Source organism: Actinocatenispora thailandica (assembly GCF_016865425.1).
Classification (GTDB): domain Bacteria; phylum Actinomycetota; class Actinomycetes; order Mycobacteriales; family Micromonosporaceae; genus Actinocatenispora; species Actinocatenispora thailandica.
In genome coordinates this window covers 2,877,466-2,934,555 of sequence record NZ_AP023355.1, presented here as the reverse complement: position 1 = coordinate 2,934,555, position 57,090 = coordinate 2,877,466, and the positions used below count along the sequence as shown (strand labels likewise).

The 57,090-nt window shown below is 73.0% G+C and carries 48 protein-coding genes and 2 pseudogenes; 25 read left to right on the top strand and 25 right to left on the bottom strand.

All coding sequences use genetic code 11. From position 1 onward, the window contains the following. The first annotated feature begins 28 nt into the window (after positions 1-28). Complete coding sequence (locus tag Athai_RS13015; protein ID WP_420829778.1) at positions 29-1,039, top strand: hypothetical protein; 1,011 nt, start codon at positions 29-31, stop codon at positions 1,037-1,039. Then, positions 1,036-1,977, top strand: a complete 942-nt coding sequence (locus Athai_RS13010) for a DNA-3-methyladenine glycosylase family protein (protein WP_203961736.1) — start codon at positions 1,036-1,038, stop codon at positions 1,975-1,977. The genes Athai_RS13015 and Athai_RS13010 overlap by 4 nt, the downstream gene beginning before the upstream one ends. A 129-nt stretch (positions 1,978-2,106) precedes the next feature. On the opposite strand, the gene Athai_RS13005 is transcribed toward Athai_RS13010, so the two are convergent. The 3 genes from Athai_RS13005 to Athai_RS12995 form a co-directional block, all read right to left on the bottom strand. After that, the gene (locus Athai_RS13005) at positions 2,107-2,475 is read right to left on the bottom strand and encodes a hypothetical protein (protein ID WP_203961735.1); all 369 of its coding nucleotides are present in this window, start codon (positions 2,473-2,475) and stop codon (positions 2,107-2,109) included. Beyond that, positions 2,472-3,452 (bottom strand): SseB family protein, encoded by a 981-nt coding sequence (locus Athai_RS13000; protein ID WP_203961734.1) that lies wholly within the window; start codon positions 3,450-3,452, stop codon positions 2,472-2,474. Before Athai_RS13000 ends, Athai_RS13005 begins: the two co-directional genes overlap by 4 nt. A 149-nt stretch (positions 3,453-3,601) precedes the next feature. Next, positions 3,602-5,026, bottom strand: a complete 1,425-nt coding sequence (locus Athai_RS12995; protein WP_203961733.1) for an MFS transporter — start codon at positions 5,024-5,026, stop codon at positions 3,602-3,604. Between the two features lie 185 nt (positions 5,027-5,211). Between Athai_RS12995 and Athai_RS12990 the strand changes: the two genes are divergently transcribed. Continuing rightward, complete coding sequence (locus Athai_RS12990; RefSeq protein ID WP_203961732.1) at positions 5,212-6,285, top strand: ATP-dependent DNA ligase; 1,074 nt, start codon at positions 5,212-5,214, stop codon at positions 6,283-6,285. Between the two features lie 46 nt (positions 6,286-6,331). On the opposite strand, the gene Athai_RS12985 is transcribed toward Athai_RS12990, so the two are convergent. Further along, the gene (locus Athai_RS12985; RefSeq protein ID WP_203961731.1) at positions 6,332-7,090 is read right to left on the bottom strand and encodes an SDR family NAD(P)-dependent oxidoreductase; all 759 of its coding nucleotides are present in this window, start codon (positions 7,088-7,090) and stop codon (positions 6,332-6,334) included. Positions 7,091-7,262: 172 nt separating this feature from the next. Between Athai_RS12985 and Athai_RS12980 the strand changes: the two genes are divergently transcribed. After that, a complete protein-coding gene (locus Athai_RS12980) occupies positions 7,263-8,243 on the top strand; it encodes a malate dehydrogenase (protein WP_203961730.1) in 981 nt (326 codons plus the stop codon). 50 nt (positions 8,244-8,293) lie between these two features. Here the strand turns inward: Athai_RS12980 and Athai_RS12975 are convergent, their stop codons facing one another. Genes Athai_RS12975 through Athai_RS12960 form a run of 4 tightly spaced genes read right to left on the bottom strand, consistent with a single transcriptional unit; the run spans position 8,294 to position 15,421 of the window. Then, a complete protein-coding gene (locus tag Athai_RS12975) occupies positions 8,294-9,283 on the bottom strand; it encodes a LacI family DNA-binding transcriptional regulator (protein ID WP_203961729.1) in 990 nt (329 codons plus the stop codon). 7 nt (positions 9,284-9,290) lie between these two features. Further along, positions 9,291-12,158 (bottom strand): GH116 family glycosyl-hydrolase, encoded by a 2,868-nt coding sequence (locus tag Athai_RS12970; protein WP_203961728.1) that lies wholly within the window; start codon positions 12,156-12,158, stop codon positions 9,291-9,293. Further along, positions 12,155-13,819 carry a fucose isomerase gene (locus Athai_RS12965; RefSeq protein WP_203961727.1) on the bottom strand — a complete coding sequence of 555 codons (1,665 nt, stop codon included), beginning with the start codon at positions 13,817-13,819 and terminating at the stop codon, positions 12,155-12,157. The genes Athai_RS12970 and Athai_RS12965 overlap by 4 nt, the downstream gene beginning before the upstream one ends. 45 nt (positions 13,820-13,864) lie before the next feature. Beyond that, on the bottom strand, positions 13,865-15,421 hold the full coding sequence (locus tag Athai_RS12960; protein WP_203961726.1) for an FGGY-family carbohydrate kinase: 1,557 nt from the start codon (positions 15,419-15,421) through the stop codon (positions 13,865-13,867). A 407-nt stretch (positions 15,422-15,828) separates the two neighbouring features. Between Athai_RS12960 and Athai_RS12955 the strand changes: the two genes are divergently transcribed. Genes Athai_RS12955 through Athai_RS12940 form a run of 4 tightly spaced genes read left to right on the top strand, consistent with a single transcriptional unit; the run spans position 15,829 to position 19,619 of the window. After that, on the top strand, positions 15,829-17,118 hold the full coding sequence (locus Athai_RS12955; RefSeq protein ID WP_203961725.1) for an ABC transporter substrate-binding protein: 1,290 nt from the start codon (positions 15,829-15,831) through the stop codon (positions 17,116-17,118). Beyond that, the gene (locus Athai_RS12950; RefSeq protein WP_203961724.1) at positions 17,115-18,053 is read left to right on the top strand and encodes a carbohydrate ABC transporter permease; all 939 of its coding nucleotides are present in this window, start codon (positions 17,115-17,117) and stop codon (positions 18,051-18,053) included. Before Athai_RS12955 ends, Athai_RS12950 begins: the two co-directional genes overlap by 4 nt. Further along, complete coding sequence (locus Athai_RS12945) at positions 18,038-18,904, top strand: carbohydrate ABC transporter permease (protein WP_203961723.1); 867 nt, start codon at positions 18,038-18,040, stop codon at positions 18,902-18,904. The genes Athai_RS12950 and Athai_RS12945 overlap by 16 nt, the downstream gene beginning before the upstream one ends. Positions 18,905-18,929: 25 nt before the next feature. Further along, positions 18,930-19,619, top strand: coding sequence for a hypothetical protein (locus Athai_RS12940; protein WP_203961722.1), 690 nt, complete (start codon positions 18,930-18,932; stop codon positions 19,617-19,619). A gap of 272 nt (positions 19,620-19,891) precedes the next feature. On the opposite strand, the gene Athai_RS12935 is transcribed toward Athai_RS12940, so the two are convergent. Next, a complete protein-coding gene (locus Athai_RS12935; RefSeq protein WP_203961721.1) occupies positions 19,892-20,320 on the bottom strand; it encodes an OsmC family protein in 429 nt (142 codons plus the stop codon). Between the two features lie 234 nt (positions 20,321-20,554). Here Athai_RS12935 and Athai_RS12930 point away from each other — a divergent pair, with 234 nt between their 5' ends. The 3 genes from Athai_RS12930 to Athai_RS12920 all read left to right on the top strand — a co-directional run bounded on the left by Athai_RS12930 (position 20,555) and on the right by Athai_RS12920 (position 23,802). Then, complete coding sequence (locus tag Athai_RS12930; RefSeq protein ID WP_203961720.1) at positions 20,555-20,977, top strand: YciI family protein; 423 nt, start codon at positions 20,555-20,557, stop codon at positions 20,975-20,977. A gap of 9 nt (positions 20,978-20,986) precedes the next feature. Next, entirely contained in the window at positions 20,987-22,246 is a 1,260-nt protein-coding gene (locus tag Athai_RS12925; RefSeq protein ID WP_203961719.1) for an RNA polymerase sigma factor, read from the top strand. 263 nt (positions 22,247-22,509) lie between these two features. Next, positions 22,510-23,802, top strand: a complete 1,293-nt coding sequence (locus Athai_RS12920; RefSeq protein WP_203961718.1) for a citrate synthase — start codon at positions 22,510-22,512, stop codon at positions 23,800-23,802. 50 nt (positions 23,803-23,852) lie between these two features. Here Athai_RS12920 and Athai_RS12915 read toward each other — a convergent pair whose 3' ends face one another. Next, complete coding sequence (locus Athai_RS12915; protein WP_203961717.1) at positions 23,853-24,737, bottom strand: carbon-nitrogen hydrolase family protein; 885 nt, start codon at positions 24,735-24,737, stop codon at positions 23,853-23,855. Positions 24,738-24,854: 117 nt separating this feature from the next. On the opposite strand from Athai_RS12915, the gene Athai_RS12910 reads away from it, so the two are divergent. Then, positions 24,855-25,997, top strand: a complete 1,143-nt coding sequence (locus Athai_RS12910; RefSeq protein WP_203961716.1) for a CaiB/BaiF CoA transferase family protein — start codon at positions 24,855-24,857, stop codon at positions 25,995-25,997. Between the two features lie 74 nt (positions 25,998-26,071). Here Athai_RS12910 and Athai_RS12905 read toward each other — a convergent pair. Then, positions 26,072-27,272 (bottom strand): annotated as a pseudogene (locus tag Athai_RS12905) (IS110 family RNA-guided transposase). Positions 27,273-27,546: 274 nt separating this feature from the next. Between Athai_RS12905 and Athai_RS12900 the strand changes: the two are divergent. The 4 genes from Athai_RS12900 to Athai_RS12885 all read left to right on the top strand — a co-directional run bounded on the left by Athai_RS12900 (position 27,547) and on the right by Athai_RS12885 (position 31,101). Continuing rightward, on the top strand, positions 27,547-28,152 hold the full coding sequence (locus Athai_RS12900; RefSeq protein WP_203961715.1) for a DUF1707 SHOCT-like domain-containing protein: 606 nt from the start codon (positions 27,547-27,549) through the stop codon (positions 28,150-28,152). 72 nt (positions 28,153-28,224) lie between these two features. Continuing rightward, on the top strand, positions 28,225-28,797 hold the full coding sequence (locus Athai_RS12895; protein ID WP_203961714.1) for a TetR/AcrR family transcriptional regulator: 573 nt from the start codon (positions 28,225-28,227) through the stop codon (positions 28,795-28,797). Positions 28,798-28,904: 107 nt separating this feature from the next. Next, a complete protein-coding gene (locus tag Athai_RS12890; RefSeq protein WP_203961713.1) occupies positions 28,905-30,119 on the top strand; it encodes a hypothetical protein in 1,215 nt (404 codons plus the stop codon). A gap of 247 nt (positions 30,120-30,366) precedes the next feature. After that, entirely contained in the window at positions 30,367-31,101 is a 735-nt protein-coding gene (locus Athai_RS12885; protein WP_203961712.1) for an SDR family oxidoreductase, read from the top strand. A 129-nt stretch (positions 31,102-31,230) separates the two neighbouring features. Here Athai_RS12885 and Athai_RS12880 read toward each other — a convergent pair whose 3' ends face one another. The 3 genes from Athai_RS12880 to Athai_RS12870 form a co-directional block, all read right to left on the bottom strand. After that, positions 31,231-32,553, bottom strand: a complete 1,323-nt coding sequence (locus Athai_RS12880; protein WP_203961711.1) for a sigma-54-dependent transcriptional regulator family protein — start codon at positions 32,551-32,553, stop codon at positions 31,231-31,233. Positions 32,554-32,814: 261 nt separating this feature from the next. Continuing rightward, positions 32,815-33,603, bottom strand: a complete 789-nt coding sequence (locus Athai_RS12875) for an enoyl-CoA hydratase/isomerase family protein (protein ID WP_239156899.1) — start codon at positions 33,601-33,603, stop codon at positions 32,815-32,817. 133 nt (positions 33,604-33,736) lie between these two features. Then, positions 33,737-33,964: a helix-turn-helix domain-containing protein gene (locus tag Athai_RS12870; protein ID WP_030447508.1), complete on the bottom strand. Its 228-nt coding sequence runs from the start codon at positions 33,962-33,964 to the stop codon at positions 33,737-33,739. Between the two features lie 132 nt (positions 33,965-34,096). Here Athai_RS12870 and Athai_RS12865 point away from each other — a divergent pair, with 132 nt between their 5' ends. Then, the gene (locus tag Athai_RS12865; protein WP_203961710.1) at positions 34,097-35,326 is read left to right on the top strand and encodes a hypothetical protein; all 1,230 of its coding nucleotides are present in this window, start codon (positions 34,097-34,099) and stop codon (positions 35,324-35,326) included. A gap of 149 nt (positions 35,327-35,475) precedes the next feature. Here Athai_RS12865 and Athai_RS12860 read toward each other — a convergent pair whose 3' ends face one another. After that, the gene (locus Athai_RS12860; protein ID WP_203961709.1) at positions 35,476-36,471 is read right to left on the bottom strand and encodes an ArsR/SmtB family transcription factor; all 996 of its coding nucleotides are present in this window, start codon (positions 36,469-36,471) and stop codon (positions 35,476-35,478) included. A gap of 55 nt (positions 36,472-36,526) precedes the next feature. On the opposite strand from Athai_RS12860, the gene Athai_RS12855 reads away from it, so the two are divergent. Both Athai_RS12855 and Athai_RS12850 read left to right on the top strand, forming a co-directional pair. Next, positions 36,527-37,810, top strand: coding sequence for an MFS transporter (locus Athai_RS12855; protein ID WP_203961708.1), 1,284 nt, complete (start codon positions 36,527-36,529; stop codon positions 37,808-37,810). After that, the gene (locus tag Athai_RS12850; RefSeq protein ID WP_203961707.1) at positions 37,807-38,259 is read left to right on the top strand and encodes a GNAT family N-acetyltransferase; all 453 of its coding nucleotides are present in this window, start codon (positions 37,807-37,809) and stop codon (positions 38,257-38,259) included. The genes Athai_RS12855 and Athai_RS12850 overlap by 4 nt, the downstream gene beginning before the upstream one ends. Positions 38,260-38,399: 140 nt before the next feature. Here Athai_RS12850 and Athai_RS12845 read toward each other — a convergent pair whose 3' ends face one another. After that, positions 38,400-40,022 (bottom strand): ABC-F family ATP-binding cassette domain-containing protein, encoded by a 1,623-nt coding sequence (locus tag Athai_RS12845; protein WP_203961706.1) that lies wholly within the window; start codon positions 40,020-40,022, stop codon positions 38,400-38,402. A gap of 387 nt (positions 40,023-40,409) precedes the next feature. Then, positions 40,410-41,066 (bottom strand): acVLRF1 family peptidyl-tRNA hydrolase, encoded by a 657-nt coding sequence (locus Athai_RS12840; protein ID WP_203961705.1) that lies wholly within the window; start codon positions 41,064-41,066, stop codon positions 40,410-40,412. 71 nt (positions 41,067-41,137) lie between these two features. On the opposite strand from Athai_RS12840, the gene Athai_RS12835 reads away from it, so the two are divergent. Continuing rightward, complete coding sequence (locus Athai_RS12835) at positions 41,138-41,842, top strand: DNA alkylation repair protein (RefSeq protein ID WP_239156898.1); 705 nt, start codon at positions 41,138-41,140, stop codon at positions 41,840-41,842. A gap of 86 nt (positions 41,843-41,928) precedes the next feature. Here the strand turns inward: Athai_RS12835 and Athai_RS12830 are convergent, their stop codons facing one another. The 8 genes and pseudogenes from Athai_RS12830 to Athai_RS12795 all read right to left on the bottom strand — a co-directional run. Continuing rightward, a complete protein-coding gene (locus Athai_RS12830; protein WP_203961704.1) occupies positions 41,929-42,372 on the bottom strand; it encodes a metal-sulfur cluster assembly factor in 444 nt (147 codons plus the stop codon). Beyond that, positions 42,372-42,863, bottom strand: a complete 492-nt coding sequence (sufU, locus tag Athai_RS12825; RefSeq protein WP_203961703.1) for a Fe-S cluster assembly sulfur transfer protein SufU — start codon at positions 42,861-42,863, stop codon at positions 42,372-42,374. The genes Athai_RS12830 and sufU overlap by 1 nt, the downstream gene beginning before the upstream one ends. A gap of 45 nt (positions 42,864-42,908) precedes the next feature. Next, positions 42,909-44,258, bottom strand: a complete 1,350-nt coding sequence (locus Athai_RS12820) for a cysteine desulfurase (RefSeq protein ID WP_203961702.1) — start codon at positions 44,256-44,258, stop codon at positions 42,909-42,911. Positions 44,259-44,261: 3 nt separating this feature from the next. Then, positions 44,262-45,026 carry a Fe-S cluster assembly ATPase SufC gene (gene sufC, locus Athai_RS12815; RefSeq protein WP_203961701.1) on the bottom strand — a complete coding sequence of 255 codons (765 nt, stop codon included), beginning with the start codon at positions 45,024-45,026 and terminating at the stop codon, positions 44,262-44,264. A 94-nt stretch (positions 45,027-45,120) separates the two neighbouring features. Beyond that, complete coding sequence (locus Athai_RS12810) at positions 45,121-45,444, bottom strand: non-heme iron oxygenase ferredoxin subunit (protein WP_203961700.1); 324 nt, start codon at positions 45,442-45,444, stop codon at positions 45,121-45,123. A 1-nt stretch (position 45,445) separates the two neighbouring features. Next, positions 45,446-46,639, bottom strand: a complete 1,194-nt coding sequence (gene sufD / locus Athai_RS12805) for a Fe-S cluster assembly protein SufD (protein WP_203961699.1) — start codon at positions 46,637-46,639, stop codon at positions 45,446-45,448. A gap of 123 nt (positions 46,640-46,762) precedes the next feature. Further along, on the bottom strand, positions 46,763-48,172 hold the full coding sequence (gene sufB, locus Athai_RS12800; protein ID WP_203965606.1) for a Fe-S cluster assembly protein SufB: 1,410 nt from the start codon (positions 48,170-48,172) through the stop codon (positions 46,763-46,765). A gap of 197 nt (positions 48,173-48,369) precedes the next feature. Next, positions 48,370-49,053 (bottom strand): annotated as a pseudogene (locus Athai_RS12795) (helix-turn-helix transcriptional regulator); the annotation flags it as partial. A 209-nt stretch (positions 49,054-49,262) separates the two neighbouring features. Between Athai_RS12795 and Athai_RS12790 the strand changes: the two are divergent. The 5 genes from Athai_RS12790 (at position 49,263) to Athai_RS12770 (ending at position 56,715) form a co-directional block, all read left to right on the top strand. Then, a complete protein-coding gene (locus Athai_RS12790) occupies positions 49,263-50,213 on the top strand; it encodes a COX15/CtaA family protein (RefSeq protein ID WP_239156897.1) in 951 nt (316 codons plus the stop codon). A gap of 171 nt (positions 50,214-50,384) precedes the next feature. Next, positions 50,385-52,808 (top strand): HAD-IB family hydrolase, encoded by a 2,424-nt coding sequence (locus Athai_RS12785; RefSeq protein WP_203961697.1) that lies wholly within the window; start codon positions 50,385-50,387, stop codon positions 52,806-52,808. After that, positions 52,805-54,070 carry a zinc-dependent alcohol dehydrogenase gene (locus tag Athai_RS12780; RefSeq protein WP_203961696.1) on the top strand — a complete coding sequence of 422 codons (1,266 nt, stop codon included), beginning with the start codon at positions 52,805-52,807 and terminating at the stop codon, positions 54,068-54,070. The genes Athai_RS12785 and Athai_RS12780 overlap by 4 nt, the downstream gene beginning before the upstream one ends. A gap of 64 nt (positions 54,071-54,134) precedes the next feature. After that, positions 54,135-55,712, top strand: coding sequence for an NPN-dependent hydroxyacid isomerase, LarAH14/15/16 family (larAH, locus tag Athai_RS12775; RefSeq protein WP_203961695.1), 1,578 nt, complete (start codon positions 54,135-54,137; stop codon positions 55,710-55,712). 10 nt (positions 55,713-55,722) lie between these two features. Next, on the top strand, positions 55,723-56,715 hold the full coding sequence (locus tag Athai_RS12770) for a lysophospholipid acyltransferase family protein (RefSeq protein ID WP_203961694.1): 993 nt from the start codon (positions 55,723-55,725) through the stop codon (positions 56,713-56,715). The last annotated feature ends 375 nt before the right edge of the window (positions 56,716-57,090 follow it).

Below are 57,090 nucleotides of genomic sequence, written 5' to 3'. Positions count from 1 at the left end.
GATGCCCCATGAGCACTGGAGGGCTGCGGTGAGGGTGCACGTCGACGCCTGGGACCCGTCGTACGGGCGTTCCTTCGAGGCGGATGCCGGCGGCGGGACCGGCCCGGCGGCCACCAGCAGCGCGCCGGTCGATGCCGGCGTGGAGCGCCCGACCGGCGCCTGGGCACCGCTGACCCCGTCCGGTGGCGTCCGCTCGCCGCGCACCGTGTTGCTGGTCGACGGGGTCCGCCGAATCGACGCGCGGGTCTGGGTGGAGGACGACGAGGGCGTCGCCCGCCCCGGCGTCTGCGCGTCGTACGCGGCGGGTGCGGTGCGCTGCGATCTCGCCGGCGGCGCGGCCGAGCTGGCGCTGTCGGCGGTGACGCACGGGCTGTTCGCCCCCGGCCCGTCGGTGGCACCGCTGCGCGCGCACGACCGCGCGGTGTACGCACCGCACCGGGTGGTCGGAGACGACCCGAGCCAGGTCGACGCCGAGCTCCAGCGCCGGCTGTACGAGTTGGAGGTGCAGGTCTCGCAGCGGGTGCGGGCCGAGGCCGGCAGCACCGACGACCTGCTCGTGGTGGACGGGCCGCTGCGCGGACGCACCGGCATGCCGCGCACCCTCGGGTACGCCAAGACGCACCACAAGCAGTACCTCGATCCGGAGCTGACCCGGGTGGTGACCGCGCTCGCGCCGGGCCAGCGCACCCCCCTGTTCCTGCTCGGCGGCCAGTGGCACCGCTACTCCTGGTACCTGCGGCTACCGGCCGGCGCCACCGCGACGACCGCACCGACCCGGCCGGCCGCGATCGGGTCGCCATGGTCGGGCATCGTCCGGCTGGAGTGCCCGGCCGACTGGTCGCTGCCGGACGCGGTCGGCTGGGCGGACCTGTCCGCGGTGACGCTCCCCCGGTTCGCCTCCACGCCGTACAAGGATCCGCGGGCGCCGCAGAACCTGGTCCCGATCGCCGGGTTGGAACGCCGGTTGCGCGGACTGCTCGGCGATCCCCGGCTGCTGCTGCGCGGGTTGCGCACCGCCGCCGCCCGGACCGTGGCATGACCGGCACGGGAGCCGCTCCGCCGGGCGAGGCGCCGGCGAGCCGGGTGCTGCCGGTCCCCGACCGGTACGACTTCGGTCGCACGGTCGGGGTGCTGCGCACCGGCCGGCACGACCCGACGACGCGGCTCGGTGCCGGCGAGCTGTGGAAGGCGAGCCGCACGCCGGACGGCCCGGGCACCGTGCACCTGAGGTACCAGCAGGCGGCGGTGACGGCGACGGCGTTCGGGCCGGGAGCCGGGTGGCTGCTGGCCCGCGCCGACGCGCTGGCCGGGCTGCGCGACGACGCGGCGGGGTTCCTGCCGTTGGCCCGGCAACACCCGGTGGTGGCGGTGCTCGCGGACGCCATGCCGGGCATCCGGCTGGCCCGGACCGAGCGGGTGTTCGACGAGCTGACCCGGGCGGTGCTGGCACAGAAGGTGACCACCGTCGAGGCGACCCGGTCGTACGCGGCGCTGGTCCGGCGGTTCGCCGAGCCCGCGCCGGGGCCGGTGCGGCTGTTGCTGCCACCGCCCGCCGAGAGCGTGGCGACCGCACCGTACTGGGCGTTCCACCCGCTCGGCATCGAGCAACGCCGCGCCGACACGCTGCGCCGCCTCGCCCTGGTCGCCGACCGGCTGGAGCGCACCGTCGCCGAGCCGCCGGCGCAGGCCCGCCGGCTGCTGATGACCCGGCCCGGGATCGGGCCGTGGACCGCGGCGGAGGTGTCGGCGGTGGCGTACGGCGACCCGGACGCGGTCAGCGTCGGCGACTACCACGTGCCGCACCAGGTCGCGTACGCGCTTGCCGGCGAGCCGCGCGGCACCGACCAGCGGATGCTGGAGCTGCTGGCGCCGTTCGACGGGCACCGGGCGCGGGTGGTCCGGCTGGTCGTGCACGCCGGGGTGCAGGAGCCGCGCCGCGCACCGCGCGCGCCGCTGCGCTCCTTCGCCCGGTTCTGAGCCGGTGCGGCACGGTCCGGCGCACCGGCACGACCGCAACCGGGGGCGGCCCGGCGGTCCGGCGCGGCCCGCCCAGAGGCCCGGCCGTTCGGCGCCCGGCCCGGACCGGCCCGCCCGGCCGCGGTCGGCTCAGAGGTGTTCCTCGTGCAGGTCGGCCACCTCGTCGCGCGGCACCCAGGACTGGTAGACCCCGCGGTCGAACCGGTCCAGGCCAAGCAGTTCGGCCCGCGGCGACCGGCCGCCGGTGTACTCGATGCGCAGCCACTGCTCGTGCTCGGCGAGCACCTTCACCGGCTCGTTGCGGTAGCTGCCGGTGGTGATGACGTAGCCGAACTCGTCGAGGTCGGAGAACGGCACGACCCGCCGGTACCGGCCGGCGGTGACCGCCTCGAAGCCGACCCGGTCGGCGCGCTCGGAGTACAGGTGGGCGCCGGCGCTGCTCGGTGCGGCGTCGAACTCGTCGCCCTGCCAGCGGGCGTAGTACCCGTCCCGGATCACTGCTCCCCCACCAGTTCTCGGTTGACCAGCCAGCGCCGCTCGTCGGCGTCGTACACCGCGACGAAGGTGTGCTCGCCGGCCGCGTCGATGCGCCACATCTCCGCCTGGTGCGGCAGCCGCATGCTGTGGATCTTGAACTCGGGGATGGCCAGCCGGGACCCGGCGACCTGCCCGTTTCCGGCGAACGGCGGGTGTTCCACCACCCAGCCGCCCGGCACCTCGGCGAGCCGGTCGTCGTCGGTGGCGCCGAGCGGGGTGCGGTACAGCTCGGCGCGGTAGGCCGTCCAGCGCAGCAGGAACAGCGAGCTGTCGGTCACCGCGAACGGCGAGCCCGGGTACCCCAGGCCCAGGTTGCGCACGATGTCCGGGACGGTCTCCAGCTCCGCGGCGTCCTGCCAGCGGTGCACGTAGCCGGCCACCCAGTCGTACCCCTTGTCCAGGTAGAACCGGACCTGGTTGGGCGGCACCGCCTTCTGCATCACGGTCGGTACCGCCGCCTCGTCGAGCTCGGCGAGCGCCGGTTCGGCGTTCGGCGGCCAGCCGGTGGCCTGCTCCGGGGCCCACGGGTCGTGCGGCGGCACCTCGACGGGCGGCTCGGGCTCGGTGACCGCGAACTCGCCGCCGGCGATCTGCCGGATCAGGCTCGCCGGCAGGTGCGCGGCGAGCACCAACCCCGGGTCGACCACCAGCGACCAGCCCGGATCGGGCCAGTCGTCGACCAGGTCGCGGAACCGCACCGGCCGCCCCTGCTCGTACTGGCCGACGGTGGAGACGACCATCGCCGCCGTCGAGGTGTACGCCGCGACGAAGGTGCGGCCGTCGGCAACCATCGTCGGCCACACCGTGCGGTCGTCCTCGCCGACCGGCAGCACCAGCTCGGCGCCGGACAGCATGCGCAGGTACTCCTCCTGGTCCCCGGCGGCCAGCGCCTCCCGCATCTGCCGTTCCAGGTCGTTCACCGGCTCGAACTCCGCCACCCGCGGCCCCTCCCCGCCTTGCGCTGCACCGGCCCCTGCGGCCGCGGTGTGCGCGGCGGTGGGCCCCCGGCAGAGACAACGACCCGCCGCGCGACGAGGTTGCGACCAACCGGCCACGGCCCGGCCGCGCGGGGTGGGTGCCCGCCGCGCTAGGCGCTGCCGGGCCGGCCGGTGATTCGGCGAAGCGACCGGTCGGCGAGGGTGACGAGCAGGAACAGCGCGGCGACGCAGACCAGGAACGCGGCGAGGTGGTGCAGCCCGGCGGTGTCGGCGCCGTGCGCGAGGAATCCGGCGTTCGCCGCGGACGCCACGATCGCACCGAGGTAGCTGAAGGTGCGCAGCAGCCCGGCGGACGCGCCGATCTGGGCCGGGTCGGCCTGGTGGTAGACCGCGTTCTGGTTGGCGAGGTTGTTGAGTCCCTGCGGGACCCCGGCCACCACGGCGATGGCCAGCAGCAACCAGATCGGGCTGCCGGCGGTGGCCGCGAACAGCAGCAGCAGACCGGCCGCGAGCTGGGTGAGCGCGCCGACGACGAGCTTGCCGCGGATCTCGGCTCGCCGGCCGGTGACGGCCGAGACCGCGAGCGAGGAGAGCGACAGGAAAAGCAGGACCAGCCCGGCGCCGGTCGCGGTCAGACCGCGGCCGTCCTCCAGCCACTGGGTGAACCCGTACAGCACGGCGTAGCCGACGGTCATCGCCAGCAGCGCCCGCGCGTAGCTCGCGAGCAGCGGGGCGTTGCCGCCCAGCACCCGCAGGTCGATGAACGGGGTACGGGCACGCAGCTCGCGCACCGCGAAGCCGGCCGCGGCGGCGACGGCGATCGCCGCCAGGTACAGGTGCCGCACCGCGGGGCTCATCAGGAACAGCAGCAGCGCGACCAGCGCCGCGGCGAACAGCGCCATCCCGGCGAGATCGACGAGCCGGGTCAGCCGCTGGTCGGCGCTGCGGGCCCGCGGCGGTGTGCGCGGCAGCCGCAGCGCGCCGAGCAGCAGGCTGGCGCCGGCGAGCGGGATGTTGAGCGCGAACGTGGCGCGCCAGCCGCCGACGCCGATGAGCAGGCCGCCGAGGGTGGGCCCGATGACCGCGATGGTCTGGCTGGCCACGGCGAGCGCGGTGAGCACGGCGGCCGGGCTGTCCCGGCCGGTCCGGGTGGCCTCGCTGCGGATCAGGTACATCGCGGCCGGGTAGCCGGCGCAGGTGCCGAACCCGAGCAGTACCCGGGCTGCGACCAGCACGCCGAGGTCGGGCGCGGCGGTACCGAGGGCTCCGGCGACTCCGACCAGGGTGGCACCGGCGAGGTAGAGCCGGCGCGGCCCGTACAGGTCGATCAGCCGGCCGACGACCGGTTGTCCGATCGAGGTCGCCAGGTACAGCGCGGAGACCAGCCAGGCGGTCTGCGCCGGTGGTGCACCGAACGCGACACCGATCGGCACCAGCGAGACGGCGATGATCGACGAGTTGACCGGGTTGAGGATCGAGCCGAGCAGCATCGGTGCGATCAGCCGCCGGTCGAACCGGTCGGCGTCCCGGCCACCGCCGTCCCGGCGCCGGATCCGAGCCAGGATCGTCGTCATTCGCCAGCGCCCCCGGGTGGTCGTGGCCGGCACGGATCGGCCGGCCCTGGGCTCCACGATAATTTAGACAGTTGAAACTGTACAGTTGGGCTGACTATTTTTCTCGTCTCGCCGGTCACACCGCGGCACGCCGGATCCGCCTCGATCACACCGCCCGGCGCCCTGCCCGGGGAACAATGGGCGCCATGCGACTGCCTGTGATGCCCCCGGTGGCGCCGATGCTGGCCAAGCCGGTGAAGCAGATCCCGGAGGGCGAGCTGTGCTACGAGCCGAAGTGGGACGGCTTCCGGTCGATCTTCTTCCGGGACGGCGCCGAGGTGGAGATCGGCAGCCGCAACGAACGCCCGATGACCCGCTACTTTCCCGAGCTGGTCGCCGCGGCGCTGGCGCAGCTGCCCGAGCGGTGCGTGATCGACGGTGAGATCATCCTGGTCGCGGCGAGCGGCGACCGACTCGACTTCGACGCGCTGCAGCAGCGGATCCACCCGGCGAAGAGCCGGGTCACGCTGCTGTCCGAGACCACCCCGGCCCGGTTCGTCGCCTTCGACCTGCTCGCGCTCGACGACACCGACTACACCGACCGCCCGTTCGCGCAGCGCCGCGCGACGCTGCGGGAGGCGCTCGCAGGCGCCCGCGCGCCGATCCACGTCACCGCCGCGACCACCGAGCCGGCGGTGGCGAAACGCTGGTTCGAGCAGTTCGAGGGCGCCGGGCTGGACGGCGTGGTGGCGAAGCGGCTGGACGGCCGGTACGAGCCGGACAAGCGGACCATGTTCAAGATCAAGCACGAGCGGACCGCGGACTGCGTGGTCGCCGGGTACCGGCTGCACAAGTCGGGCCCGGACCGGATCGGCTCGCTGCTGCTCGGCTTGTACGACGACGCGGGCGAGCTGGTGAGCGTCGGGGTGATCGGGGCGTTCCCGATGGCCCGCCGGGCGGAGCTGTTCACCGAGTTGCAGCCGCTGGTGACCGACTTCGACGACCATCCGTGGGCCTGGGCGAAGCAGCAGGAGGGGACCCGTACCCCGCGCAACGCCGAGGGCAGCCGGTGGTCCGGCGGCAAGGACCTGACGTTCGTCCCGCTGCGGCCCGAACGGGTGGTCGAGGTGCGCTACGAGCACATGGAGGGCGTCCGGTTCCGGCACACCGCCCAGTTCGTCCGGTGGCGGCCGGACCGCGACCCGCGCTCCTGCACGTACGAGCAGCTGGACGAGCCGGCGCGCTACGACCTCAACGACGTGCTGGCCGAGCCGCTCTAGGGAGCTGCCCCGAAGCCCGCGTGCCGGCCGCGCGGCCCGCCGCCGGTCACACCATGACCGCGCCGCCGGCGACGTCGAGGACGGTACCGGTGATCCAGTCCGCGCCGTCCGCGACCAGGAAGGCGACCGCCCGCGCCACGTCGTCCGGGGTGCCGAGCCGGCGCAGCGGGTGCATCTCGGTCAGCGTCTCCTGCTGCCCGGCCGGGATCATCCGGGCGTTGCGCTCGGTCATGATCGTCTCCGGGGCGACGCAGTTGGCTCGGATCCCGTACGGCCCGGCCTGCGCGGCGACCTGCTGGGTGAGCAGGTCGATGCCCGCCTTGGCCGCGGCGTACGCCATCGGCGAGCGCGGGTGGGCCCGCCGGCCGGCGGCCGACGAGATCGTGACGATGCTGCCGGCCCGGCGCTGCTTCATGCCGGGCAGGAAGCACTTGAGCGTCAGGAACGTGGCGAGCAGGTTGGTGTCCACACCGGCCCGCCAGTCCTGCTCGCTGATGTCCTCCAGCACCGCGGGCGGCGTGGGACTGCCGCCGGCGTTGGCCACCAGGATGCGCACCGGCCCCAGCTCGGCCTCGAGCCGGGCCCGGATGGCCTCGATGTCGTCGAGTCGGGTGACGTCGCCGGTGACCCCGAGTGCGCTGCCGCCCGCGTCCCGCAGCCGCGCCACCACGTCGGCGACGGCCGCGGCGTCCCTGCCGTGCACGGCGACGGCGGCGCCCTGTCGGGCGAGTTCGGCGGCGATGCCGGCGCCGATGCCGCGCGAGCTGCCGGTGACCAGTGCGATCTGTCCGTCCAGAGTTCCCATGGGCAATAACGTTAGATGTCTAATGATGAGACGTCAAGTGATTCTTCCCGGGCCGGCGCGATCCGCTCGGTGACCGGTCGGACGGCCGCCGCACACGCCGGCTCGGCCGGGTTACCGGGCGAGTAGCATCCGCGCTGGACACGGACTTGACATCCGAACGGAGTGAGCACACATGGCGCAGGCGCCTGTCAACGTGACCGTCACCGGAGCGGCCGGTGCGATCGGTTACGCCCTGCTGTTCCGCATCGCCTCCGGCCAGCTGCTCGGCGCGGACACGCCGGTACGGCTGCGGCTGCTGGAGATCCCACAGGCGGTCAAGGCGGCCGAGGGCACCGCGATGGAACTCGACGACTGCGCCTTCCCGCTGCTCGCCGGCGTCGACATCACCGACAACGCCAAGCAGGCGTTCGACGGGGTGAACGTCGCGCTGCTGGTCGGCGCCCGGCCGCGCAGCAAGGGCATGGAGCGCGGCGACCTGCTGGAGGCCAACGGCGGCATCTTCAAGCCGCAGGGCGAGGCGATCAACGCCGGCGCCGCCGACGACGTGAAGGTGCTCGTGGTCGGCAACCCGGCCAACACCAACGCGCTGATCGCGCAGCGGCACGCGCCGGACGTGCCGGCCGAGCGGTTCACCGCGATGACCCGGCTGGACCACAACCGGGCGCTGTCGCAGCTCGCCACCAAGCTCGGGGTCGCGGTCACCGACATCACCACGATGTCGATCTGGGGCAACCACTCCGCCACCCAGTACCCCGACCTGTTCCACGCCCAGGTCGGCGGGCGCAGCGCCGCCGAGCAGGTCGACCACGCGTGGCTGGAGGAGACGTTCATCCCCACCGTGGCCAAGCGCGGTGCGGCGATCATCGAGGCGCGCGGCGCGTCGTCCGCCGCCTCCGCCGCGAACGCCGCCATCGACCACGTGTACGACTGGGTGCACGGCACCGACGACTGGACCTCCGCCGGTGTCGTCTCCGACGGGTCCTACGGGGTGCCCGAGGGGCTGATCTCCTCGTTCCCGGTCGTCGCCCGTGGCGGCAAGTACGAGATCGTTCCGGGGCTCGACATCGACGAGTTCTCCCGGGCCCGCATCGACGCCTCGGTGCGCGAGCTGACCGAGGAGCGCGACGCGGTCGCCAAGCTCGGCCTGATCTGAGCACACCCACCACGGCGCCGGTACCCGTCGGGTACCGGCGCCGTGGCGCGTCACGGATGCACCGAGCTCTCCCGCAGGATCAGGTCGGTGCCCAGCACCACCCGCCGCGGTGGGCCCTCCGCGGTGCCGCCGATCCGGTCCACCAGCAGCGTGGCCGCCTGGGTACCGATCCGGTACGCGGGCTGCGCGACCACCGAGATGGGCGGGTCGATGAACGGCGCCCACGGCGCGTCGTCGAAGCAGATCAGCCCCACGTCGCGACCCGGCCGCAGCCCCCGGGCGTGCAACTCCTGCAGGACGCCCAGCGCCAGCGCCGCGTTCGCGACGAAGAACGAGTCCGGTGGGCGGTCCCGGTCGAGCAGGCTCGCCGCCCCGGCCCGGCCGCCATCGAGGTGGAAGCTGCGGTGGGTCACCCGCCGGGTCCGGATGCCCGCCGCCCGCAACGCGTCCTCGTAGCCGAGCCGGCGCAGCATCGCGGTCTCGGCCGAGCGCGGGCCGGTCACGCAGGCCGGCCGCTGCCAGCCCTGCCGGATCAGGTGCTCGGTGGCGGCGAGCGCGCCGCCCCGCGAGTCGACCATCACCCAGTCCACCGGCGCGGCCAGGCTGCGGTCGATGACCACCACCGGGATCGAGTCCGCGGCCAGCCGGTCGATCTGGGTCTGGGTACTGTGCGGCGAGATGATCACGCCGGCCGCGTGCTCGGCCGCCGCGAGCTGGATGTACTTCGACTCCTTCGTCTCGTCCTCGTCGGCGTTGCACAGCACCACCGAGTAGCCGTTCGCGACCGCGACGTCCTCCACCCCGCGCGCCACCGAGGTGAAGAACGCGACCTCGATGTCGGAGATGATCAGCAGCCACAGGTTGGAACGCTGCCGGCGCAGGCTGCGGGCCAGGTGGTTGGGGCGGTACCCGAGCTTCTCCGCCGCGGCCCGCACCCGCGCGGCCAGCCGCGGGTCGACCCGGTCGTTGTCGTTCAGGGCGCGCGAGACCGTGGCCACCGACGTGCCCGCCTCGCGGGCCACGTCGACGATCTTCACCATCGGCCGCTCATCCCCTCGCCTGCCCCACCCCGGTCAGCGTCAGCGTGCTGCCGGCGGCCAGCCGCACCGCGGCCGGGAACGCGACGCGCACCTCGTCCGGCCCGCCCTGCCCGATCGCCTCGACCGGTACGCCGTCGACCGCGACCAGGCACCGGGCACCGGCCGGTCCGACCGTCGCCCCGGCACCGCCCGCCGGCCCGGCTTCCCGGGTCATGCGCAGCTCGCGCAGGTGCAGGGTGCCGCCGGTGCATTCGATCGACACCGACGAGTCCGGACCCGCGGACAGCAGGCCGTACCCGTCGGTGGTGAGGAACGGCAGCGTCGGCGCGGCCGGATCGGGGATGCGGAAGGTCCACGCCCCGGCGAGGCTATCGTGTCGCAGCCCGCTCATCGCCTGCAGGGCGGACCAGCCCGACAGCGACCGGACGTAGTGGTCACCGCACTCGACCTCGTTGTACGGGTTGCGCCGCCGACCGTCGTAGCGGCCCCACAGCCCGGCGAGGATCGCCTGCCCCTGCTCGACCAGCCCCTCGGCCAGGCAGTGCGCGGCCACCTGGTACTCGGTGCCGGTCCAGACCTCGTCGGCGTACCGGGTGGGCACCTCCGGCCGGCCGCCGCGCGGCCAGCTGCACACCAGCAGACCGGTGTCGTCGCCGTCGGCGAACACCCGGTACGGGTGGTCGAAGCCGGCGAAGCCGTGCCGCAGGTTGTGCCGGACCACCGCGGCGAGCGCGCTGCGTACGTGTGCGGCCGGCAGCAGGTGGCCCAGGTCGAGCTGGTGCGCCCACCACTGCCCGATCAGCTGGTCGGACAGGCAGCCGCTGCCCCACTGGAACTCCGGCCGGTCACCGGGCAGCAACCGCTGCTCGTAGTACTCGCCGTTGAACAGCGCCGCGTCGTAGGCGGCGCTGCCGGTCTCGAACAGCGCGCGGTAGTGCCGCTTCGCCGCGTCGTCGCCGACCAGCCCGGCCATCGTCTCGGCGGCGCGCAGCGCGGCGAGCCAGAGGGTGCCCATGAAGGTGTTGTGCCCGCACAGGTCGATGTCGTGGGTACTGGGCTGGATCCCGGTCAGCATCCCGGAGCCGTCGGTGTGCCACGTCCGCTCGACGTGATCCAGCAGCCGGGTCAGGTTCGGCCAGTACCCGCGCAGCCAGTCGAGGCCGGCGCCGGACCCGGCCGCCGCGCCGGACCCACTCGCCGCGCCGGGCGAGGTCGCCGCACCGGCGGGGAAGGCGCGGTACTCCCGGTAGGTCTTGAGGACCGCGCCGAGCATGCCGTCCAGCGCCGGGGTGTCCGGGCCGCCGATCGGTTCGTCCCAGAGCTGCCGCAGGTAGGTGGGCGCGATCAGGCGGTGCGGCAGGTACCCGGCGGGCGCCTGCATCACCTCGAACTCGGTACGCCGCATGTCGCGTTCCAGCCCGGGGAAGAACGCGGCGAGGGCCTGGGCGTAGTTCCACACGTGGTTGCAGTTGAGCGGGCAGGACCCGCCGTACGCGCCGGACCACATGGTGGTGGAGGCGCCGAGGACGCCCTCGAAGCCGTAGAAGCGGCCGTCCGCGCCGCGGAAGCAGGTGGGGCTGCGCACAGTGGCCAGCTGCGCGGCGAACTGGGTGACCGCATCGTCGGACAGGCTGGAGCGGTCCAGCGTGCGCGGCCAGGACAGCGACGCGGCGCGCAGCCCCGCCCAGTCCCGGCGCACGTGGTCGAGCGCCGCCATCGCGTCGGGGTACACGGTGGCGTAGTGGTTGCCCAGCCAGAACCGGGACAGCCCCCACTGCGGCCGGGGCGGCCCGAACTGCTCGAAGTTGACGTAGCGGTTGGGAAAGCGCCAGGTCAGCGCGATCCGGATGGTGCGCCGCTCCCCCGGCTCCAGCAGGAACCCGACGCCCAGGCCGGCGTTCCAGGTAGCTCCTGGCGGGCTCGCGCCGAGCGCCGCGGCGGGCGCGTGCCGCTGCGGGTCCGGGTTCGCCGCGCCGGTGTTGGCGAGCCGGCCGGTACCGTCGGCGAGCGCCCGGGAGCCCAGGAAGGTCAGGAACTCCTCCGGTTGCCGCCACTGCACCAGCGCGCTCGCGGCCGGGTCGTCGGCGGCGAGCACCAGCTGGCCGGCGCCCGGTGCGTCGGGCGCCAGGGTGTGGTTCTCCAGCGCCACCCCGGTCCACTCCGCGTCGCGGAACAGCCGGTTGGTGTTGCCACCGTAACCGGCCCCGTCGACGCCGTGGATCGGGCTGACACCGTCCCAGCCGACGCAGTTCTGCACCGCGGCGCCCAGCGTGCCGTGCACCGGGTAGGGCTGGGTGTTGGTCAGGGTGAACGTGAACAGCGCCGCCGGGATCGAACTCGCCGCCACGTCACCCGGTACCAGCGGGGTGAACGCCTCCAGCGACACCGACAGCGGCAGGTCGGGGTCGCGGTAGGCCAGCCGGGCGAACGGGTAGGTGCCGCCGAACTCGACGGTGGCCACACCCGGATGCCGGGCCAGCAGCTCGGCCTGCCAGTCGGCCACCTCGTCGTCGGTGACCAGCGGCGTGCCGGTCGACTCGCGCGCCGGCGCCTGCAGAACCCGTACCGTATCGGTCGGCGGTTCCCAGCTGGTGGCGCGGATCGCGAAGAACGACCCGGGCAGCGCGCCGGCGTGGTTGCCGATGTTGTGCAGCTGCCACTGCCGTAGCGAGCCGTCGGCGCAGATCGCCACGTTGCCGGTACCGATGCCGCCCAGCGGGAGGGCCACGTGCGGACGCTGCGTCGAGTCGTGCGGCGTGCACCGGTAGCCGGGACCCGGCACCGGCGCGGCGCCCCGGCCGGCCCGCCGCGGCGCGTCCGGCGTGCCGGCCACCGCCGGTGGCGTCGCGTCCGGCGCCACGTCGCCGGCGCTCATCGGGCCGCCATCGGCTCGGCGGCGGCGAGAGCGACGTCGCCGCACAGGTGAACGGTGACGCCCAGCTCGGCGAACAGCGCCGCCTTGACGGTCAGTGCGCGATCGGCGGTGGTCGCGTCCGGCGCGTACGCCACCTGCACGTGGTTGGCCTTGTGCTTGGCCATGAACTGGTTGCGGGACACCCCGTGCAGCACCGCGTGCATGATCGGCCACTCCGGGTTGGTCAGGGCAAGCCGGCGGTTGGTCTCGGCCGCCGGCAGGTCGGCGACGTGTCCCCGGCCGAGGTCGGCGTGCAGCACGCCCCCGGCCACGTACACCCGGGACCAGACGATCTCGCCCGGCTTGCTGCACCCGGACAGGGTGCCGCCGCCGAGCGGGAAGAACATCGGCGGCTGCCGCCTGCTGTACGACCTGTCGTAGCCGCCGTGGTGCGAGGCCGGCACCGAACCGGAGATCATGAACGTCCAGACGAACTCGCCGTCGTACTCCTCGCCCCACCGCACGTCGTGCAGCGTGGTCGCCGGGTCCAGCCGCATCGCGGTCCAGATCCGGTTGGTGACCAGCGCGTCCACCGCGACACCCTCGTCCACCTCGTTGAAGTGCGGCAACGCAACACCCGGGTACAGCTCGCGGGAGCCGTCCCGGCTGCGCACCGGCGGCCGGGCCACGTTGTTGAGCAGCCCCTCGGCCAGGTCGCTGGCCGGCACGGTGTCCTTCAACCCCTGCTGGTACTGGATGCCGACCGCGTCCAGCCCGAAGTCGTCGGCGATCCGCAGCGCCGCCACGTACATCTTCAGCTGGCTGTGCACCTGCGCGTCGGTCAGTTCGGTCGCCTCGTCGGTACCGGTGTGGAAGCGCAGACCGGCGGCGTCGAGCCAGGCGCGGACCGCGTCCGCCTCCGCGTCGTCGACCCGGGCCATCTCGGCCACCAGCGTGGACTGCGACAGCCGCTCCTTGTAGATGCCGAGCGGGTTGAGCAGCTCGTCGTCGATGATCGCGTTGTACATGCCCATGCAGCCCTCGTCGAACACCCCGACGATCGCCTTGCGCCGCACCAGTTCCGCGGCGAGGGCACGACCGAGCCGGACCTCCTCGGCGGTCTCGTCGAGCGCCGGCAGGTCTCGGACGTGGTCGGTCGGGTGCTCCAGGATCCCGGTGGCGAGCCAGGTCCGGAGGCCGGACACGGCCCAGTCGTCGGTGAAGTCCACGCTCCACAACGACGAGTGCGCCACCCCGGCCTTGGTCAGGCTCGCGGTCAGGTTGAGCAGCCCGACCAGGCCGGGGAAGCCGCCGTCCCAGTTGGCGACCACCAGGACCGGGCCGCGGTGCGAGCGCAACCCGGCGAGCAGGTGGTGGCTGTACTGCCACACCGCCTCGGCGACGATCAGCGGCGCGTCCGGCGGTACGTCGCGGAACACCTCGATGCCGCGTCGCTGGCTGTCGATGAAGCCGTGCCCGGCCGCCTCGTCGACCCGGTGCGCGCGCCGGATCGTCCAGCCCAGCGCGGACACCGCGCGGGACAGATCCGCCTCCAGCTTCTGTTGCACCGGCCAGCAGGTGACGTTCGCCGCGGGCCGCAGATCACCGTTGGCGACCAGGTACACGGTCTGCGGCGCCGCGGTGGGTACGGGGGTGGGCTCCGGGAACCGATAGCGGGTCATGATCGGACCTTCCTGTGAGGGGTGCGGGGCGGCGGCTCTGCCGCCTCACCCCGGCGGCCGGTGCGCGCGGTCGACCCGGTCGGCGAGGGCGTGCGCGATGGGCGCGGTGCCGGCGGCCAGCTCGCGGTAGAGCCGGTACAGCTCGGCGTAGTCGTCGCGCAGCTCGGCGCGCGGCGTCACGGTGCGGGCGAGCGGGTTCCACGCCTCGATCGAAGCGTCGCCGACCGCACGCGCGGCGAGGTACGCGCTGCCGTAGCTGGCGCCGATGGTGTGTGTGCGCACCTGCTGGGCGAGACCGGTGACGTCGGAGACCAACTGGCTCCACAGCCCGCCCCGGGTGCCGCCACCGACCGCCACCACCCGGTCGATCGGGGCGCCGGCCGCGGTGAACGCCTCGATGTTGTGCCGCACCCCGAACGCCGTCGCCTCCAGCGCCGCGCGGTACAGGTCGCCGGCGGTGTGCGAGAGGGTCAACCCGATCACGGTGCCGCGCGCGCGGGGGTCGTCGACCGGGGTGCGTTCGCCGGCGAAGTACGGCAGCATCACCAGCCCGTTCGCGCCCGGCCCGGACGCCTCGGCCGCCGCGGTGAGCGTGCCGAAGTCACCGCCGACCAGGTCCCGCAGCCAGCCGGTGACCGCGCCGGAGGTCGCCATCCCGCCGGCCAGGTTCCGGGTACCGCGGAACACGCCGACGGTGCCCCACAGCGGCGGCGCGGTCAGCGGTTCCGGGTCGGTCCCGTCGAGCGTGTCGATCAGGAACATCGTGCTGCCGTACATCAGCAGCAGATCGCCCGGATGGTGCGCGTCGACGCTGATCGCCTCGGCCCAGGCGTCGATGGTGCCGGTGATCACCGGGATACCCGCCGGCAGGCCGGTGATGCGGGCCGCCTCGGCGGTGATCGCACCGGCCACCTCGTCGGACCAGCGCAGCCGGGGCGGTTGGATCCCGGCGGCGAGGTCGGACCAGGCCGGCGCCCACCAGCGGTGCGCGCGGGTGTCGTAGAGCGGCACCGCCTGACTGGCCGAGTGGTGGTCGAGCAGGTACTCCCCGGTCAGCCGCCACACCAGGTACGAGCTGGGCATGAACAGGCGGCGCGCGGCGGCGCGCACGGCGGGCTCGTGCTCGGCGATCCAGGCGAGTTTCGGCCCGACCGCCTGGCTGGTCAGCGCCGAGCCGCCGCGCTCGACGATCGCCTCCGCCCCGTAGCGCGCGGTCAGCTCGCTGATCTGGCGCTGCGCCCGGGTGTCGACGCCGTACAGGATGGCCGGCCGCAGCGGCTCGCCGGCCTCGTCGGTGAGCAGCGTGCACGGCCCCATCCCGCTCACCCCGACGGCCGCGACCGCCGCGTCGTGCCCGGTGCACAGGTCGCGGCACAGCTCGACGAACTCCCGCCACCAGACCCGGCCGTCCATCTCGACGTGGCCGGGGTGCGGCCGGTCGACGCGATGCTCCCGCTCGGCGCGGGCCAGAATCTCGCCGGTGGTGGACACCAGCACGCCCTTGCTGCTGGCGGTGCCGATGTCCACGCCGAGCACGGCGGCACCGGTCGGCGAACGGTCCGGGTACTGGTGGTGTCCCGCGGGCTGCCGGGTCGAGGTCATGGATTCCCCTTGTGCTGCACCGGATCGTCGGGCGCCCCGGGGCCCGGCGCGCGGCGCGGCCGGGTGGGTCACGCGGCCCGAGCCTAGGTCTGAGAAACCGATTACGCAAGCATCACCGCGCCGCGAGGTCATCGTGCCGACGGCGGCCTATGGTCTCGGATCGCTTTTACACCAACGCATCTGGACGGTCACTGCGTCACGCGACGCGATCCGGTGCCCCGCGGGGGCGGTGGTCGGCTATTGACAGCCGTTGCGACCCGGGTTTAGGTTCCGTGCACTCAAACGGCGAGTAATCGATTGCTCATCGGGGCGCCCGGACACCGCACGGTGCCGGACGGGCGACCCCGGAAGGAGGCATCGTGGTACCGCGCGAACCGCACAGTCCCCCGCCCGTACCGCGTCGTCGGGTGCTCCAGCTGATGGGCGCCGCGGCGGCCCTCCCGGCCGTCGGCGGGCTGGCCGGGTGCGGTGGATCCGGCGGCGGCAACGGCGCCCAGGGCTCCGGTAAGGGCACCCTGCGGCTGGCGTACCTCGGCGACGCATCGCAGCAGGCGGCGTTCAAGGCCCTGTTCGCGGCGTTCAACAAGGCACACCCGGGCATCAAGATCTCCGCGACCGGCATCGCCTCCGGCGACTGGGCCACCTTCGCCAACACCATCTCCACCCAGCTGGCCGGCGGCAAGGAGTACGACATCGTCGACGTGGCCACCGAGGGCCAGTTGCTGATGTCGTCGAAGAACGTGCTGGAACCGCTGGACGGCTACATCGCCAAGGACAAGGCAATCGTCGACGCGTACTACGGCGGCATCGACCCGCACCTGAAGGAGTGGACGAAGAAGTACGGCTCGCCGGACGGCAAGACGTACTTCATCCCCGGCGGCTACAACTCGATGGTGCTGTACTGCAACACCGAGGTGTTCGCCAAGGCGGGCGTGGAACTGCCGGACGGCGAGTGGACCTGGGAACAGTTCAAGGCAGCCGGGGCGAAGATCAAGGCCAGGACCGGGGCGTACCTGACCGCGCTCGGCGACGGCTCGTTCCCGTTCGGCGACATCATGCCGTGGCTGCTCACCAACGGCGGCAGCACGCTGGACGCCGACTGGAAGAACCCCACCTTCAACACCCCGCAGGCGGTCGAGGCCGCAAGCTACGTCAAGAGCCTGCTCGACGCGGGCCTGGCACCGAAGCTCGGCGGTACCTTCGACGCCGCCGCGCAGCTGGCGAAGGGCAAGCTCGCCACGCTCGGCGGCGGCCGCTGGCCGACCCTGGACATGCGCCGGCTCAAGCTCGTCGACAAGGTACGCATCATGAGCTGGCCGACGAAGACCGGCCCCGGCTCCCCGATCGGCTGGGACGGCTGGCCGATCCTGCGCGCCTCCAAGAACAAGGCGGCCGCCTGGACGTTCCTCAAGTGGCTGATGTCCACCCAGGCGTCGCAGTTCTACGCCAAGGTCGGCGGCACCAACATCCCGGCGCTGACCTCGGTGGCCAACAGCCCCGCGTTCCTGTCCGACGCGCCGAAGGGCTCGAAGCTGCTGCCGGCCGCGATCGCGCACGGTACCCCGATCCCGTCGCCCAAGCAGGGCGCCGCCGTGCAGCGCGTCGTCAGCTCCGGCTGGAAGAGCGCGCTGACCGGCCTCAAGCCGGTCAAGCAGTCCCTGGACGCGGCGAACGAGCAGCTGAAACCGCTGCTATGACGATCAGCCTGACCCGCCGGCGGGCGGTGCCTCGCCCGCCGGCGCTCCAGCCGTCCGTGACCGCCGGCAGCCGGCAGTGGGTCGGCTACGCGTTCCTGAGCCCGGCGCTGCTGCTGTTCGTGCTGTTCGTCGCCGGCCCGTTCGTCGCGGCGATCGTGCTCAGCCTGTACCGCTGGGACATGCTCACACCGGCCCGGTTCGCCGGCGTCGGCAACTTCACCGCGATGTTCGGCGATCCGCTGCTGTACCGGTCGCTGGCCAACACGTTCGTGTTCGCGCTCGCCTCGCTGGTCACCCACCTGGTCGGCGGGCTGCTGCTCGCGCTCGGCGTCAACCGGCTCAAGAACAGGGTGCTGTCGTACTTCGTGCGCACCTCGCTGTTCTTCCCGTTCGTCATCTCCTGGGCCGCGGTCGCGCTGCTCTGGAAGTACGTGCTCGACCCGTCGTTCGGGCTGGTCACCTACTACCTGGGCAAGCTCGGTGTGGACACCCCGAACTGGTTCAACGACCCGTCCTGGGCGCTGCCCTCGATCATCGGGATCGACTTCTGGCACACCATCGGCTTCACCTTCGTCATCATGCTGGCCGGCCTGCAGACGGTGCCGAACACGCTGTTGGAGGCGGCCCGGCTGGACGGCGCGAACGCCTGGCAGACGCTGTGGCACGTGACGATCCCGATGATGTCGCCGACGATCTTCTTCGCCGCGGTCATCACGTTCATCGGCGCGTTCCAGATCTTCGACCCGATCCAGATCATCACGCCGCAGGGCGGGCCGGACAACTCGACGATGAGCGTGGTGATGTACCTGTACCAGAAGGGGTTCCAGTCGTTCCAGGTCGGCTACGCCTCGGCCGTGTCGCTGCTGGTGTTCGCCGTGCTGATGGTCGTCACGCTGCTGCAGTTCTGGGGGTCACGCCGATGGGTGCACCAGTGACGGGCGCCACCGTACCGGTGCGGCGACGCCACCGGATCCGGCCGGCGCGGGTGGTCCTCGGGCTGGTGCTGATGGTGGTCGGGGTGCTGATGGTCGCCCCGCTGGGATGGCTGATCGTGCAGAGCCTCACCGCGGAGAGGGCGGCGTTCTCGCTGCCGCCCGGCTGGCTGCCGAGGCCGTTCACGCTGGACAACTTCGCGCGCATCGACGGGCTCGTCCCGTTCGGCCGGATGGCGCTCAACAGCCTGCAGGTCAGCCTGATCGCCACGGTCGGCTCGATGCTGGTCAGCGTGCTCGCCGGCTACGCGTTCTCCCGGCTGCGCTTCCGCGGGCGGGAGGCGATCCTGCTCGTGATGCTCTCCGCGCTGATGGTGCCGGTGCAGACCACGATCATCCCGGTCTTCGTGCTGATGCGAAACCTCGGCCTGGTCGACCACCTCGCCGCGCTGTGGCTGCCGGCGCTGATCAACGTGTTCGCGATCTTCTTCTTCCGGCAGTACTTCAACACGATCCCGCGGGAACTCGACGAGGCCGCCCGCATCGACGGGGCGAGCCATCCGTGGATCCTGTTCCGGATCATCGTGCCGCTGTCCGGGCCGGCACTCGCCGCGATGACGATCCTCGCCTTCGAGGCGTCCTGGAACAACTACTTCGGGCCGCTGATCTTCCTGTCCAGCCCGCAGCACATGACGCTGCCGATCGGGCTGGTCACGCTGCAGGCCGGCCAGGGCGGCTCGTCGGTGGTGGTGTTCGCCGCGATCACCGCCGTGGTGGTGCCGGTGATGGTGGTGTTCCTCGCGTTCCAGCGCAGCTTCGCGGCCAGCATCGCCTCGGCGGGCATCCGTGGCTGACCCGACGCGGCACGGAGCCCGCGCGGTGCCGGTCCCGCCGCACGGGGAGCGGGTCGAGGCGACCGAGGTGTCGCCCCGGCGGCTGCTGCGCGGGGTGTGGCCGAACCTTCCGGCGCTGCTGTGCGCGAGCGTCGCGGTCTGCCTCGCGGCGACGGTACCGGTGCTGGTCGCGCCGGGCGTCAACCCGGTCGCGGTCGCCCTGTACGCGCTGCTCGTGGCGCCGGCGGCGACCGCGCTGGCGGACACCGTCACCGGCATCGGCGGTACCGGCCGGGCGACGGTACCCGGCTTCGCGACCCGGCTGGTCCGGCTATGGCCGTTCGCCGTCCGCCAGGCGCTGGTACCGGCGGCGGCAACGGTCCTGCTGCTCGCGGCGCTGCGGGTGTGGACCGCGACCGGCAGCCCGCTGCTGCTGCCGTCGGTGGCACTGACCGGCGCGGCGAGCGTGCTGGCCGTACCGGCGGCGATGGCCGCGCTGGTCCTCGGTGCGGCCCGCCCGGCGCTGCGCGGCCGGCGGCTGTGGGTGACCGCGCTGCACCTGGTGGCGCGCCGGCCGGTTCGGTTCGCCGCAGCGCTGTGCGTGGTGGTCCTGGGGGTGTGGGCGGCGGCGAGCTGGTCGGCGTCGCTGCTGCTGCTCCTGCCGGCGCCGGCCGCCATCGTCGCGGTCGCCGCCGTGTGGACCACCGCCGCCGAGGTACGCCCCGCACGCCACTGAGCGCCGCCGGTGAGCGCCGCCGGCACGCCCCTCGCCGCAGACGCCGATCCCGACGCTCCACGACCCACGACCCCGGCACCGACACCCCGACCCGCACCCACCCCAACCCGAGCGCATGACGACCGACGCTCACGACCCACGACCCGGCACCGACACCCCGACCCGCACCCACCCCAACCCGAGCGCATGACGACCGACGCTCACGACCCACGACCCCGGCACCGACACCCCGACCCGGACGCACCCCGACCCGGGTGCGTGGCGGCCGGCGTTCAGCCGGCCGCCACGCCCATCGTGACGTCCGCGCCGAGCTGGACGGTGCGGCTGACCGTGCACAGCCGGTCGTGCGAGGTGCGGATCGCCTCCGGCAGCAGCGCCCGCGCCTTGTCGCCGCCCTCTCCATCGGGGAACGTGACCCGGAACGAGACCTCGATCCCGGTCATGTGGTTGCCCTGCTCGTCTCGCACCTTGTCGCCGCTGGACTCGATGTCGAACGAGGTCGGCTCGGCCCGGCGGGAGGTCAGGATGTCCACGTCGATCGCGGTGCACCCGGCGATCGCGGCCAACAACAGCTCCACCGGGGTGAAGTCGGTGTCGGCGCCCGACCCGATGCTGATCTGTCCGCCCCGCTCGTTGCGGACCTGGTAGGTCTGGCTGCCGGTCCGATGCAGGGACACGGCGCGCTTCGTCTCGTCTGCCACTCCGCCAGCCTGCCACGCGCCCGGCGTACGGCACCCGCCGGAGCCGATTCCGCGCGGCCGGCGCGGGCCGCGGGCGGCACCCGTTCGTCGCCGGAGGGCGCCGAGGACCCCCGCCGCGCGCTCGCGCCGTGCTTTCCTGTTCTCGGGGACAGGTTGGTGTCCGGTCCGGGCCATCGGCTCCGACGTCTGTGGTGACGGCGGCCGCCGGGGCCGCCGAACCCGGAGGTGACGACGATGAAATACATGATCTTGCTCTTCGGCTCGCAGCGGGACTACGACGCGATGGCCGGCCGGCCCGGTGCCGAACCGGCCTGGACCGGCGAGGACGTCGCGAAGCTGGCGGAGTTCATGGAGTCCTGGTGGGCCGAGGTGGTCGAGTCGGGCGAAGCGGTCGACGCCCAGGGGCTGACCGCACCGGTGCACGCCCGCCGGGTGCAACTGGTGGACGGTGCGCCGGTGGTCACCGACGGGCCGTACGCGGAGACCCAGGAGGTGCTGGCCGGCTACAACATCGTCGACTGCGACAGCTTCGACCGGGCCGTCGAGATCGCCGCCCGGCTGGCCGGCACCCCGCATCCGGCGGGTGCGCTGCCCGACCGCGGCTGGTACGTCGACGTGCGGCCGGTGGCCTCCGGCGCCGAGGACTCGCTGGCCTGAACCGGCGCGATGCTGCCCGCCGAGATCGAGGACCTGCTGCGCCGTGAGGCGCCGCGGGTCCTCGGTGCGCTGGTCCGCCGGTACGGCCATTTCGATCTCGCCGAGGACGCCGTCCAGGAGGCGCTGCTCGCCGCGGCGACCCGGTGGCCGGCCGAGGGGGTGCCGGAGCGACCGCGCGGCTGGCTGCTGACGGTGGCGTCCCGCCGGCTCACCGACCTGCTGCGTGCCGAGTCGGCGCGGCGCCGCCGGGAGGACACGATCGCCCGCCGGGTACTGCCGGACGAACGGCTCGCACCGGCCGCCGACCGCGCGCCGGCCGACACCGACGACACCCTGGTGCTGCTGTTCCTGTGCTGTCACCCGGCGCTGACCCCGGCCGGACAGATCGCGCTGACGCTGCGCGCGGTCGGCGGGCTGTCCACCGCCGAGATCGCCCGGGCGTTCCTGGTCCCCGAGGCGACGATGACCCGCCGGATCAGCCGGGCCAAGCAGCGCATCGCGGCCAGCGGCATCCCGTTCGCACCCCCGGACCGCACCGAGTACGCCGGCCGGCTCGGCGCGGTGCTGCGGGTGCTCTACCTGATCTTCAACGAGGGGTACGCGAGCACCGCCGGCCCGCGGCTGGCCCGCACCGAGCTGACCGGCGAGGCGATCCGGTTGACCCGGCTGGTGCACCGGCTGCTGCCGGCGGACGGCGAGGTGGCCGGGCTGCTCGCGCTGATGCTGCTCACCGATGCCCGGCGACCGGCGCGTACCGGACCGGCCGGCGAGCTGGTGCCGATGGCCGAGCAGGACCGCAGCCGGTGGGACGCCGAGGCGATCGCCGAGGGGATCGCGCTGGTCACCGCGGCCCTGCCCCGGGGCCCCACCGGGCCGTACCAGCTGCAGGCCGCGATCGCGGCGGTGCACGACGAGGCGGGTTGCGCGGCCGACACGGACTGGCCCCAGATCCTCGCCCTGTACGAGGTGCTGCTGCGGGTGGACGGCAGTCCGGTGGTACGGCTCAACCACGCGGTCGCGGTGGCGATGGTGCGCGGCCCGCGGGCCGGGCTGGACGCGCTCGACGCGCTCGACGCCCAGGTCCGGCTCGGCGACCACCGGCCCGACGCGGTCCGCGGGCACCTGCTGGAACTCGCCGGTGAGCTGCCCGCCGCGCGGGAGCGGTACCTGGCCGCCGCGGCCCGCGCCACCAGCCTGCCGCACCAGCGGTACCTGCACGCCCGCGCGAGGCGGCTGCCGGGGCCGGACGAACCCGGCACACAGGCATAGTGCGACCGGGCGCGGGCCGTACCGTGGGGGCGGGCAGGTGACGGATCTCGCCGGGGGCCGGCACCCGCGCGAAGCGTTTCGACAGGTCGCTAGATTGGGCAGAAGATCACACCGGACGTACCCGGCCCGCCGAGTAGCGTCGAAGTTACTGGCACGTAACAGCGATTCGGGGAGCGGACCCCAGGCAGGACCCCTACCGCCACAAGTGGTAGAGAGCGGATCGACGGACGCACACTCCCCGTCTTGAGGACGAAAGGCCTTCCATGACTGACCAGAGCAGCACCGTCCTTCGGTACCCGGACGGCGAGCTCGACATGCCGATCATCCCGGCGACGGAGGGAAACTCCGGGATCGACTCCTCCAAACTCCTCGCCACGACCGGTCTGGTCACGCTCGATACGGGGTTTGTGAACACGGCGTCGTGCAAATCGGAGATCACCTACATCGACGGCGGCGCGGGCATCCTGCGTTACCGCGGTTACCCGATCGACCAGCTGGCCGAGCAGTCGAACTTCCTCGAGGTGACCTACCTGCTGCTGCACGGTGAGCTGCCGACGGCCGAGGCGCTGGCCGAACTCGACGGGCAGATCCGCCATCACACCCTGCTGGACGAGGACCTGAAACGGTTCTTCGACGGCTTCCCGCGCAACGCGCACCCGATGGCGGTGCTGGCCTCCGCGGTGAACGCGCTGTCCACGTTCTACCCGGACGACCTCGACCCGTTCGACGCCGAGGCGGTGGAGCTGTCCACCATCCGGCTGCTGGCCAAGCTGCCCACGATCGCGGCCTACACCTACAAGAAGTCCGTCGGCCAGCCGCTGCTGTACCCGGACAACTCGCTCGACATGGTCTCCAACTTCCTGCGGATGACCTTCGGCGTGCCGGCCGAGCCGTACCAGGTGAACGAGACCGCGCGGGCCGCCCTCGACCTGCTGCTGATCCTGCACGCCGACCACGAGCAGAACTGCTCCGCGGCGACCGTGCGGACCGTCGGGTCGGCTCAGGCCAACCTGTTCGCGTCGATCGCCGCCGGCATCAACGCGCTGTCCGGCCCGTCGCACGGCGGCGCGAACCAGGCCGTGCTGGAGATGCTGCGCGGCATCCACGCCTCCGGCGACGACGTCGCCGCGTTCGTGCGCAAGGTGAAGAACAAGGAGGCCGGCGTCCGCCTGATGGGCTTCGGCCACCGGGTCTACAAGAACTACGACCCGCGTGCCGCCCTGGTCAAGAAGATGACCGACGACGTGCTGACCAAGCTGGGCATCTCCGACCCGCTGCTGGACATCGCGATCGAGCTGGAGCAGGTGGCGCTGTCCGACGACTACTTCGTCGAGCGCAAGCTGTACCCGAACGTCGACTTCTACACCGGCCTGATCTACAAGGCGCTGGGGTTCCCGGAGTCGATGTTCACCGTGCTGTTCGCGATCGGCCGGCTGCCCGGCTGGATCGCCCAGTGGCGCGAGATGATGAGCGACCCGAAGCTCAAGATCACCCGGCCGCGGCAGATCTACACCGGCCCCACCGCCCGCGACTACGTCGCAGTGGAGAAGCGGTAGGGCTGCCTCTCCCGATGCCCCGCCGGACCCGGCGGGGCATCGTCGTCTCCTCAGCCGCGGTCGACCGCGACCAGCCGGCGCTCGGCCGGCTCGGTCAGCGCGGCGTCGGCCAGCATCGGCTGCTCGCCCCGGACCGCGGCGAGCAGCACCGGATCCAGGTCGGCGACGAGCACGGTGGCGCCGGTGTCCGGGGCCCGGACGAGCGCCCGGCCCTCCGGGTCGTACACCGCCGAACCGCCGTTGAACCGCCACGGGTCGGTGCCGCCGACGCAGTTGGCGAACGCCACGAACATCGTGTTGTCCAGCGCCCGCGCCGGGTAGTAGAGATCGCGGCGGTGCTCGCCGCCCACCACGTACGCGCTGGGGTAGAGCATCGCGTGCGCGCCCGCCCGGGCCGCGGCCCGGGCATGCTCCGGGAAGCACCCGTCGTAGCAGATCCCGACGCCGAGCCGCCAGCCGTCCAGCTGCAGCGTGGTGCCCTCGGTACCGGCGAGGAACAGGTCGGTCTCCTCGGCGCCGCACAGGTGCCGCTTGTGGTAGACGTCCCGGATCGAGCCGTCCGGGCCGGCCAGCAGCGCCGCGAGGTAGCGGCTCCCGTCCGCGGCCCGTACCGCGGCGCCGACCAGCACCGCTACCCGGTGCGTCGCGGCGGCGGTGGCCAGCCCGTCCAGCCTCGGATCGGCGACCGTACCGGCGGCGTCGGCGGCCACGTCGCAGCGGCTCGGATCGGCGGCGAGCGTCGGCGGGTGGTACCCGGGCAGGAACAGCTCGGGCAGCACCAGCAGCCGCACGCCGTCCGCGGCGGCGGCCGCCACCAGCCGCGCCGCGGTCGCCGCGTTGCCGGCCAGTTCGCCCGGCGCGGCGGCGGCCTGACCGACCCCGACCCGCAGCACCGTCTCCGGTAGCGCCACCACCGGTTCGTTCAGCTCCGTCATCCGCACGCTCCGCTCGACATCCGGCCCGGCTCCCAGCGCCATGGTGCCAGCCGGGACGCCGGTGGGTCGCGGCCGGCGGGCAGGATGGCAGTCTGCACACCGATCGGGAGGCATTCGATGCAGGGACCGCTGGCGGGATTCCGGGTCGTGGAGTTGGCCGGCATCGGCCCGGCGCCGTTCGCCGGCATGATGCTGGCCGATCTCGGCGCGGACGTGGTCCGGGTCGATCGGCCCGGCGGCCAGTCGGTCCCGCTCGCGGCGGGCCACCGGGTGCTCGCCCGAAACCGCAGGTCGCTCGCGGTCGATCTGAAGCAGCCGGACGGGGTCGCGGTGGTGCGCCGGCTGGTGGCCGGCGCCGACGCGCTGATCGAGGGGTACCGACCGGGAGTGGCCGAGCGGCTCGGGCTCGGCCCGGACGAGTGTCTCGCCGCCAACCCGCGCCTGGTGTACGGGCGGATGACCGGCTGGGGCCAGACCGGACCGCTGGCGCAGCGGGCCGGGCACGACATCGACTTCATCGCGCTGGCCGGCGCGCTCGGCCTGGTCGGGGACGCGGACGCGGCGCCGACCGTACCGCTGAACCTGATCGGCGACTTCGGTGGCGGCGGCATGCTGCTCGCGGTGGGCGTGCTGGCCGCGCTGCTCGGCGCCGGCCGGACCGGCCGCGGCCAGGTGGTCGACGCGGCGATGGTGGATGGCGCCGCGGTGCTGCTGTCGATGACGCTGGGTATGCGGTCGGCCGGGATGTGGGGTGCGCAGCGGGGCCGCAACCTGCTGGACGGTGGCGCGCCGTTCTACGCCGTGTACCGCTGCGCCGACGGCGGCTACGTGGCGGTCGGGGCGCTGGAGGACCCGTTCTACGCCGCGCTGCTGGACGGGCTGGGGCTGGCCGGCGACGAGACGCTGCCGCCCCGCGCCGACCGGGCGGCGTGGCCGCTGCTGCGGGACCGGTTCGCGACGGTGTTCGCCGGCCGCACCCGGGACGAGTGGGCCGCGCACTTCGCCGGTACCGACGCGTGCGTGGCGCCGGTGCTCGACCCGGACGAGGCGGCGGCGCACCCGCACCTGGCGCAGCGCGGCACGTACCGGCACGACGACGGGGTGCTGCAGCCGGCGCCGGCGCCGCGGTTCTCGGCCACCCCGGCCGGCACCCCCACGCCGGCACCGGCGGCGGGTGCGCACACCGACGAGATCCTCGCCGAGCTGGGCTATCCGGACGCCGACCGGGCCGCGCTGCACGCGGCGGGCACCGTCGCCTGACCGGCGGCCCCGTCCGGACCGAGGCCAGGCTCCGGGCACCGGCGCGGTCCGGGGGGGTGTCCCTATGGGTTTTGTCAAGCAGCGGCGGGCTGTGGGACGGGCCGGGGTTGGTAGGGCTTGCGGTCGCGGAGCATGGCGAACAGCACGTCGCAGCGGCGGCGGGCGAGGCAGATGAGGGCGGCGTTGTGTTTTTTGCCTTCGGCTCTCTTGCGGTCGTAGTAGGCGCGGCTGGTGGGGTCGGGCAGGGACGCGAACGCGGCGAGGAACAACGCGCGTTTGAGGTGTTTGTTGCCGCCCTTGGGTGGATGCTCGCCCCGGATGGAGCTGCCGGAGCGGCGGGTGACTGGTGCCAGGCCGGCGTAGGCGGCCAGGTGCGCGGCGGTCGCGAACGCCGCGCCGTCACCGACTTCGATCAGGATGCGGGCGCAGGTCCTGACCCCGATGCCGGGCATCGAGATCAGGACCTCGGCAAGAGGGTGGGCATCAAGTACCTGTTCGACCTCGACGGCCACCTGGGCGCGCTGGTCGAGTACCTGTCGCAGCGAGACGGCCAGACGCGGCAGGACCGTCTCGGCGGCCTTGGCGCCTGGGACGGTGACGGTTTGGGCGGCCAGGGCGGCGAGAATCTGCTCAACGAGTTGGTCGCCGATGCGTGGGGCGTGTTGCGGGCGACGGTGGTCAGTCTGCGGCGGCCGGCCGCGGCCAGCCCGATCGGTCCGCCGAAGCGCGTCAACAGCTCCAGCACGGCCGGATGCGCCACCTTCGGACCGAGCACGGTTTCCAGGGCGGGGTGGATGCTGGTGAGCAGACCCCGGATCCGGTTGGCCAGCGAGTGGCCCCGCCGGCCAGGTCGTCGTCGAAGCCGACCAGTACCTCCAACTCGGCCAGGGTCTCCTCGCCGGTGTCGACACGGCGCAGCGTGTGCGGCAATGTCCGTGCCGCGTCAGCGATCACGAAGGCGTCACGGGCGTCGGTCTTGGCGTTGCCGGGGTGCAGGTCGGCGATACGGCGTATCGCCAGCCCGGGCAGGTAGGCCACCTGGTGCCCACACGAGCGTGCGACCGCGACCGGCAGGGCACCGATCGAGGCCGGCTGGTCGACCACGACCAGGACACTGCCGTGCCGGGCAAGCTTGTCGAACACCTCGCGCAGCCGGGTCTCGGTGTTGGGCAGCGGCGCATCATGCACCTGGCGCCCGTCAGGGGCCAGGCCGGTCGCGTGATGCTCGCTTTTGCCAACGTCCGGGCCTAGGAACACGCTGTAGTCGCCGGGCACGTGTCGCCTCCTCGTCACGGTCGGGCTCGGTCGAGTGTCCAGGCGTCGGACTGTCGGCAGCCACGTTACGAAGAGACCAACCCATCGGGCGGCCGTGTCCCTATCAGCGATCCGCCGACGCCACCCGACCCGGCGACAACACCCCCCGGATCATGCCTACGACAGGGGCAATCAGTCATACCGAGCCGGGCGACCGAGCGTCCCCAGTTGGGAACACGAGAAAGGTAACGGGGCGGGAGTCCCGAAACCGGCTGGAACCGCCTAGGCTGAACGGATGTACGAGAGCGGATCGCTGGTGCCGTCCGACGACGGGACGGCCGTGGCGCAGCGGCGGGCCTCGGATGCCGACCGCAGCCGGTTCGCCGAGCTGGTGCAGGCCGCGGTCGGGGACGGCCGGCTCGATCTGTCCGAGGCCGACGAGCGGCTGACCGCGGTGTACGCCGCGCGCACGATCGCCGAGCTGCACCGCATCGTGGCCGATCTCGGCGTGCTGCCGGGTCCGGAGCCGCCCGACCGGGCGGTGCTGGAGTTGCGCACCCGCAGCGCCCGGGTGCGGCAGGACGGCCCGTGGCAGGTGCCGCCGCGGGTGGTCGCCGAGGCCGCCAGCGGCCAGGTCCGGCTCGACTTCACCGCCGCGGTGTGCCCGCACCGGGAGGTCCGGGTGGACGCCAGCTGCCGGTCCGGCAGCATCCTGCTGATCGTGCCGCGGGGCTGGCAGGTGCGGGTGGAGCAGCAGGAGACCCGCAGCGGCGCGGTGCGCAACAAGGTGACCGAGCCGGCCCGGCCGGGGGCCCCGCTGATCCGGCTGTACGCCAGCACGACCTCGGGCCGGGTGGTGGCGCGCTACCCGTACGGGCGGAAGGGCCGTCTCGGCAGGTGACGGTGCCGTCCATCGGCTAGCAATCCGTACGTACGGATTGCGATCGGCCGGATCGGCTGGCACGATCGACTCGTGCCCCGGGTCAGTCAAGAGCATCTGGACGCCCGCCGCCGGCAGATCCTCACCGGCGCGCGGACCTGCTTCGCCCGGCACGGGTACGAGGGCGCCACGGTGCGCCGGCTGGAGGACGCGATCGGCCTGTCCCGCGGCGCGATCTTCCACCACTTCCGGGACAAGGAGTCGCTGTTTCTCGCCGTCGCCGAGGACGACGCGGCGAACATGGTGGCCACCGTCGCCGACAACGGCCTGGTCCAGGTGATGCGGGACATGGCCGCGCACGCGCACGAACCGGAGGTCAGCGGCTGGCTCGGCACCCAGCTGGAGGTGTCCCGGCGGCTGCGCACCGATCCGGAGTTCGCCCGCCGGTGGGCGCAGCGGTCCGAGGCGATCGCGGCGGCGACCCGGGACCGGCTGCTGCGCCAGCACGAGGCCGGCGCGCTGCGCGACGACGTACCGATCGACACGTTGCAGCGGTTCCTCGAACTGGCGCACGACGGCCTGGTGCTCTACCTCGCGATGGGCAGCTCGGCCGACGACATCGAGCCGGTGCTCGACCTGGTCGAGGAGACGGTCCGGCGCCGCTGACCGGACGCGACGGACCACCGCTGAAGGTTTTCGACAGCCTGCACCGTGATGGGTGCATATTTCCGTGCGATTTCGCTAAGGTGCTCCCAACTCGCACGGAGGTGATCATGAACCACCCACCCCAGTGGTCCCGTCGACACGTCCTCGTCGGCGGCGCGGTGGCCACCGCCGCCGCCACCGGACTCGCCGCCCTCGGCGCACCCGGCACCGCGGCGGCGGCGACCTACCCCGCCCCGGTACGGCTCGACCCGGACGCGTTCCGCCTCACCGCCGGGCCGCGTACCGACGCGCTACTGCACGGCCTGGACCGCGCCCTGCCCCGCGCCTCGGTACGGGAGGTGCTCGCCCGCGCCGACCGGGTCGGCGCCGCCGCGACCCCGCACGCCACCGGCCTCGCCGCCGCCTTCGCCTGGAACGAGGAGGACGGCAACACCGCCGAGTGGTACCCGCAGGGCATCTCGACCAGTGCCGACGCCTCCCCCAGCGGTCGCTACGACGGGCGGCGGATGCTGTTCGCCAGCTGGTACTCCAAGAGCACCGACCCGGACAAGGGCTCCCGGGTGTCGTTCATCGACTACAGCGACCCGGCCGCGCCGCGCTATCGGCACGTGCTGCTGGTCGAGCCGTACCTCGACGACGACGGCCGGCCGGACTTCCGCGCCGTGCCGGTGCACGCCGGCGGCATCGTCGTCTACGGCCACCTGCTCTACGTGGTCGACACCTGGAACGGCTTCCGGGTCTTCGACCTGCGCCGCATCTGGCGGGTAGACGACTCCGACGACGGCGCCGTCGGCCGCGCCACCGACGGCAGCTACCAGGGCTTCGGGCACGCGTACGTGCTGCCGCAGTGCACCTCGTACCGCTCCTCGACGACCGGCGACGTCGCGCGACTGCGGTACTCCTGCTGCGGGCTGGACCGCAGCGGCGGCACGCCCGGCATCATCATCGGCGAGTACAACGTGAACGGTGAGGATGCCACCGGTTCCGGTGCGCGGGTGGTCCGGTTCCCGCTGGACGGCCCGACGTTCGCCCCCGCCGGCGACGGCCAGGTGCACGCCACCGAGGCGTACCAGGTGTTCGTGCGCAGCATCCAGGGCGCCGTCGCACACCGCGACCGGTTCTTCCTGTCCCGCAGCAACGGCACCACGCACTACAGCGGCCTGGTCACCTTCACCGCAGACACCGCACCGGTCCTGGCGGACGAGTCGATGCCGATCGGTACCGAGGACCTGTCGTACTGGCCGGGCCGGGACGAGGTCTGGACCCTCTGCGAGCATCCGGGGCTACGGTTCGTGCTCGCCGTCCGGGCATCGTCGTTCTGACCCACCGGGCGCCCGGCCGGTCGCCGGACCGGGCACCCGGGGCCGAGCACCCGCACCGGGCATCCGCGCCGGGCATCCGGGCCGAGCAGCCGCGCAGGGTGCCCCGGCGCGCGCATCCCCGCCGGGCACCCGGTGCGCGGCGCAGCCAAGCCGGGCCCGCCGCGCGCATCCCCGCTGGCCCCGCGGTACGCATGCTGGCGGCAGCGCACGGCGGACACGGGCGCCGGGTTGGTTCTAGGCTCGGCGCATGGATCTTGGACTCTCCGGCCGGGTGTACCTGGTCACCGGCGGCAGCGCCGGCCTCGGCTTCGCGACCGCCCGCGCGCTGGTCGACGACGGCGCCCGCGTCGTCCTCTGCTCCCGGGCACCGGACAAGGTGCACCGGGCGGTGGCCGACCTCGGCGCCGACCACGCTGTCGGCATCACCGCCGACCTCGCCGACCCGGGCACCCCGCAACGGCTCGTCGACACCGCCACCACGACGTACGGCCGGCTCGACGGTGCGCTGCTGTCGGTCGGTGGCCCGCCGCCGGCGACCGCGGCGGGCGCGACCGACGAACAGTGGCGGCAGGCGTTCGATACGGTCTTCCTCGGCGCGGTACGCGGCGCCCGCACCGTCGCCGCCGCGCTCCCGGACGGCGGAGCGATCGGCCTGGTGCTGTCGTCCTCGGTACGCTCGCCGATCACCGGCCTGGGCATCTCCAACGGGCTGCGACCGGGCCTCGCGATGGTCACCAAGGACATGGCCGACGAGTACGGTCCGCGCGGGGTGCGACTGTTCGGCCTGCTGCCCGGCCGGATCGCCACCGACCGGATCCTGGAACTCGACCACGGGACCCCGCAGTACGGCGGGATCCCGCTCGGCCGCTACGGCACCCCGGCGGAGTTCGGTTCGGTGGCGGCGTTCGCCCTCTCCCCCGCCGCGAGCTACCTGACCGGCAGCCTCCTCGCCGTCGACGGCGGCGCGCTGCGCTGCCTCTGAATCCGCTGGCACCCGCGGCGCGCCGGGGGCCAGCACCGGCGGGTAGCGCGGCCGCCCCGATGGTACGGACCGGGGCGGCCGCAGGCACCCGGACACAGCCGGACAGGCACCCGGGTAGCGTCCGCGACGCTAGGACGGCCAACGTTGCATCCGGGTTGCGCGCCTCGGCACGCCCAGCTCGGCGTCCAGCCGAGCCAGGCGTACCGCGAACTCGCGGCGCCGCGGCGAGTCGGCCGGCAGCGCGGCCAGCGTGGCCCGGACCACCTCGGTGTCACCGGCACCCAGCTCACTGTCGGCGAACCGGACCAGTGCCGTCGCGTCCCGGCTGGCCAGGACCGCGGCGCGCAGCTGGGCGGCGAGCTCGGCCCGCAGCGCCACCACCTCCGGCGCCTGCGACCGGGCCAGTACCGGTAGCCCGGCCAGCGCCAGCGCCCGACGCCAGGATCCGCGCGCCAGCAGTGCCCGCGCCTGCGCCAGGTCGGTGGCCACCGGCCGGCCCAGCCGGTACGGCCGGGAACGCAGCGCAAGCTCCGGGAGCAGCGCACGCAGCCGGGACAGCTCGGCCCGTACCGTCACGCCGGGGGCGGTGCCGGGATACAGCGCGACGGCGAGCTGCTCGGCACTGCGGCCGGCCGGATGCTCGCTCAGGACCAGCAGCAGCTCCGCGTGCCGCAGGCTCAGCTCGACGCCCCGGTGCGGCAGCCGCAGCCGGCCGACGTCGCCGCACACCGTCAACTGCGCCGGTTCCGGCGCCACCACCGGCCGTGGCCGGGCCAGCCGCTGCACCCGCAGCTCGCTCTCCACCGCCACCGCGGTCGCCCGTACCAGCGCCAGCGTGTGCGGGGCCGCGACGTGATCACCGCCGGTGACGTCGACGAACCCGAGCACCGCGCCGGTGTCGGGGTCGTGCACCGGCGCGGCCGAACAGCTCCACGGCACCACCCGGCGGGCGAAGTGCTCGGCGCCGAAGACCTGCACGCTGTGGTCGACCGCGAGCGCCATCCCTACCGCGTTGGTCCCGGCATGCCGCTCGCCCCAGTTCGAGCCGGCCAGGAAGTGCATCGACTCGGCACGGGCGCGCAGCTGGCGGTCGCCCTCCACCCACAGCAGCCGCCCGGCCGCGTCGCCGACCGCGACGATCAGGCCGTCCATCCCGGCCGATTCCAGCAGTAGCCGGCGAACCACCGGCATGGCCGCCGCGAGCTGGTGGTCGGCCCGCAGGTCGCGCAGCACGTCGTCGGTCAGCTCCACCGGCGCCCAGTGCTGGTCCGGGTCGATGCCGCTCGCCGCCGACCGGCGCCACGACTCGGCCACCACCTGCCGCACCGGGCCACCGGCCGTGCCGGTGCCCATGAAGCGGTCCCGGGCCCCGGCCAGCGCCCGACCCAGGACTCCCGGATCGGAGCCCGCCGGCCACGCCACCCACTGCTCGGCCACCCGTTGGTCACCCATCTGCGCCCCGCCCGCCGCATGAGCATCCTGTCGGCACGAACAACCGGCCGCGCCCCGGCCAGGTCATGCCCCGAACAGGTGATGACAGGCCCACCGAACCAGTTGGACCAGGACAACAGCGTATATATCCGGACGATCCGGATGGGCGGCCGGCGCCGGCCGAGGTGCTGCCGCCGCGGCCCCACCGCGGCGGCGATGCGTCACTCCCCGACGATGGCCCGGCCCCGCGTGGCGGCAGCGCCCGGCGTCGCGGCACGGCGGCTACTCGCCGCGGCCGGCAAGGTCGGCGATGCGGCGAACCTGGGCCTCCCGCTCGGCCGCCAGCTGACCAGGCAGGTCGTTGCCGGCTGCGGACCGCAGCAGCGCCTTGGTCTCCACCGCGGCGGCCCGCGGTGCTGCCCGCAGCGCGGCGACCAGGTCGCCGGTGGCGGTGGCCAACTCCGCCACCGGCACGCTCAGCGTGGCCAGCCCCAGCCGGTACGCCTCGGCGGCGCCCACCCGCCGGCCGGTCACGCAGATCTCCAGCGCGTGGCTGTAGCCCACCAGGTCCACCAGGTGTTTGGTACCGCCCAGGTCGGGCACCAGGCCGAGGCTGGTCTCGGCCATCGTGAACTGCGCGTCGTCGGCGACGATCCGCAGGTCGCAGGCCAGCGCGAGCTGGAAGCCGGCGCCGACGGCGTGGCCCTGGACCGCGGCGACCGACAGCAGGTCGGGCCGGCGCAGCCAGTCGAACGCCTGCTGGAACTCCGCGATCACGTCCGCGCACTGGTCGGCCGGCAGCTCCGCCAGGCCGAGCAGGCCGGGATCGCCGGAGCCGGTGCCGGCGAGCACGGCGGTGTCCAGGCCCGCGGAGAAGGCGCGGCCGGCACCGCGCACCACCACGACCCGCACGTCACCGGAAAGCTCGCGGCCGATCTCCCGCAGCTGCGCCCACATCTGCGGGGTCTGCGCGTTGTAGACCTCGGGACGGTTCAGGGTCACGGTCGCCACGTCGTCGGCGACCGACCACAACACGTCGCCGGATGTCGAAGGGTCCTGCTCCGCGGGCACGCTCGTCCTCCAGCCGTCGGGAGTGTGTCACGCTACCGGTCGGCCGGCCTGCCGGGCACCGGGGTCGGTGCGCAGGCTGTCGGCTCGCGCGCCGCCGGCTGGCCGGAACAACGACCGACCAACCGGCCCCGGTTCAGGACTTCTTCCGGCGGCGAGCGCCGCCGCGCTGACGCAGCTGGACCCCGGACTCGGTCAGCACGCGATGGATGAATCCGTACGAACGGCCCGTCGAGGCCGCAAGAGAACGGATGCTCTCCCCGCCGTTGTAGCGCTTGACCAGGTCCTTCGCCAGCGTTTGACGTTCGGCGCCGACGATCCGCCGCCCCTTCTCCGTGCTCGTGCTGGTGCCGGTGGCAGCCATATCGATCCCTCACGTTTCACGGTGAGTGGTCCAACGGCCCCCGTTGGACCGTCACAACGATCATGCGGCACGACCACCACTCTCGCCAACCGAACAGCCACCACCTGTCGCCTACCCGATACCGTGTCGGCCGTGACCGACAGCGAACGCCCGGCCCGCCGCGACCGGACGGCGACGGATCTGGGCGGTTGGTTCCTGCTCGTCGCAGTCGGGCTCGCCGCGGTGGCTCTCGTCGGCACCCCCGCCGGCGGTCGGGTACCGCCGTTCTTGGCCGGGTACCGGTTCGCCCCGTCGCCGTGGCTCGGCGCCGCGGCGGCGCTGGCCGCGGCGGTCGTCGGCGGCCAGGTGGCGCTGTCCCGGTCCGGGCGACGGCCACCGTTCGCCCTCGTCCAGGCGATCGGCTACCTCACCGCACTGGGCTGGGCGCTGGCCCTGGGCGCCGGCCGCCGGACCGCACCCACCAACCCGGTCACCGGCAGTCCGTGGGGCTACCTGCGCGACTTCGTCGACCGGTACGCCGGCACCGCCGACGGGCACCCGCCGGGGGCCGGACTGCTGGTGTGGACGATCGACCGGCTCGGCCTGCCCGGCACGGTCACCGTCACCGCGCTCGGCGCCCTGGCCGTACCGATGCTGCTCGGTGCGGCCCGCAACATCTGCGGCGAGACCGCGGCCCGCGGGTTCGCGCCGATCCTGGTTCTCGCCCCGTACGGGGCGTTCCTGGCCGGCGCCACCGACGGTGTCGCGGCCGCGCTCGGTGCCGGGCTGGTCGCGGCCGGCGCGCGGGCCAGTGACCGGCGGCGTACCGGCTGGCCGGCGACCGGGTGGGCGCTGCTCGCCGGGCTGCTGCTCGGCCTGGCCGCGCTGCTCAACTACCCGACGGTCTGGCTGGGCGGTTGCGTCGTGCTGCTGTACTTCGCCCGCCGCCGCGCGTTTCTCAACCTCGCCACCGGGCTGGGTGCGCTCGTGGTGCCGGTGGTCGCGACCACCGGCGGGTACGCCTGGACCGCGGGGCTGGTCGCCGCCCGCGGCAGCACCGGTCAGTCCCTGTGGTGGGGCGCGATCGGTCTGCTCACGCTGCTGATCCTGGCCGGGCCGCCGGTGTTCACCAGCCTGCGCAGGGTCCGCAACACGCCGGCCTGGCCGTGCCTGGTGGGCGCCGGCTTCGCGGTCGCGTTCACCGTGTTCGGCGGCTTCGCCGGCGACGACGTCGAGACGGCATGGTTGCCGTTCTTCGGTTGGCTGACGATCGCGGTCACCGCGCCGCGCACCCAGGCCGGGCCGCCGGTGCCGGTACCGCTGCTGCTGGCCGGTTCGGGCGCGCTGGTGGGCCTGCTCGTCGCCGCCGGCGCGCCGTCCTGACCGACCCGAACCCGGCACCGGCCGGAGCACCGGCACGGCGCCGGACCCGCCGCAGGCGGCCGTGCCATCCACCGGCACCCCGTCACCCGGCGGCCGGGCAATCCTCGTGGCGCCCGATCCTCCGGCAGCCGGACCGTCCCGGCTGCGGCTCAGGGCGCGACGTGGCCGGGTACCACCGGGTCCGCGAGCCGATCCCCCAGGGTGGTCCTGGCGTAGAGCACGCTGCGACCGCTGCGCGCCCGGGTGACCAGTCCGGCGGCATGCAGTACGGACAGCTGCTGGCTCACCGCCGCCGCGGTCACCCCCAGCCGGTAGGCGAGTTCGGTGGTGCTGGCCGGGTGTTCCAGCAATCCCAGCAGCCGGGCCCGGGGCGCGCCGATCAGCCGGGCCAGCGCCGCCTCGGTGGCCGGCTGGGCGACCTCCCACAGCGTCGAGCGACCCCTCGCCGGGTACGAGACGACCGGCGGTCCGGCGGGGTCGACGACGGTCATCGCGCCGCGCGCGAAGGCGCTCGGCACCAGCGCCAGACCACGCCCGGCGACCTCCACCGCGCTGTGCTGGGGCCGGCTGGACTGCCGGACCGTGAGCACCCCGTCTGCCCAGGACACCCGCTCGTGCAGATCGGCGAACAACGCCCGGGCGCCACCGACGGCGAGGCTTCGGCTGCGGTACACGATGTCCGCGTCCAGCACCGCGCGCAGCCGCGGCCACCAGGGCCGCACGCACCGCCGCCAGTACCGGTCCAGCACGGTGGCGATGCGCCCGACCAGCGCGTCCGGGTCCGCGCCGCCATCGGACAGCACCGGGGGCAGCCGGGCCGGCCCGTACGCGGCGAGGATGTCGTGCCAGCCGAGCGCGCCCGGGGTGGCGCGGACGGTACCGAGTTGGTCGGCGAACCGGGGCCCCGGCGCCTGTGGTCGCGGGGTGAGGAAGTCGGGCAGCCACCGCCGTGGCGGCATCATCGCGTACAGCAGTTCGACGTCCTCGGGGTTGAGGTGCTCGGCGACGTCGTCGTGCCAGGGCAACCGCGGCGCGTACACGCCGGGCAGGACCAGGGCGCGGATGCTGAACACGGTCTCCTGCAGCGGCGAGTACGCGAACCACATCGACGCGAGATCGGTCACACCCAGTCGAAGCTCCAGCATTAGGCGCCAGTCTAAATCCATTGGCCGCCCAGCCGAGGTGACATGGACTGGGCTCATGTTCAGCGCGCCACCCCACGCCCCGCTGAAGGCCACCGTCCGCGCCCGGGTCGCCGGCCTCGCACCGGCCGACCCGGTGACCCGCCGGCTGGCCGTACAGACGCTGATCAACACGCTCGGCAACGGGCTGTTCATGACCGTCAGCGCGGTCTTCTTCACCCGCTCGGTCGGGCTGTCCGCGGTCCAGGTCGGGCTCGGCCTCACCATCGCCGGCGCCTGCGGTGTCGCGGCCGGGATCCCGCTGGGCCAGCTGGCCGACCGGATCGGCGCGAAGCGGCTGCTGATCGTGCTGTACCTGGCGCAGGCGGTCGGGCTGGGCTGCTACGCGCTGGTCGGCTCGTTCCCGGCCTTCCTGGTCGTCGCCTGCGTCGTGACGGCGCTCGACTCCGGCGGCCGGTCGGTGAAGAACGCGATGCTCGCGACCGCCCTGCCCGCGCAGAGCCGGGTACGCAGCCGGGCCTACCTGCGCGCGGTCACCAACGTCGGGATCGGCGCCGGCTCGGCACTCGCCGCGGTCGCGCTGTCGATCGACACCAGGAGCGGCTACCTGACCCTCATCGCGGTGGACGCCGCCACCTTCCTCGCCACCACGCTGCTGCTGCGCGGCATCCCGGCCGGTACGCCGGTTCCGCGCTCCCCCGGCGCGCCAGGCGGTCGCCGGCTCGGCGCGCTGCGCGACCCGGCCTTCCTCGCCGTCACCGCGCTCAACGGGGTACTGGCCATCCAGTTCAGCCTGATCGACGTCACGGTTCCGTTGTGGGTGGTCGGGCACACCCACGCGCCGGCCGCGGTGGTGTCCGGAATCATGATCACCAACACCGCGCTGGTCGTGCTGTTCCAGGTGCGCGCCACCCGCAACATCGCCGACCCGGGGCCGGCTGCCCGGGTGGCCCGTCGCGCCGGCCTGCTGCTCGCCGCCGCCTGCGCGGTGTTCGGCCTGGCACACGGCGTCGGGCCGATCCCCGCGGTACTGATCCTGCTCGCGGCGACCGTGCTGCAGGCGGTCGCCGAGATGCTGTCGTCGGCCGCCGGCTGGGCGCTGAGCTACGAACTCGCCGACCCGGCCGCGCCCGGCGCCTACCAGGGGCTGTACAACACCGGGTTCGCCGCGGCGAGCATGCTGGCCCCGGCACTGACCACCAACACCGCGATCCGGTTCGGGCTGGGTGGCTGGCTGGCGCTCGGCGTGCTGTTCGCGGCCGCCGGCGCCGCGCTGGTACCGGTCACCCGCTGGGCCCTCGCCACCCGACCATCCACAACGGAGGAAGAGGAACAGGCATGACCGACCTGACCGTACGACGAGCCCGCCGCGAGGACGTCACCGCGCTCGTGGCGCTGATCGCCGCCGACCAGCTCGGCGCCGGCCGCGAGACACCGGACGACCCCGCGCCGTACCTCGCCGCGTTCGCCGCGATCGACGCCGACCCGAACCAGTACCTCGCCGTCGCGGAGCTGAACGGCGAACCGATCGGCACGCTGCAGCTGACGTACCTGCCGGGCCTGTCGCACCGGGGCGGCTGGCGGGCCCAGATCGAGGCGGTACGTATCGCCGAAGCGCACCGCGGTTCCGGCCTGGGCAGCGCCCTGATCGAGTGGGCGATCGGGCGGGCCCGCGAGCGCGGCTGCCGGATGGTGCAGCTGACCTCGAATGCCACCAGGGACGACGCGCACCGGTTCTACACCCGGCTCGGTTTCGTACCGAGCCACGTCGGCTTCAAGCTGCCACTCTGACCGGCGGGGCCAGGGCGGGCACCGCTGGGCGGGCACCAGCTCGGCGGTGCCGGCGCCGCCTCCCGCAGCGCCGGCCCGGGGCCACGCCGGCCAACGCCGGGGCGCGGACCGCCCCGGGAACCGGTGAACCGCGCGTCGCCTCAGGCGAGCTCGACGAGTTCGAGCAGGTCGTCGCTCCAGGCATCCTCGTCACCGTCGGGCAGCAGGATCGCCCGGTCCGGCCGCAGCGCCTGCACCGCGCCCGGATCGTGGGTGACCAGCACGATCGCCCCGGGGAACCGGGAGATCGCGTCCAGCACCTGCTCCCGGCTGACCGGGTCGAGGTTGTTCGTCGGCTCGTCCAGCAGCAGCACGTTGGCACCCGAGGTGACCAGGGTGGCCAGCGCCAGCCGGGTCTTCTCGCCGCCGGACAGCACGCCGGCCGGCTTGTCCACGTCGTCGCCGGAGAACAGGAACGCGCCGAGGATCTTGCGCAGATCGGTGTCGGTCTGCTTGCCGCCGTTCGCCGAGTCGGCGGTGCGCATGTGCTCCAGCACCGACCGGTCGACGTCGAGGGTCTCGTGTTCCTGCGCGTAGTAGCCGATCCGCAGGCCGTGCCCGGGGACCAGCTCGCCGGTGTCGGGCTGCTCGTACCCGCCGATCAGCCGCAGCAGCGTCGTCTTGCCGGCGCCGTTGAGCCCCAGGATGACCACCCGGGAACCGCGGTCGACGTTCACGTCGACGTCGACGAACACCTCCAGCGAGCCGTACGACTTGGACAGCCCGCGGGCGGTCAGCGGCACCTTGCCGCACGGCGCCGGGTTCGGGAACCGAACCTTCGCCACCTTGTCACCGACCCGGACCTCCTCCAGCCCGGACAGCAGCTTCTCGGCCCGGCGGGCCATGTTCTGCGCCGCGGTCGCCTTCGTCGCCTTGGCGCCCAGCTTCGCCGCCTGCGCCTGCAGCGCGCCGGCCTTGCGCTCCGCGTTGGCCCGCTCCCGGCGGCGGCGCCGCTCGTCGGTCTCCCGCTGCTCCTGGTACTTCTTCCAGCCCATGTTGTAGGCGTCGACCACCGAGCGGTTCGCGTCCAGGTACCAGACCTTGTTGACCACGTCGGCGAGCAGTTCGACGTCGTGGCTGATCACGATCAGGCCGCCCTTGTGCCCGGACAGGAAGCCGCGCAGCCAGGTGATCGAGTCGGCGTCCAGGTGGTTGGTCGGCTCGTCCAGCAGCAGGGTGCCGCCGGAGGCGCCCTCCGAGAACAGGATCCGGGCCAGCTCGATGCGCCGCCGCTGACCGCCGGACAGGGTGCGCAGCGGTTGGCCGAGCGAACGGTCCGGCAGCGCCAGGTTCGCGCAGATCCGGGCCGCCTCGGCCTCGGCGGCGTATCCACCGAGCGCGGCGAACCGGTCCTCCAGGTTGCCGTAGCGACGGACCAGCTTGTCGCGCTGACCGTCGTCGACCGCCTCGGCCAGCGCGGTCTGCAGCTTGGCCATCTCGGTCAGCAGCGTGTCCAGGCCACGGGCGGACAGCACCCGGTCACGGCCGGTGACGTCCAGGTCGCCGGTACGGGGGTCCTGCGGCAGGTAGCCGATCGGCCCCCGGCGGTCCACCGATCCCGCGTACGGGGTGCCCTCGCCGGCCAGCACCTTGAGGGTGGTGGTCTTGCCGGCCCCGTTGCGGCCGACCAGACCGATCCGGTCGCCGGGCTGCACCCGCAGCGCGGTGTCGGAAAGCAGGATGCGCGATCCGGCGCGCAGTTCCAGGCCGGAAACGGTGATCATGGGATGACGCTGCCTCTCTGAGGGAAAGGGGACCGACCACGGGCACACGAAAGCACCGGCTGAGCGGACTCAGTCGGTGCGGGGCTGGTCAGTCTTCGCAGAGGAGCACCCGGCAAGTGTAGCGGAGTGCTCCGGGCGACCCGCCAGTGATTTACGGCAAGCCGCACGCCCAGCTGGTACGGACCGGGTGCGGCCAGGGCGGTCCGGCGTCGGGCCGTTCCACTGCCTCGCCGATCGCGGCGGGTACATCGACCTGAGCTTCTACGACCAGCTCGCCGGCATCGACCAGGAGAGTTGGACGCACGGCTCCGGCCAGCAGCGCCAGCACTGGTTCGGCACCGGCTACGACACCGACCGCCTGCCGCACCTTCGGCTGACCGCGGGGCGTCAACCGGTCGGCTCGGTGAGGCGGATCCGGACCTCCCGGTACCGGCGGGCCGCGTCGAGCAACGTCGCCCGCCGCGGTTCGGGCAGCTCCGGCAGCTCCACCCGGGGCAACGCGGCCAGGTGCCGCAGCCGCGGATCGTCGAGTACCGCGGCCAGCAGGGCACGGTCGCCGCCGAGCACCAACCCGGACAGGGCCGCCGCCGGCAGCAGCCGGGCGGCGTGGTCGGCGGCGGCGCCGGTCGACTCGCGGGTCTGCTTGTCGCGGCGGCGGGCGAACCGCTGCTGCGACCAGCCGCCCGCGGCGGTCCGGCCCTGCACGTACCGGGTGTCCACCTTGGACGAGACGAGCCGGTCGCCGTCGGCCACCCCCACCGCGTGCGCACCCCGCCGGACCAGCAGCAGCCCCACCCGGCGGGCGGCACCGGCAGCGGCCAGCAGCGCCGCGCGGTCGGCCCCGGGTTCGCCAGGCCAGCCGAACGGCAGGTGGCACTCGGCGCGGGCCCCGTCCGGCGCCGAAACCACCGCACCGTCCGCAATGTCCGACCAGGTCAGCGGCGTGCCGTGGCGCTCGCCGAAGCCGTCGAGCCAGCGCCCCAGCCGGCCCGGGTCGAGCGGAATCCACCGGCCGCCGCCGGCCGCCGGACGTGATCTGGGCACCCGCGACCTCCCGACACGCCGATCCGGCGATCTTCGCTTCCTGCCCGCCGACGGTACGCGATCCTGAAACCGTGGCCGACACCACGAGCGGAACCGAGCTGGCCGGCCGGGTACTGAGCCGGCTCGACACCCTGTACGAGCCGGCCCGTGACGAGGTACGGGCAGCCGCGATGACCCGCTACATGCGCGGCGAGTTCCCGTTCCTGGGCATCCCGGCGCCGCGACAGCGGATGCTCGCGCGGCAGGCCATCGGCACCCTGCCGCGCCCGGCCGAGCCGGACCTGGCCGCCGTCGCCGCCGCCTGCTGGGCCCGGCCGGAACGCGAGTACCAGTACTTCGCCTGCGGGTACCTGCGTCGCTACGTGCGGGTGTGCTCGGCCTCGTTCGCGCCCACCGTGCAGCGGTTGATCACGACGAAATCCTGGTGGGACACCGTGGACCCGCTCGCCGCGCACGTGGTCGGCGGCCTGGTCGCACGGTATCCGCAGCTGGTCGCGCTGATGGACGACTGGGCGCTGGCCGACGACCGCTGGCTGGTCCGCAGCGCGCTGCTGCACCAGCTGCACTACCGGGAGAGCACCGACCCCAAACGGCTGTTCCGCTACTGCACCGAACAGTCCACCCACCCGGACTTCTTCGTCCGCAAGGCGATCGGCTGGGCGCTGCGCGAGTACGCCAAGACCGACCCGGGCGCGGTCCGCCGGTACGTCGCCGCACACCGGGGCCGGATGTCCCCGCTCTCGGTGCGCGAGGCGCTCAAGCACTTCGCCGGCTGAATCCGGCGTCGCGCCGGGGCGCCCGACCCGAACACGGCGGGACCCGGTTCGCCCACCAGCGAACCGGGTCCCGGCGCGGGAACCGCTCAGACGTTGAAGCCGAGCGAGCGCAACTGCTCGCGGCCGTCGTCGGTGATCTTGTCCGGGCCCCACGGCGGGATCCACACCCAGTTGATCCGGACGCCGCCCACCAGCGGGCTCGGCCCGCCGCACAGCGCCTGCTGCGCCTGGTCCTCGATCACGTCGGTCAGCGGACACGCGGCCGAGGTCAGCGTCATGTCCACGATCGCGGTGTTCTCGTCGTCCACGTAGAGCCCGTAGACCAGGCCGAGGTCGACCACGTTGATGCCCAGCTCGGGGTCGACGACGTCCCGGAGGGCCTCCTCGACGTCCTCGATCTTCGCCTTCGCGCCCGCGCCGCCGGCCGGCGGGTCGGCCGGTGCGGGCGGCGGCGCCTGCTCGGTGGGCTCCGGTTCGGTCGCGCCGGCCAGCCCGGCCGGGTCGACCGTACGGGTCTGCTGGTCGCTCATCAGTTGCCTCCTGCGGTTTCCGCGGTGGCCCGTGCGGCGGCGTCCTTGAACGCCATCCAGGACAGTAGTGCGCACTTCACCCGGGCCGGGTACCGCGCGACGCCGGCGAACGCGACCGCGTCCTCCAGCAGTTCCTCGTCCGGCTCGACCTGCCCGCGGCCGGTCATCAGCTCGTTGAACGCCTCGTGCAGGCGCAGCGCCTCGTCCAGGGTGCGGCCCGACACCAGGTCGTGCAGCACGCTGGCGGACGCCTGGCTGATCGAGCAGCCCATCCCGTCGTACGACACGTCCGACACCCGGGCCTTCGCACCGTCACCGGTCAGATGCACCCGGACGGTCATCTCGTCACCGCAGGTCGGGTTGACGTGATGCGCTTCGGCCACGTGCGGCTCGGACTGGCCGGCCACCGGCCCCGGCTCCCGCAGGCCACGACCGTGCGGGTGCTTGTAGTGATCCAGGATGATCTCCTGGTAGAGCGAGTCAAGCTGCATCTCGGGTCATGATCCTCGGGTCGGTCTGGTCGTCATGAGACACGCTCAGGAAAACAGCTTCTGGACGCTGCCGATTCCTCGGACCAGCGCGTCGATCTCCTCGGTCGTCGTGTACAGGTAGAACGAGGCACGGGTGACCGCAGGAACGCCGAACCGGGCGCAGGTCGGCCGGGCGCAGCCGTGCCCCACCCGGACCGCGACGCCCTCGGCGTCCAGCACCTGGCCGACGTCGTGCGGATGGATGCCGTCCAGCGCGAACGAGATCGTACCGCCGCGGCCGACCGGGACCGCCGGGCCGAAGATCCGCAGCCCCGGGATCTCGGTGAGCGCGTCCAGCGCGTACGCGGTGAGTTCCTTCTCGTGCCAGCGCACCGCGTCCATGCCGATCGAGGTCAGGTAGTCGACCGCGGCACCCAGGCCGATGGCCTGCGCGATCGGCGGGGTACCGGCCTCGAACCGGGCCGGCGGCGGCGCGAAGGTGGAGCCCTCCATCTTCACCGTCTCGATCATCTCGCCGCCGCCGAGGAACGGCGGCATCGCGTCGAGCAGTTCGGCGCGGCCCCACAGCACCCCGATGCCGGTCGGCCCGCACATCTTGTGCCCGGTGAAGGCGAGGAAGTCGACATCCAGGTCGACCACGTCGACCGGCGCGTGCGGCACCGCCTGGGAGGCGTCCAGCATCACCAGCGCGCCGACCTCGTGCGCCCGCCGGACGATCTCGGCGACCGGGTTGATGGTGCCCAGGATGTTCGACTGCAGGACGTACGAGACGATCTTGGTCTTCTCGTTCACCAGCTCGTGCAGGTCGGACGTGTCGAGCCGGCCGTTGTCGGTGATGCCGAACCAGCGCAGCGTCGCGCCGGTGCGCTGGCACAGCAGCTGCCACGGCACGATGTTCGAGTGGTGCTCCATTTCGGAGATCACCACCTCGTCGCCGGGGCCCAGCCGGAACCGCGGGTCGGTGAAGCCGGTCTGCGCGCTTCCCGTCGCCGCCGCGGCGCCCTGCTGGCCGAACGAGTAGGCGACCAGGTTCATCGCCTCGGACGAGTTCTTGGTGAACACGACCTCGTCGGCGCTGCGGGCACCGATGAACCGGGCGATCTTCGCGCGGGCCCCCTCGTACGCCTCGGTGGCCTCGGTACCGAGCGTGTGCACGGCGCGGGCCACGTTGGCGTTGTGGTGCTCGTAGTGGTCGGCGAGCACCTCCAGCACCTGCCGAGGTTTCTGCGAGGTGTTGGCCGAGTCGAGGTAGACCAGCGGGTGACCGTCGATCTCCCGGGTCAGGATCGGGAAGTCGGCCCGCACCTTCGCCACGTCGAAGCGCGGCACGTCGGCGTACTGCGGCATGCCGGGATGCCGGCCCGCCGCGGTCGTGTCGCTGGTCGTCTCGATCATCGCCTATGCACCCACCTTGCTGACGAACCGCTCGTAACCGGACGCCTCCAGGTCCTCGGCGAGCTCCTTGCCGCCCTCCTCCACGATGCGCCCGGCGACGAACACGTGCACGAAGTCGGGCTGCACGTAGCGCAGGATCCGGGTGTAGTGGGTGATCACCACCAGGCCGGTCTGGCCGGCGTCCTTGACCCGGTTGATGCCCTGGCTGACCTCACGCAGCGCGTCGATGTCCAGCCCGGAGTCGGTCTCGTCCAGGATCGCCATCTTCGGCTTCAGCAGCTCCAGCTGCACGATCTCGTGCCGCTTCTTCTCGCCGCCGGAGAAGCCCTCGTTGACGTTGCGCTCGGCGAACGCCGGGTCCATCCCGAGCTGCTCCATCGAGGTGCGCAGCTCCTTGACCCAGGTGCGCAGCTTCGGCGCCTCGCCGTCGATCGCGGTCTTCGCGGTGCGCAGGAAGTTCGCCACCGACACGCCCGGCACCTCGACCGGGTACTGCATGGCGAGGAACAGGCCGGCCCGGGCGCGCGCGTCGACGCTCATCGACAGCACGTCCTCGCCGTCCAGCGTCACGCTGCCGCTGGTGATCTTGTACTTCGGGTGGCCGGCGATCGCGTACGCGGTCGTCGACTTGCCCGAGCCGTTCGGGCCCATGATCGCGTGCGTCTCCCCGGACCGGATGGTCAGGTCCACGCCGTGCAGGATCGGCTTCAACTCGTCCTCCGACACCTGCACCGATGCGTGCAGGTCGCGGATCTCCAGAACGCTCACGTCAGTCCTTGCTCTTTCCTCGGCCGGCGGTGCGCCGGACAATCTCGCCGGCTGGTGCCGGTCCTGTCACGTCGCCGGCTGGCGGCGGATGTCGTCACTTCTTCGGTTCGGGGCACACGTAGATGTCGTCGTCGCGGATCTCCACCGGGTAGACCGGCACCGGCTCGGTGGCCGGCAGCCCGGTCGGCGCACCGGAACGCAGGTCGAAGCGCGAGCCGTGCAGCCAGCACTCCAACGTGCAGCCCTCGATCTCGCCCTCGCTCAGCGGCACCTCGGCGTGCGAGCACACGTCACGGATCGCGTACACCTCGCCGTTGTCGGTGTGCACCACCGCGATCGGCTCGTCGTCGATGTCGACGTGCACCGCGGTGCCCTTCTCGATCTCGTCCAGGCCGCAGATGCGCAGGTAGTCGGCCATCTCAGGCACCCGCCTCGGCCAGCCGCTCGTCGATCGCCGCCGCCAGCCGCTCGCGCAGCTCACCGGCCGGGATCTTCTCCAGCAACTCGACGAAGAAGCCCCGCACCACCAGCCGCCGGGCGGAGAGTTCGTCGATCCCGCGGGACATCAGGTAGAACAGGTGCTCGTCCTCGAACCGGCCGGTCGCGCTGGCGTGCCCGGCGCCGACGATCTCGCCGGTCTCGATCTCCAGGTTCGGCACCGAGTCGGCCCGCGCACCGTCGGTGAGCACCAGGTTCCGGTTCACCTCGTACGTGTCGGTGCCGGTGGCGTTCGCCCCGATCAGCACGTCGCCCACCCAGACGGTGTGCGCCGCGGCGCCCTGCAGCGCGCCGCGGTAGGTGACCCGGCTGCGGCAGTCGGTCGCCTGGTGCTCGACGAACTGCCGGTGCTCCAGGTGCTGCCCGCCGTCCGCGAAGTAGACCCCGTAGGCCTCCAGGTCCCCGCCCGGACCGGCGTACTCCACCGAGATGTACTGCCGGACCAGATCGCCGCCGAGGTTGACCGCCACGTGCACGGCCCGCGCGTCCCGGCCCAGCCGCAGCTTCTGGTGCTGCGCCTGCACCGCGTCGTCGGCCCAGTCGGCCACCGACACCAGGGTCAGCCGCGCGCCGTCGCCGACCACCACCTCCACGTTGTCGGCGTAGGTGGTGCTGCCGGTCTGGTCCAGGATCAGGGTGACCTCGGCGAGCGCACCGACCTCGATGAAGGTGTGCCCGAACGACGCACCGTCGGCCCCGGAGCCGACCAGCCGCACCGTCACCGGCTCGGCGACCACGGCCTCGGCGGCCACGTCGACGACCAGCGTCTCGGCGGATCGCTCGTACGCCAGGGCGCTGACCCGGTCGAACGGGGTCAGCACCGAACCCTTGCGGGGCTCGTCGGCGACCCGGCGGATCGTCACGCCGGTCGGCAGCGCGTCGAACTGCGCGGTGGGCGCCACGCCGCCGGCGGCGAAGCTGCCGTCGGCGAGCCCGCGCAGCCGCTTGAGCGGGGTGAACCGCCACTCCTCCTCGCGGCCGGTCACCGCCGGAAAGTCGGCCACCGCGTACGAACGCAGCGCCTGTGCCTTGGTCTCCGCCGGCTTGATGGCGGTCGCCGCCGCCTCGCCCCCGTGGCTGTGGGGGCGCGACACGACGGGTACGTCAGTCGTCATCGTGCGAGTGTTCTCCTGCAATTCGTGGCCCGTACGGGCTCAGCTGGTCACCGGGTGTCGCGCCGGAGGCACACCGCTGCCCGGCCGGCGCGGCGCGCGGCGCCGACCGGGGCATCGGCCCGGTCAGCCGACGGCGCCTTCCATCTGCAGCTCGATCAGGCGGTTCAGCTCCAGCGCGTACTCCATCGGCAGCTCCTTGGCGATCGGCTCGATGAAGCCGCGGACGATCATGGCCATCGCCTCGTCCTCGGTCATCCCCCGGCTCATCAGGTAGAAGAGCTGGTCCTCGCTGACCTTGGACACCGTCGCCTCGTGGCCCATCTGCACGTCGTCCTCGCGCACGTCCACGTACGGGTAGGTGTCGGACCGGGAGATGGCGTCCACCAGCAGCGCGTCGCACTTGACCGTGCTCTTGGACTGCTCGGAGCCCTCCAACACCTGCACCAGCCCGCGGTAGGAGGTACGGCCGCCGCCGCGCGCGATCGACTTGGAGATGATCGTCGAGGACGTGTTCGGCGCCTGGTGCACCATCTTCGCGCCGGCGTCCTGGTGCTGGCCCTCGCCGGCCATGGCGACCGACAGCACCTCGCCCTTGGCGTGCTCACCGAGCAGGTAGACCGACGGGTACTTCATCGTCACCTTGGAGCCGAGGTTGCCGTCGATCCACTCCATCGTGCCGCCCTGCTCGCAGGTGGCGCGCTTGGTGACCAGGTTGTAGACGTTGGTCGACCAGTTCTGGATGGTCGTGTAACGGCAGCGGGCGCCCTTCTTGACGACGATCTCCACGACCGCCGAGTGCAGCGAGTCGGACTGGTAGATCGGCGCCGTGCAGCCCTCGACGTAGTGCACGTAGGCGTCCTCGTCGACGATGATCAGCGTCCGCTCGAACTGGCCCATGTTCTCGGTGTTGATCCGGAAGTAGGCCTGCAGCGGGATCTCCACGTGCACGCCCTTCGGCACGTAGATGAACGAGCCGCCGGACCACACCGCGGTGTTCAGCGCGGCGAACTTGTTGTCACCGGCCGGGATCACCGTGCCGAAGTACTCCTCGAACAGCTCCGGGTGCTCCTTGAGGCCGGTGTCGGTGTCGAGGAAGACGACGCCCTGCTCCTCCAGGTCCTCCCGGATCTTGTGGTACACGACCTCCGACTCGTACTGCGCGGCCACCCCGGCGATCAGCCGCTGCTTCTCCGCCTCCGGGATGCCCAGCTTGTCGTAGGTGTTCTTGATGTCCGCCGGGAGCTCGTCCCAGGTGGTCGCCTGCTTCTCGGTGGAGCGCACGAAGTACTTGATGTTGTCGAAGTCGATGCCGGACAGGTCGGCGCCCCAGTTCGGCATCGGCTTGCGGCCGAACAGCTTCAGCCCCTTGAGCCGCCGCGAGAGCATCCACTCCGGCTCGCTCTTCTTGGCCGAGATGTCGCGCACCACGGCCTCGGACAGACCACGCTTCGCCGCCGCGCCGGCCACGTCCGAGTCGGCCCAGCCGTACTGGTAGCGGCCGATCCGCTCCAGCTCCTCGGCCTGCGCGGCCATCGGGTCGAGCACCTGGTCCGGCGCCTGGTTGGTCGTCTCTGCCGTCATCGCATCCTCACCGGATTCGGATCGTCACTGTCGGATTCGCCCGGGCCGTCGGCCCGGCCGGGTGGTACGACCGCGGAGCGGTCGGGAGGTTCGACCGCGGTGCGGTCGAGGGGAGTCGTGTCCGCGAGGGTGCGGGCGCGTCGCGGGTCGGGAATGTAGGTGGTACAGATCCCGTCGCCGTTGGCGATGGTGGCCAGCCGCTGCACGTGGGTGCCGACGAGGCGGCTGATCACCTGCGTCTCGGCCTCGCACAGCTGCGGGAACTCGGCCGCGACGTGCGCCACCGGGCAGTGGTGCTGGCACAGCTGGCCGCCGGCGGCGAGGGCCGAGGCACTGGCCGCGTACCCCTCCCCGGACAGCGCGCCGGCCAGCGCGTTCGCCCGGGCGAGCGGGTCGTCACCGGCGTCCTCCATGGCGGCGCGGCAGCTGTCCTCCAGCGCCGCCACCTGCTGCGCCACGAAGGCGGAGACCGCGTCGGCCCCGCCGGAGGCGTAGATCCAGCGCAGCGCGGCGGCGGCCAGGTCGTCGTAGGTGTGCGGACCGCAGCTGCCGCGGCCGGAGTCGGTGAGCACGAACTCGCGGGCCGGCCGGCCGCGCCGACGCCGGCCCAGCACCACCCGGTCGCGGTCGGCGACCAGGCCGTCGGCGAGCATCGCGTCCAGGTGACGGCGGATGGCGGCCGGGCTGACCCCGAGTTCGGCGCCGAGCTCGGCGGCGGTCAGCGCGCCGCGCTCCAGCAGCAGCTGGGTCACCGCGTCGCGGGTGCGGCCGTCCCGGGCGCGTGCGTCACCGACGGCGTCACCGGACCGACCGGTGGATCGTGGCTCCGGCACACCGCCCGCGCACGCCCCGAGGCCCGGGGTCGAGCTGGCCGCGTTTTTCACAACATCAGTGTGACGTATTTCGGCGGCTCGATGCAAACGGGCTCGCCGGTGAAACGAGACACGAAGCCGAGCCTTACCTCAAATCACGCTCACGACCCGGCCACCAGGCCACACACCCCGTCTACGTCGCGTAGAACGTCCCCGCCTACGATGGCCCGGTGAGTCTGGAACGGGTGCGGGTCTCGGCCGCCACGGTTCGCCGGCTGGCCCTCACGACGGTGGCCCTCAACGTGGTCCTGGTGGTCACCGGCGGAGCGGTGCGGCTGACCGGTTCCGGCCTCGGCTGCCCCACCTGGCCGAAATGCACCGACGCGTCGTACCGCAACACTCCCGCCTACGGCATCCACGGCTACATCGAGTTCGGCAACCGGCTGCTGACCTTCGTCCTGGTTGCCGCGGTGATCCTGACGTTCCTCGCCGCGCTCGTCGCGAACCCGCGCCGCCGCTCGGTGATCTGGCTGTCGGTGCTGTCCGGGGCGACCATCCCGGCCCAGGCCGTCCTCGGCGGCATGACCGTGCTCACCCACCTCAACCCGTACGTGGTCGCGGCGCACTTCCTGTTCACGGTGCTGATCATCGCGATCGCGTACTGGCTGTGGCGGCGCTGCCGGGAGGGCGACGAGCCGGCCCAGACCCTGGTCCGGCCGCCGCTGCGGGCACTGACCGTGCTGCTGACCGCGCTGGCCGCGGTGGTGCTGACCATCGGCACCGTGGTCACCGGCTCCGGACCGCACGCCGGCGACGAGCACGCCCGCCGGACCGGGCTGGACCCGGGCGTGGTGGCGCAGCTGCACGCGGACTCGGTGATGCTGCTGATCGGGGCGAGCGTCGCGGCCTGGTTCGCGTTCCGGGCGACCCGCGCGCCCGCGGCGGTCCAGCGGGCCGCCGTGACCTTGATCGCCGTCGAGCTGGCACAGGGCGTGATCGGCTTCGTGCAGTACTTCACCCACCTGCCGATCGTGCTGGTGGGACTGCACATGGCCGGCGCCGCCGCGGTGTGGCTCGCGGCGCTGGTACTGCTGTTCGCCACCCGCAGCCGCGGCCCGGCGCCCGAGGCGGCGCCGGTGACCGGCCCGGAGGTGGTCCCGCCCGGTTCGGTTCCCGCCTGACGGAGGCCGACACCGCAGGTCATCGCGCCGTCGCGGTACGAATCGAGGCATCGTCACCCGGCCTGGAACACCCCGGGTGGCAACGTATAACGTGTCGGAGCCGAGGGGAACGGCCGGCGACTGCCGGCGCCGACCACGGCGATGGCCATCGATCTGCCGGGGAGGGCGCAGGTGGCGGACGACCACAGCGGCGAGCACGTCGGTACGGGCGGGACAGCTCGCCGGTTGGCCGGTGCGCACGTGTTGCTCACCGGCGCGACCGGCTTCCTGGGTCAGGCGACCCTGGAGAAGCTGCTGTCCGACTATCCGGACACGCGCGTCTCGGTGCTGATCCGGCGCAAGGGCAGCACGCCCGCCGCGCAACGGCTGGACAGCATGCTGCGCAAGCCGGTCTTCAACACCTGGCGCGAACGGGTCGGTGACGACGAGGCGGCCCGGATCGCCGCCGAGCGCATCGACGTCGTGGAAGGCGATCTCGGCGGCAACCCGCCGAGCCTGCCGGACGACCTGGACGTGGTGATCCACTGCGCGTCCACGGTGTCGTTCGACCCGCCGATCGACGAGGCGTTCCGGACCAACGTGTCCGGCGTGGTCAACCTGTACCAGGCGATCGCGGCGACCGGCACCAGCCCGCACGTGGTGCACATCTCCACCGCCTACGTGGCCGGCGCCCGCAAGGGTGTGGTGCCCGAGGCGTCGCTGGACCACACCGTCGACTGGCAGACCGAGCTGGCCTCGGCGCTGGCCGCGCGCGACGAGGTGGAGCGCGACTCGCGCCGCCCGGAGGCGCTGCGCAAGGCGCTGGCCGAGGCGCGCGGCGAGCACGGCAAGGCCGGCCCGCAGTCGGCCGCGCTGGCCGCCGAGGAGGCCCGCAAGGAATGGGTGTCCAAGCGGCTGATCGACTACGGCCGGCTGCGCGCGCAGAGCCTGGGCTGGCCGGACGTGTACACCTTCACCAAGGCGCTGGGTGAGCGCGCCGCCGAGCAGCTGTGGGCCGGTGCCGGGCATCGGTTGACGGTGGTGCGGCCGGCGATCGTGGAGAGCGCCCTGAAATACCCGTTCCCGGGCTGGATCGACGGCTTCAAGATGGCCGACCCGATCATCCTGGCGTACGGCCGGGGCGTGCTGCAGGAGTTCCCCGGCCTGCCGGACGGCGTGCTCGACGTGATCCCGGTCGACCTGGTGGTCAACGCGACGCTGGCCGCCGCGACGGCGCCCACCGAGCCGGGCGAGGCGCAGTACTTCCACGTCGGTTCGGGCCACTCCAACCCGCTGCCGATCCGGGAGATGTACCGGACCATCAGGGAGTACTTCGAGGCGCACCCGATGCCCGACGGCGGTCGCGGCGAGATCAAGGTGCCGCTGTGGACCTTCCCCGGCTCGCAGGCCGTCGAGCGGCTGCTGCGCACCGGGGAGCGGGCGACCGGCTTCGCCGAGCAGGCGCTGCTGCGGATGCCGGCCTCGTCCCGCACCCGGGACTGGATGACCAAGGTCCACCGCAAGCAGCGCGAGCTGGAGTTCCTGCGCAAGTACTCGGACCTCTACGGGGTGTACACCGAGGCCGAGGTCATCTACACCGACGATCGGCTGCTGGCGCTGCACGAGTCGCTGCCGGCCGACGAGCGGGAACGGCACGGCTTCGACCCGCGGGTCATCGACTGGGACTACTACCTCGAGGACGTGCACTACCCGGCGATCACCGCGGCGATGCGGGCGATCGGGTCGCGGCCGCGGTCGCGTACCGTCGCCAAGCGCGAGACGCTGCCCGAGCGCACCGACGCGGTCGCGGTGTTCGACCTGGAGGGCACCGTCATCGCCTCGAACATGATCGAGGCGTACCTGTGGGCCCGGCTCGCCGGCCGCACCAAGTCCGGCTGGGTGGGTGAGCTCGCCGACCTCGCCACCGCGATGCCGAAGTACCTGCGCGCCGAGCGGCGGGACCGGGGCGACTTCGTGCGCACCTTCCTGCGCCGCTACGAGGGCGCCGACGAGCAGGCGCTGCGCCGGGTGGTCGCGGACCGGCTCGGTGACACGCTGCTGGCCCGGGCGCTGCCGGAGGCGGTCCGGCAGATCCGCCGGCACAAGGCGGCCGGGCATCGCACGCTGCTGATCACCGGCGCGATCGACATCCTGGTCGAGCCGCTGAACGGGCTGTTCGACGACATCGTGGCGAGCCGGCTGCACGTGGTGGACGGTCGGTTCACCGGCTACCTGGACGGCCCACCGCTGGTCGGTGAGGCGCGGGCGGCGTTCCTGCGCCGGTACGCCCGGCTGGGCGGGTTCGACCTCGCCAAGTCGTACGCGTACGGCGACAGCTTCTCCGACCGGCCGCTGCTGGAGGCGGTCGGCAACCCGAACGCCGTCAACCCCGACCCGAAGCTGTACCGGCACGCGAAGCGGAAGAAGTGGACAGTGCGCGAGTGGGGCAAGCACACCCGCGGTCCGGTGGAGGCGCTGATGGACGGCAGTCGCGACAGCCTGCTCGCCGGCAGCTGGGGCCAGGCGGCCGTGCTGCCGACCGGCACCAGTACCACCGCGTTGCCGGGCGCGCCGATCCGCTCGCTGCCCGCCGGCGGTACGGAGGTGACCCGGTGATCCTGGGCCTGGAATATCACCGTTCCGCCGCGCGTTATCTCGCCACCCGCACCGCGACCGGCACCAAGCTGGGCGGCCGGATGGCCGGCCTGCTGGTCGGCAACATGGCGCCGCTGCGACTGACCAACCTGTCCGAACCGCGCCGGCCCGGCGACGACTGGACCCGGCTCAAGCCACTGCTGTCCGGGATCTGCGGTTCGGACCTCGGGCTGCTGTCCGGCTCGAACTCGCCGTACCTGTCGCCGATGATCTCGACGCCGTTCGTGCCCGGACACGAGGTCGTCGCGGAGACCATGGACGAGCTGCCCGGCCTGCCCAAGGGCAGCCGGGTGGTGATGGACCCGGTGCTGTCCTGCCGGCCGCGCGGCGTCGAACCGTGCCTCTGGTGCGCGACCGGCCGCGAGTCGCGCTGCGACCGGATCACCGGCGGCGCGGTCTCGTCCGGCCTGCAGACCGGATACTGCGGCGACACCGGCGGCGGCTGGAGCAAGCAGTTCGTCGCGCACGCGAGCCAGCTGCACCCGGTGCCGGACGAGCTGTCCGACGAGCGCGCGGTGCTGGTCGAGCCGATCGCCTGTGCCGTCCATTCGGTCCGCCGGGTGCACGTGCCGGCCGGCGCCTCGGTGCTGCTGATCGGCGCCGGCACGGTCGGCCTGTTCACCCTGCTGGCGCTGCGCGAGTTCACCCAGGCCGGCCCGATCTACGTCGTCGCCAAGCACCGCCACCAGCGGGAACGGGCGCTCCAGCTGGGCGCGACCGAGGTCTTCGAGCCGAAACGGGCCGCGCGGGCGTTGCGCCGCGCCACCGGCGGTTCGCTGCAGCATCCGCAGATGGGTGAGGACTTCCTGCTCGGCGGGGCGGACATCGCGTTCGAGTGCACCGGCGGCGCCGGCGGCCTGACCTCCGCGCTGCGGATGGTGCGGGCCGGCGGCACCGTGGTCGCCTCCGGCATCCCGTCCAGCGGCGTCGATCTGACCCCGCTGTGGTACCGGGAGCTGAGCCTGGTCGGTGCCTACGCCTCCGACCACGGCGGCCCGGAGCAGGTCACCGACGACGTACCGAACGCGGCGGAGGAGCGTACCCGCGCCGACGGGCGGGCCGGCGACTTCACCGAGGCGGTCGCACTGGCCGGGACGGCGCCGCTGGACGGCTACGTGGACGCGGTCTACTCGCTGAGCCAGTGGCGGGACGCGATCGGGCACGCCTTCGCGGCCGGCCGGCTCGGGACCGTCAAGGTCGCCTTCGCACCGGGCCAGCAGTGACGGGGGCGACGGTGACAGACGCGATGGACACGACATTTGTTGGCACCCAACGGGAGGCTGCGGCGTGAGCAGGCCAGGGTTCGTACTTGAGGTCGATGAGCGGACCCCACCGCTGCTGATCCACCAGGGCGAGGGGTTCCGGCTGGAGAATCTGCCGCTGGGCAGCAAGGTGATCTACGGGCCGGATCCGCTGCCCGGCATCCGGGACGTGAACGCCGCCATCCGGCATGCGTTGCTGCACCCGCACGGCATGGAGCCGCTGCCGGAGCTGCTCAGGCCGGGCATGAAGCTGACGATCGCGTTCGACGACATCTCGCTGCCGCTGCCCCAGATGCAGACCCCGGACATCCGGCAGCGGATCCTCGAGCACGTGCTGGAGCTGGCCGCCCGCAAGGGGGTCAACGACGTCGAGTTGGTCGCGGCGAACGCGCTGCACCGGCGGATGACGCCGAGCGAGCTGAAGCGGGCGGTCGGCGAGCGGGTGTTCCGCGCGTTCTTCCCCGAGCACCTGCGCAACCACGACGCCGAGGACAAGGACAACATGGTCCACCTCGGCAAGACCGACCACGGTGAGGACGTCGAGCTCAACAAGCGGGCGATGGAGTCCGACCTGTTGGTCTACGTCAACATCAACCTGACCCCGATGTCCGGCGGCCCGAAGTCGGTGTCGGTGGGTCTGGCCGGGTACAACAGCCTGCGCCACCACCACAACTCGCACGTGCTGAAGCACTCGCGGTCGTTCAACGATCCGCCGAACTCGGCGATGCACCACTCGTACAACCGGATGGCCGACCTGCTCGGCGGGCACGTCAAGGTGTTCACCATCGAGACGAGCGTCAACAGCGAGTCGTTCCCGTCCGCGATGGGCTTCCTGAACAAGCGCGAGTGGGAGTGGAACCTCAAGGACCAGGCGTCCTACCTCGCGGTCAAGCGGGCCAACGAGATGCTGCCGACCAAGATGCGGCGCAAGGTCTGGCAGAGCCAGTACGCGCCGTACAAGATGACCGGCATCAACGCCGGTGCGCCGAGCGAGGTGCACCCGTTGACCATGGCCAAGGTGCACGAGCAGCAGCGCGTCGAGGTCAACGGCCAGGCCGACATCGGCGTGTTCGGCGTGCCGTTCATCTGCCCCTACAACGTCAACTCGATCATGAACCCGATCCTGGTGACGTCGATGGGGCTGGGCTACCAGTTCAACATGTACCTGAACAAGCCGATCGTGCGGCAGGGTGGCGTCGGCATCTTCTACCACCCGATGCCGAACGAGTTCCATCCGGTGCACCACCCCTCCTACATCGACTTCTTCGAAGAGGTGCTGGCCGAGACGACCGACCCGGCGCAGCTGGAGGCCAAGTACGAGAAGCAGTTCGCCACCGACGAGTGGTACATCCACCTGTACCGCAACTCGTACGCGTACCACGGCGTGCACCCGTTCTACATGTGGTACTGGGCGTCGCACGCGATGGACCACCTGGGCGACGTGATCTTCGTCGGCGCGGACCGCAAGACCGCCGCACGGCTCGGCTTCCGTACCGCCACCACGCTGGGTGACGCGCTGGAGATGGCCAAGCACACGGTCGGCTCCAGCCCGGAGATCAGCTACCTGCACATGCCGCCGCTCACGCTCGCGGACGTTCGGTAGGGGTGCCGCGATGGGTCTGATCAGTGAGGCCAAGCTGCTGGCGCGGGGTCGGGACTGGCGCGGCCGGTCCCGCACCCCGCGATCGGCGGAGCCGTGGGCGCCCAAGCACGAGCCGAAGGAGTTCCCGACCGCGTGGGCCCGCACCCCGGTCACCGGGATCGTGCGGACCGCGATCCAGCGCGGCGTGCTCAAGCCGGTGGCGTGGAGCCAGACCCGCGTCACCGTCGAGGGCCGGGAGTACCTCGACGGGCTGCGCGGCCCGGCGATCTTCATCGCCAACCACTCCAGCCACCTCGACACGCCGATGATCCTGGGCTCGCTGCCACGCCGGTTCACCGACCGGCTGGCGGTGGGTGCCGCGGCCGACTACTTCTTCGACGCCCGCTGGCGGGCGTTCACCACTGCCCTGGTGTTCAACACCTTCCCGGTGGAGCGGTACGGGTCGCGCCGGCTGCGCGGGCTCGCCGGCCGGCTGGTCGACGACGCCTGGTCGCTGCTGCTGTTCCCGGAGGGCACCCGGTCCCAGGACGGCTGGATGAACCCGTTCAAGGTGGGTGCCGCGGCGCTGTGCATCTCCAAGGGCATCCCGTGCGTGCCGATCTCGCTGCGCGGCACGTACGGCGCGATGCCCCGCGGCCGGAACTGGCCGCGACCGGGCCGGCCGAAGGTCGTCATCCGGTACGGTCGGCCGCTGCGCGCCGAGGCCGGCGAGGGCGTGCGCGACTTCAGCTTCCGGATGATGTCCGAGGTCACCCGGCTGTGGAACGAGGAGGAACTCGGCTGGTACGAGGCGCTGCGCGCGTCGGCCGCCGGCCAGCTCTCGGCCCCCACCGGTCCGAAGGCGATCGCCGCCGAGGCGACCCCGGAGATCGAGGCGGCGCCGTCCGCCGGCACCGACGTGGTGCCGGCCGAACCGGCGGACGCCTCCCGGTGGCGGCGGATCTGGGAGTCGACCCGGCCGCTGGACGACGAGCGTCCCCGGCCGGTCTGGCCGGGCCGCTGAACGGCTGAACCGTCGACGGCGGTGCGGGGCCACCGAACCCTGGAGTGGCCCCGGCCGCCGGCCCGCTTCGCTGAGCCACGGCGGGTACCTGCCGCCCGGCAGCTACCCGCGCCCGCCGGGCCTGCCGGTGCCGACCGGCAACGGTTGGATTCGCGCTGCGGCGCCGGTTCGGCCCCCTCCCCCGCCGGTCCGGCGCCGCGGAGGCGACACGGGCACCGACGGGCTTCCGGTACAGGTTGGCGGTGCCGGGGGCTGCGGCTGCCGGGCCAGCCCGCCGCTCCCCCGCCAGCGCGGGCCGCGCTGGCGGGTAGGTGTTCGGGCGGGCCTGTCACCCGCTGACCGGCGTGCTTGCTCGACTGGTGGCAGGCCGACGAC

What these genes read in the sequence shown, in the direction of transcription:
- Athai_RS13010 (WP_203961736.1), top strand. Translation starts at nt 1,036, where the DNA reads ATGACCGGCACGGGAGCCGCTCCGCCGGGCGAGGCGCCGGCGAGCCGG.
- Athai_RS12995 (WP_203961733.1), bottom strand. Translation starts at nt 5,026, where the DNA reads ATGACGACGATCCTGGCTCGGATCCGGCGCCGGGACGGCGGTGGCCGG.
- Athai_RS12990 (WP_203961732.1), top strand. Translation starts at nt 5,212, where the DNA reads ATGCGACTGCCTGTGATGCCCCCGGTGGCGCCGATGCTGGCCAAGCCG.
- Athai_RS12985 (WP_203961731.1), bottom strand. Translation starts at nt 7,090, where the DNA reads ATGGGAACTCTGGACGGACAGATCGCACTGGTCACCGGCAGCTCGCGC.
- Athai_RS12980 (WP_203961730.1), top strand. Translation starts at nt 7,263, where the DNA reads ATGGCGCAGGCGCCTGTCAACGTGACCGTCACCGGAGCGGCCGGTGCG.
- Athai_RS12975 (WP_203961729.1), bottom strand. Translation starts at nt 9,283, where the DNA reads ATGGTGAAGATCGTCGACGTGGCCCGCGAGGCGGGCACGTCGGTGGCC.
- Athai_RS12970 (WP_203961728.1), bottom strand. Translation starts at nt 12,158, where the DNA reads ATGAGCGCCGGCGACGTGGCGCCGGACGCGACGCCACCGGCGGTGGCC.
- Athai_RS12965 (WP_203961727.1), bottom strand. Translation starts at nt 13,819, where the DNA reads ATGACCCGCTATCGGTTCCCGGAGCCCACCCCCGTACCCACCGCGGCG.
- Athai_RS12960 (WP_203961726.1), bottom strand. Translation starts at nt 15,421, where the DNA reads ATGACCTCGACCCGGCAGCCCGCGGGACACCACCAGTACCCGGACCGT.
- Athai_RS12950 (WP_203961724.1), top strand. Translation starts at nt 17,115, where the DNA reads ATGACGATCAGCCTGACCCGCCGGCGGGCGGTGCCTCGCCCGCCGGCG.
- Athai_RS12945 (WP_203961723.1), top strand. Translation starts at nt 18,038, where the DNA reads ATGGGTGCACCAGTGACGGGCGCCACCGTACCGGTGCGGCGACGCCAC.
- Athai_RS12930 (WP_203961720.1), top strand. Translation starts at nt 20,555, where the DNA reads ATGAAATACATGATCTTGCTCTTCGGCTCGCAGCGGGACTACGACGCG.
- Athai_RS12925 (WP_203961719.1), top strand. Translation starts at nt 20,987, where the DNA reads ATGCTGCCCGCCGAGATCGAGGACCTGCTGCGCCGTGAGGCGCCGCGG.
- Athai_RS12920 (WP_203961718.1), top strand. Translation starts at nt 22,510, where the DNA reads ATGACTGACCAGAGCAGCACCGTCCTTCGGTACCCGGACGGCGAGCTC.
- Athai_RS12915 (WP_203961717.1), bottom strand. Translation starts at nt 24,737, where the DNA reads ATGACGGAGCTGAACGAACCGGTGGTGGCGCTACCGGAGACGGTGCTG.
- Athai_RS12910 (WP_203961716.1), top strand. Translation starts at nt 24,855, where the DNA reads ATGCAGGGACCGCTGGCGGGATTCCGGGTCGTGGAGTTGGCCGGCATC.
- Athai_RS12900 (WP_203961715.1), top strand. Translation starts at nt 27,547, where the DNA reads ATGTACGAGAGCGGATCGCTGGTGCCGTCCGACGACGGGACGGCCGTG.
- Athai_RS12890 (WP_203961713.1), top strand. Translation starts at nt 28,905, where the DNA reads ATGAACCACCCACCCCAGTGGTCCCGTCGACACGTCCTCGTCGGCGGC.
- Athai_RS12885 (WP_203961712.1), top strand. Translation starts at nt 30,367, where the DNA reads ATGGATCTTGGACTCTCCGGCCGGGTGTACCTGGTCACCGGCGGCAGC.
- Athai_RS12880 (WP_203961711.1), bottom strand. Translation starts at nt 32,553, where the DNA reads ATGGGTGACCAACGGGTGGCCGAGCAGTGGGTGGCGTGGCCGGCGGGC.
- Athai_RS12870 (WP_030447508.1), bottom strand. Translation starts at nt 33,964, where the DNA reads ATGGCTGCCACCGGCACCAGCACGAGCACGGAGAAGGGGCGGCGGATC.
- Athai_RS12860 (WP_203961709.1), bottom strand. Translation starts at nt 36,471, where the DNA reads ATGCTGGAGCTTCGACTGGGTGTGACCGATCTCGCGTCGATGTGGTTC.
- Athai_RS12855 (WP_203961708.1), top strand. Translation starts at nt 36,527, where the DNA reads ATGTTCAGCGCGCCACCCCACGCCCCGCTGAAGGCCACCGTCCGCGCC.
- Athai_RS12850 (WP_203961707.1), top strand. Translation starts at nt 37,807, where the DNA reads ATGACCGACCTGACCGTACGACGAGCCCGCCGCGAGGACGTCACCGCG.
- Athai_RS12845 (WP_203961706.1), bottom strand. Translation starts at nt 40,022, where the DNA reads ATGATCACCGTTTCCGGCCTGGAACTGCGCGCCGGATCGCGCATCCTG.
- Athai_RS12830 (WP_203961704.1), bottom strand. Translation starts at nt 42,372, where the DNA reads ATGAGCGACCAGCAGACCCGTACGGTCGACCCGGCCGGGCTGGCCGGC.
- sufU (WP_203961703.1), bottom strand. Translation starts at nt 42,863, where the DNA reads ATGCAGCTTGACTCGCTCTACCAGGAGATCATCCTGGATCACTACAAG.
- Athai_RS12820 (WP_203961702.1), bottom strand. Translation starts at nt 44,258, where the DNA reads ATGATCGAGACGACCAGCGACACGACCGCGGCGGGCCGGCATCCCGGC.
- Athai_RS12810 (WP_203961700.1), bottom strand. Translation starts at nt 45,444, where the DNA reads ATGGCCGACTACCTGCGCATCTGCGGCCTGGACGAGATCGAGAAGGGC.
- sufD (WP_203961699.1), bottom strand. Translation starts at nt 46,639, where the DNA reads ATGACGACTGACGTACCCGTCGTGTCGCGCCCCCACAGCCACGGGGGC.
- sufB (WP_203965606.1), bottom strand. Translation starts at nt 48,172, where the DNA reads ATGGCCGCGCAGGCCGAGGAGCTGGAGCGGATCGGCCGCTACCAGTAC.
- Athai_RS12770 (WP_203961694.1), top strand. Translation starts at nt 55,723, where the DNA reads ATGGGTCTGATCAGTGAGGCCAAGCTGCTGGCGCGGGGTCGGGACTGG.